Source organism: Flavobacterium sp. (genome assembly GCF_031423415.1).
Taxonomy (GTDB): Bacteria; Bacteroidota; Bacteroidia; order Flavobacteriales; family Flavobacteriaceae; genus Flavobacterium.
The window spans coordinates 1-57,671 of sequence record NZ_JANPFL010000058.1 but is presented as its reverse complement, the minus strand read 5'-3'; the positions used below and the strand labels follow the sequence as shown (position 1 = coordinate 57,671).

General features: G+C 33.2%; 52 protein-coding genes and 1 tRNA gene (1 of these 53 running past the window's edge). 20 read left to right on the top strand and 33 right to left on the bottom strand.

The features are described from left to right. The 4 genes in view from RMO83_RS06230 to RMO83_RS06215 are tightly spaced (at most 43 nt apart) and all read left to right on the top strand, a layout consistent with a single transcriptional unit that may run on beyond the window. On the top strand, window positions 1-93 hold the 3' portion of the coding sequence (locus RMO83_RS06230) for a TIGR03643 family protein (protein ID WP_310558808.1). Its footprint begins 186 nt before the window's first position; only the last 93 of its 279 coding nucleotides appear in the window; its start codon lies off the left edge, out of view; it ends in the stop codon at window positions 91-93. A gap of 12 nt (window positions 94-105) precedes the next feature. Next, window positions 106-789: an SDR family oxidoreductase gene (locus RMO83_RS06225; RefSeq protein ID WP_310558807.1), complete on the top strand. Its 684-nt coding sequence runs from the start codon at window positions 106-108 to the stop codon at window positions 787-789. A 43-nt stretch (window positions 790-832) separates the two neighbouring features. Beyond that, entirely contained in the window at window positions 833-1,447 is a 615-nt protein-coding gene (folE, locus tag RMO83_RS06220; protein ID WP_310558806.1) for a GTP cyclohydrolase I FolE, read from the top strand. 24 nt (window positions 1,448-1,471) lie between these two features. Next, a complete protein-coding gene (locus RMO83_RS06215; protein WP_310558805.1) occupies window positions 1,472-2,890 on the top strand; it encodes an SDR family oxidoreductase in 1,419 nt (472 codons plus the stop codon). 1 nt (window position 2,891) lies between these two features. Here the strand turns inward: RMO83_RS06215 and RMO83_RS06210 are convergent, their stop codons facing one another. From RMO83_RS06210 to RMO83_RS06180, 7 genes are all read right to left on the bottom strand, one after another. Then, the gene (locus tag RMO83_RS06210) at window positions 2,892-4,187 is read right to left on the bottom strand and encodes a deoxyribodipyrimidine photo-lyase (RefSeq protein ID WP_310558804.1); all 1,296 of its coding nucleotides are present in this window, start codon (window positions 4,185-4,187) and stop codon (window positions 2,892-2,894) included. After that, the gene (locus RMO83_RS06205; RefSeq protein WP_310558803.1) at window positions 4,184-4,648 is read right to left on the bottom strand and encodes an SRPBCC family protein; all 465 of its coding nucleotides are present in this window, start codon (window positions 4,646-4,648) and stop codon (window positions 4,184-4,186) included. Before RMO83_RS06205 ends, RMO83_RS06210 begins: the two co-directional genes overlap by 4 nt. A 60-nt stretch (window positions 4,649-4,708) precedes the next feature. Beyond that, window positions 4,709-5,383: a lycopene cyclase domain-containing protein gene (locus tag RMO83_RS06200; RefSeq protein WP_310558802.1), complete on the bottom strand. Its 675-nt coding sequence runs from the start codon at window positions 5,381-5,383 to the stop codon at window positions 4,709-4,711. 1 nt (window position 5,384) lies between these two features. After that, window positions 5,385-5,822 (bottom strand): sterol desaturase family protein, encoded by a 438-nt coding sequence (locus RMO83_RS06195; protein WP_310558801.1) that lies wholly within the window; start codon window positions 5,820-5,822, stop codon window positions 5,385-5,387. Window positions 5,823-5,862: 40 nt separating this feature from the next. After that, entirely contained in the window at window positions 5,863-6,702 is an 840-nt protein-coding gene (locus tag RMO83_RS06190; RefSeq protein ID WP_310558800.1) for a phytoene/squalene synthase family protein, read from the bottom strand. 99 nt (window positions 6,703-6,801) lie between these two features. Continuing rightward, window positions 6,802-8,271 (bottom strand): phytoene desaturase family protein, encoded by a 1,470-nt coding sequence (locus RMO83_RS06185; protein WP_310558799.1) that lies wholly within the window; start codon window positions 8,269-8,271, stop codon window positions 6,802-6,804. Between the two features lie 54 nt (window positions 8,272-8,325). After that, window positions 8,326-9,234: a MerR family transcriptional regulator gene (locus RMO83_RS06180; protein WP_310558798.1), complete on the bottom strand. Its 909-nt coding sequence runs from the start codon at window positions 9,232-9,234 to the stop codon at window positions 8,326-8,328. 159 nt (window positions 9,235-9,393) lie between these two features. Here RMO83_RS06180 and RMO83_RS06175 point away from each other — a divergent pair, with 159 nt between their 5' ends. Further along, window positions 9,394-9,633: a CBU_0592 family membrane protein gene (locus RMO83_RS06175; RefSeq protein WP_310558797.1), complete on the top strand. Its 240-nt coding sequence runs from the start codon at window positions 9,394-9,396 to the stop codon at window positions 9,631-9,633. Window positions 9,634-9,691: 58 nt separating this feature from the next. On the opposite strand, the gene RMO83_RS06170 is transcribed toward RMO83_RS06175, so the two are convergent. Continuing rightward, a complete protein-coding gene (locus tag RMO83_RS06170) occupies window positions 9,692-10,651 on the bottom strand; it encodes an ion channel (RefSeq protein WP_310558796.1) in 960 nt (319 codons plus the stop codon). 106 nt (window positions 10,652-10,757) lie between these two features. Between RMO83_RS06170 and RMO83_RS06165 the strand changes: the two genes are divergently transcribed. The 4 genes from RMO83_RS06165 (at window position 10,758) to RMO83_RS06150 (ending at window position 15,738) form a co-directional block, all read left to right on the top strand. Then, on the top strand, window positions 10,758-11,366 hold the full coding sequence (locus RMO83_RS06165) for a YkgJ family cysteine cluster protein (RefSeq protein ID WP_310558795.1): 609 nt from the start codon (window positions 10,758-10,760) through the stop codon (window positions 11,364-11,366). Between the two features lie 531 nt (window positions 11,367-11,897). Further along, a complete protein-coding gene (locus RMO83_RS06160; RefSeq protein ID WP_310558794.1) occupies window positions 11,898-12,326 on the top strand; it encodes a hypothetical protein in 429 nt (142 codons plus the stop codon). Between the two features lie 253 nt (window positions 12,327-12,579). Next, on the top strand, window positions 12,580-13,359 hold the full coding sequence (locus RMO83_RS06155) for a polysaccharide biosynthesis/export family protein (RefSeq protein WP_310558793.1): 780 nt from the start codon (window positions 12,580-12,582) through the stop codon (window positions 13,357-13,359). Window positions 13,360-13,368: 9 nt separating this feature from the next. After that, window positions 13,369-15,738, top strand: coding sequence for a polysaccharide biosynthesis tyrosine autokinase (locus RMO83_RS06150; protein ID WP_310558792.1), 2,370 nt, complete (start codon window positions 13,369-13,371; stop codon window positions 15,736-15,738). 139 nt (window positions 15,739-15,877) lie between these two features. Here RMO83_RS06150 and RMO83_RS06145 read toward each other — a convergent pair whose 3' ends face one another. From RMO83_RS06145 to RMO83_RS06065, 17 genes are all read right to left on the bottom strand, one after another. Next, the gene (locus RMO83_RS06145) at window positions 15,878-16,591 is read right to left on the bottom strand and encodes an acetyltransferase (RefSeq protein ID WP_310558791.1); all 714 of its coding nucleotides are present in this window, start codon (window positions 16,589-16,591) and stop codon (window positions 15,878-15,880) included. Then, window positions 16,581-17,183, bottom strand: a complete 603-nt coding sequence (locus tag RMO83_RS06140) for a sugar transferase (protein ID WP_310558790.1) — start codon at window positions 17,181-17,183, stop codon at window positions 16,581-16,583. The genes RMO83_RS06145 and RMO83_RS06140 overlap by 11 nt, the downstream gene beginning before the upstream one ends. Continuing rightward, on the bottom strand, window positions 17,176-18,366 hold the full coding sequence (locus RMO83_RS06135) for a glycosyltransferase family 4 protein (protein ID WP_310558789.1): 1,191 nt from the start codon (window positions 18,364-18,366) through the stop codon (window positions 17,176-17,178). The genes RMO83_RS06140 and RMO83_RS06135 overlap by 8 nt, the downstream gene beginning before the upstream one ends. A 216-nt stretch (window positions 18,367-18,582) precedes the next feature. Continuing rightward, window positions 18,583-19,728 carry a hypothetical protein gene (locus RMO83_RS06130; protein WP_310558788.1) on the bottom strand — a complete coding sequence of 382 codons (1,146 nt, stop codon included), beginning with the start codon at window positions 19,726-19,728 and terminating at the stop codon, window positions 18,583-18,585. A gap of 190 nt (window positions 19,729-19,918) precedes the next feature. Continuing rightward, window positions 19,919-20,974: a glycosyltransferase family 4 protein gene (locus tag RMO83_RS06125; protein ID WP_310558787.1), complete on the bottom strand. Its 1,056-nt coding sequence runs from the start codon at window positions 20,972-20,974 to the stop codon at window positions 19,919-19,921. Next, window positions 20,971-22,164 carry a glycosyltransferase gene (locus RMO83_RS06120; protein ID WP_310558786.1) on the bottom strand — a complete coding sequence of 398 codons (1,194 nt, stop codon included), beginning with the start codon at window positions 22,162-22,164 and terminating at the stop codon, window positions 20,971-20,973. Before RMO83_RS06120 ends, RMO83_RS06125 begins: the two co-directional genes overlap by 4 nt. Continuing rightward, the gene (locus RMO83_RS06115) at window positions 22,154-23,269 is read right to left on the bottom strand and encodes an acyltransferase (RefSeq protein WP_310558785.1); all 1,116 of its coding nucleotides are present in this window, start codon (window positions 23,267-23,269) and stop codon (window positions 22,154-22,156) included. The genes RMO83_RS06120 and RMO83_RS06115 overlap by 11 nt, the downstream gene beginning before the upstream one ends. Further along, the gene (locus RMO83_RS06110) at window positions 23,259-24,350 is read right to left on the bottom strand and encodes a glycosyltransferase family 4 protein (RefSeq protein ID WP_310558784.1); all 1,092 of its coding nucleotides are present in this window, start codon (window positions 24,348-24,350) and stop codon (window positions 23,259-23,261) included. Before RMO83_RS06110 ends, RMO83_RS06115 begins: the two co-directional genes overlap by 11 nt. Before the next feature lie 72 nt (window positions 24,351-24,422). Further along, entirely contained in the window at window positions 24,423-25,124 is a 702-nt protein-coding gene (locus RMO83_RS06105; RefSeq protein ID WP_310558783.1) for a class I SAM-dependent methyltransferase, read from the bottom strand. Window positions 25,125-25,159: 35 nt separating this feature from the next. Next, window positions 25,160-26,287 (bottom strand): glycosyltransferase, encoded by a 1,128-nt coding sequence (locus tag RMO83_RS06100; RefSeq protein WP_310558782.1) that lies wholly within the window; start codon window positions 26,285-26,287, stop codon window positions 25,160-25,162. Next, the gene (locus tag RMO83_RS06095; RefSeq protein ID WP_310558781.1) at window positions 26,284-27,348 is read right to left on the bottom strand and encodes a glycosyltransferase; all 1,065 of its coding nucleotides are present in this window, start codon (window positions 27,346-27,348) and stop codon (window positions 26,284-26,286) included. The genes RMO83_RS06100 and RMO83_RS06095 overlap by 4 nt, the downstream gene beginning before the upstream one ends. 49 nt (window positions 27,349-27,397) lie before the next feature. Next, the gene (locus RMO83_RS06090) at window positions 27,398-28,459 is read right to left on the bottom strand and encodes an acyltransferase family protein (RefSeq protein WP_310558780.1); all 1,062 of its coding nucleotides are present in this window, start codon (window positions 28,457-28,459) and stop codon (window positions 27,398-27,400) included. Beyond that, entirely contained in the window at window positions 28,449-29,897 is a 1,449-nt protein-coding gene (locus RMO83_RS06085) for a lipopolysaccharide biosynthesis protein (protein WP_310558779.1), read from the bottom strand. Before RMO83_RS06085 ends, RMO83_RS06090 begins: the two co-directional genes overlap by 11 nt. A gap of 304 nt (window positions 29,898-30,201) precedes the next feature. Next, window positions 30,202-31,413 (bottom strand): DegT/DnrJ/EryC1/StrS family aminotransferase, encoded by a 1,212-nt coding sequence (locus tag RMO83_RS06080; protein ID WP_310558820.1) that lies wholly within the window; start codon window positions 31,411-31,413, stop codon window positions 30,202-30,204. Between the two features lie 282 nt (window positions 31,414-31,695). Next, window positions 31,696-35,757 (bottom strand): T9SS type A sorting domain-containing protein, encoded by a 4,062-nt coding sequence (locus tag RMO83_RS06075; RefSeq protein ID WP_310558778.1) that lies wholly within the window; start codon window positions 35,755-35,757, stop codon window positions 31,696-31,698. A 379-nt stretch (window positions 35,758-36,136) separates the two neighbouring features. Beyond that, window positions 36,137-37,354, bottom strand: a complete 1,218-nt coding sequence (locus RMO83_RS06070) for a family 1 glycosylhydrolase (RefSeq protein WP_310558777.1) — start codon at window positions 37,352-37,354, stop codon at window positions 36,137-36,139. A gap of 27 nt (window positions 37,355-37,381) precedes the next feature. After that, window positions 37,382-40,291: a TonB-dependent receptor domain-containing protein gene (locus RMO83_RS06065; protein WP_310558776.1), complete on the bottom strand. Its 2,910-nt coding sequence runs from the start codon at window positions 40,289-40,291 to the stop codon at window positions 37,382-37,384. Between the two features lie 311 nt (window positions 40,292-40,602). Between RMO83_RS06065 and RMO83_RS06060 the strand changes: the two genes are divergently transcribed. Further along, a complete protein-coding gene (locus tag RMO83_RS06060; RefSeq protein ID WP_310558775.1) occupies window positions 40,603-41,331 on the top strand; it encodes a hypothetical protein in 729 nt (242 codons plus the stop codon). A gap of 310 nt (window positions 41,332-41,641) precedes the next feature. Here the strand turns inward: RMO83_RS06060 and RMO83_RS06055 are convergent, their stop codons facing one another. Next, window positions 41,642-42,655 (bottom strand): LacI family DNA-binding transcriptional regulator, encoded by a 1,014-nt coding sequence (locus tag RMO83_RS06055; RefSeq protein ID WP_310558819.1) that lies wholly within the window; start codon window positions 42,653-42,655, stop codon window positions 41,642-41,644. A gap of 228 nt (window positions 42,656-42,883) precedes the next feature. On the opposite strand from RMO83_RS06055, the gene RMO83_RS06050 reads away from it, so the two are divergent. Genes RMO83_RS06050 through RMO83_RS06015 form a run of 8 tightly spaced genes read left to right on the top strand, consistent with a single transcriptional unit; the run spans window position 42,884 to window position 49,960 of the window. Next, complete coding sequence (locus RMO83_RS06050; RefSeq protein WP_310558774.1) at window positions 42,884-43,927, top strand: sugar kinase; 1,044 nt, start codon at window positions 42,884-42,886, stop codon at window positions 43,925-43,927. A gap of 10 nt (window positions 43,928-43,937) precedes the next feature. Next, window positions 43,938-44,393: a YhcH/YjgK/YiaL family protein gene (locus RMO83_RS06045; protein WP_310558773.1), complete on the top strand. Its 456-nt coding sequence runs from the start codon at window positions 43,938-43,940 to the stop codon at window positions 44,391-44,393. Next, window positions 44,393-44,602 (top strand): hypothetical protein, encoded by a 210-nt coding sequence (locus RMO83_RS06040; RefSeq protein ID WP_310558772.1) that lies wholly within the window; start codon window positions 44,393-44,395, stop codon window positions 44,600-44,602. Before RMO83_RS06045 ends, RMO83_RS06040 begins: the two co-directional genes overlap by 1 nt. A gap of 9 nt (window positions 44,603-44,611) precedes the next feature. Next, the gene (locus RMO83_RS06035; RefSeq protein ID WP_310558818.1) at window positions 44,612-45,058 is read left to right on the top strand and encodes a hypothetical protein; all 447 of its coding nucleotides are present in this window, start codon (window positions 44,612-44,614) and stop codon (window positions 45,056-45,058) included. A 1-nt stretch (window position 45,059) separates the two neighbouring features. Further along, the gene (locus RMO83_RS06030) at window positions 45,060-45,872 is read left to right on the top strand and encodes an SDR family oxidoreductase (RefSeq protein WP_310558771.1); all 813 of its coding nucleotides are present in this window, start codon (window positions 45,060-45,062) and stop codon (window positions 45,870-45,872) included. 22 nt (window positions 45,873-45,894) lie between these two features. After that, a complete protein-coding gene (gene uxuA / locus RMO83_RS06025) occupies window positions 45,895-47,055 on the top strand; it encodes a mannonate dehydratase (RefSeq protein ID WP_310558770.1) in 1,161 nt (386 codons plus the stop codon). 5 nt (window positions 47,056-47,060) lie between these two features. Then, the gene (uxaC, locus tag RMO83_RS06020) at window positions 47,061-48,491 is read left to right on the top strand and encodes a glucuronate isomerase (RefSeq protein WP_310558769.1); all 1,431 of its coding nucleotides are present in this window, start codon (window positions 47,061-47,063) and stop codon (window positions 48,489-48,491) included. Between the two features lie 23 nt (window positions 48,492-48,514). Then, window positions 48,515-49,960, top strand: a complete 1,446-nt coding sequence (locus tag RMO83_RS06015) for an MFS transporter (RefSeq protein ID WP_310558768.1) — start codon at window positions 48,515-48,517, stop codon at window positions 49,958-49,960. 587 nt (window positions 49,961-50,547) lie between these two features. On the opposite strand, the gene RMO83_RS06010 is transcribed toward RMO83_RS06015, so the two are convergent. After that, window positions 50,548-50,622, bottom strand: a tRNA-Pro gene (locus RMO83_RS06010). A gap of 158 nt (window positions 50,623-50,780) precedes the next feature. Here RMO83_RS06010 and trxB point away from each other — a divergent pair. After that, window positions 50,781-51,728: a thioredoxin-disulfide reductase gene (gene trxB, locus RMO83_RS06005; protein WP_310558767.1), complete on the top strand. Its 948-nt coding sequence runs from the start codon at window positions 50,781-50,783 to the stop codon at window positions 51,726-51,728. Between the two features lie 62 nt (window positions 51,729-51,790). Here trxB and RMO83_RS06000 read toward each other — a convergent pair whose 3' ends face one another. The 6 genes from RMO83_RS06000 to RMO83_RS05975 all read right to left on the bottom strand — a co-directional run bounded on the left by RMO83_RS06000 (window position 51,791) and on the right by RMO83_RS05975 (window position 56,616). Continuing rightward, window positions 51,791-52,627, bottom strand: a complete 837-nt coding sequence (locus RMO83_RS06000; RefSeq protein WP_310558766.1) for a GIN domain-containing protein — start codon at window positions 52,625-52,627, stop codon at window positions 51,791-51,793. A gap of 291 nt (window positions 52,628-52,918) precedes the next feature. Continuing rightward, entirely contained in the window at window positions 52,919-53,659 is a 741-nt protein-coding gene (locus RMO83_RS05995; protein WP_310558765.1) for a head GIN domain-containing protein, read from the bottom strand. Window positions 53,660-53,661: 2 nt separating this feature from the next. Continuing rightward, window positions 53,662-55,386, bottom strand: coding sequence for a PspC domain-containing protein (locus RMO83_RS05990; RefSeq protein ID WP_310558764.1), 1,725 nt, complete (start codon window positions 55,384-55,386; stop codon window positions 53,662-53,664). 2 nt (window positions 55,387-55,388) lie between these two features. Further along, window positions 55,389-55,721, bottom strand: coding sequence for a PadR family transcriptional regulator (locus RMO83_RS05985; RefSeq protein WP_310558763.1), 333 nt, complete (start codon window positions 55,719-55,721; stop codon window positions 55,389-55,391). A 58-nt stretch (window positions 55,722-55,779) separates the two neighbouring features. Next, window positions 55,780-56,121, bottom strand: coding sequence for a hypothetical protein (locus RMO83_RS05980; RefSeq protein WP_310558762.1), 342 nt, complete (start codon window positions 56,119-56,121; stop codon window positions 55,780-55,782). Between the two features lie 39 nt (window positions 56,122-56,160). After that, window positions 56,161-56,616 (bottom strand): DUF4870 domain-containing protein, encoded by a 456-nt coding sequence (locus RMO83_RS05975; RefSeq protein ID WP_310558761.1) that lies wholly within the window; start codon window positions 56,614-56,616, stop codon window positions 56,161-56,163. 233 nt (window positions 56,617-56,849) lie between these two features. On the opposite strand from RMO83_RS05975, the gene RMO83_RS05970 reads away from it, so the two are divergent. Next, window positions 56,850-57,302: a DUF4442 domain-containing protein gene (locus RMO83_RS05970; protein ID WP_310558760.1), complete on the top strand. Its 453-nt coding sequence runs from the start codon at window positions 56,850-56,852 to the stop codon at window positions 57,300-57,302. Window positions 57,303-57,671 lie beyond the last annotated feature (369 nt).

Genomic DNA, 57,671 nt, shown 5'->3' with positions numbered 1-57,671 from the left:
ACAAAGCACGAAAAACTAAGAGATTTTGAAGAAGGCAGGTTTAAATGCAGTAGACAAAGACAAATCAATAATAATAAAATCTCTAAGAGATAATTAATTCAAAGAATGAAAAACATAATAATCATTGGTGGTAGCAAAGGAATAGGAAATGCTATTTTGCTACAACAATTAGAAAACAACATAGTTCATAATATTAGCCGAAATGCTCCTGACCTTATGCATCCCAACCTCAAACATTACGCTGTTGATGTATTAAAAGATGCCCTTCCAGATATTGAAACTATTGATGTTTTAATTTATTGCCCGGGTTCCATTAATTTGAAACCTATTGGTAGTTTGAGCATCGACGATTTTAGAAATGATTTCGAAATCAATGTTATTGGTGCCGTGAAAACTATTCAGAAATATTTACCAATTCTGAAAAAAGGTACTAATCCATCTATCGTTTTGTTCAGTACGGTAGCGGCAAAATTAGGAATGCCATTTCACGCTAGCATTGCCACTGCAAAAGCGGGAATAGAAGGTTTAGTAAAATCCCTTGGAGCCGAATTAGCATCCGTGGTTCGAATCAACGCCATTGCTCCAACTATTACGGAAACCACATTGGCAGCAGGAATTCTAAGAAACGATCGAATAAAAGAAAGTATGATGGAACGCCATCCGATGAAAAACTACCTAAAACCCGAGGAAGTGGCGAGTATGGCCAACTACCTTATCTCTGAAAATGCAAAATCAATCTCCGGACAAGTTTTTGAAATGGATTACGGTATCGTGACATTCAAAATATAAAAAATAAAAAAAACAACTTAATTTCTGAATTAATTACAAGAAAATGATAGCCAAACAAATAAAAAGTTACGAAAAAATAGAAAAATACGATCAAGAAACCACTTCAATAATTGCCGATAATTACCGCAGTATTATTGAAAATTTAGGAGAGAATATCTACAGAGAAGGTCTTGAAAAAACACCTGAAAGAGCTGCAAAAGCCATGCAATATTTAACTCACGGTTATGGATTAGATCCATTGGGAATTTTGAAATCTGCTCTATTTACGGAAGATCACAAGCAAATGATTGTGGTAAAGGACATCGAAGTGTACTCGATGTGTGAACACCATATGTTGCCTTTTTTCGGCAAAGCACATATTGCTTACATTCCCGATGGAAAAATTGTTGGTTTGAGTAAAATTCCTAGAGTTGTAGATGCTTTTTCAAGAAGAATGCAAGTGCAAGAAAGATTAACCGACGAGATAAAAAATTGTATTCAAGAAGCGCTAAATCCTTTGGGAGTTGCGGTTGTAATTGAAGCTCAGCACATGTGTATGTGTATGCGTGGTACTCAAAAACAAAATTCAGTTACTACAACCTCATCATTTAATGGTGCTTTTGAAAAAAACAAAACAAGAAAAGAATTTATAAGTTTGGTTTCGAATAAATTGAGTTAACTTTAACGAGTTAAAAATCAATACATGAAAATTCTCTTAACAGGTGCAACAGGTTATATTGGCAAGCGGCTTTTACCTATTTTGGTCGCTCAAGGTCACGAAATTATCTGTTGTGTAAGAGATAAAAATAGGTTTTACTGTCCCGAAGAATTTCAAAAAAACGTCACGATCATTGAAGTTGACTTTCTAGAAATAGAAACATTAGTTGCCATTCCAAGGGATATCGATGCAGTTTATTATTTGATTCATTCCATGTCGGGTTCAGATAATAATTATGACGAATTAGAAAAAATTTCTGCAGAAAATTTTGTGGAAAGCATTGATAAAACCAACGCGAAACAAGTTATCTATTTGAGCGGAATAGTTAATGACAAATCACTTTCCAAGCATTTGGCCTCTAGAAAAAAAGTGGAAGATGTTCTAAACAGTGGGAAATTTGCTATGACAACGCTAAGAGCTGGAATCATCGTGGGTTCTGGAAGCGCTTCTTTCGAAATAATTCGGGATTTGATAAACAAGCTACCGTTAATGATTACACCTAAATGGCTGAATACCAAATGTCAGCCTATTGCCATTTCAGATGTTTTAGAGTTTTTATCAAAATCACTGTTGAATCCTGTTACTTACGACAAAAGCTTCGATATTGGCGGTCCTGATATACTAACGTACAAAGAAATGCTTTTGGGTTTTGCCAAAGCAAAAAAATTAAAAAGGTGGATTTATACCGTACCCATAATGACACCAAAATTATCCTCCTATTGGCTATACTTCGTAACCTCAACTTCTTACAAATTGGCATCGGCATTGGTCAGCAGTATGAAAGTGGAAGTGGTTTGCAGGAACAACAAAATTAATAATTTGTTGGGCGTACAACCTATGTCTTATGAACAAGCCTTGTCAAGAGCTTTGATCAAAGTAGATGAAGATAAGGTTGCTTCAAGTTGGAAAGATTCCTTGGTAAGTGGGAGATTTAACTTCAACATATCTAAATTTTTGAAAGTTCCCAAAAAAGATTGCTACATCGACAGACGAAAAAAAGAAATAGAAAACCGAGAGTTCACAATCGATAGAATTTGGTCTATTGGTGGAGAAACGGGTTGGTATTATGGTGATTGGTTATGGAATTTACGCGGATTTATCGATCGGTTATATGGCGGTGTCGGCTCACGCAGAGGAAGAACCAACAAACATGAGATTCACGCTGGAGATGCGTTAGATTTTTGGCGGGTTTTATACGCTAATAAAGAAGAGGGGAAATTAATTTTGTTTGCCGAAATGAAATTACCAGGAGAAGCTTGGCTCGAATTTAAAATCATCAATAATACTCTATATCAATCAGCCACTTTTAGACCAAAAGGCATTTGGGGAAAACTGTATTGGTATGCAGTTTTACCCTTTCACGGATTTATATTTCAAGGAATGCTAGACAGACTAATCAAATAATTTATTTCAAAATTCCTTCCTTGTATGTTGCTATGGCTCTATCTCTCGCAAATGCGTGATCAACCATTGGCTGGCCATAACCTAGATTGAATTCAGGAATCCATTTTCGGATATAAATTCCTTTTTCGTCAAATTTTTGTAGCTGGATTTCTGGATTGAAAACTCGGAAATATGGCGCTGCATCACAACCCGTTCCAGCAGCCCATTGCCAGTTTCCAACATTGGATGACAATTCAAAATCCAACAATTTTTGGGCAAAATAAGCTTCGCCCCATTGCCAATTAATTAATAAATGTTTGCAAAGAAAACTCGCAACCACCATTCGAACTCTGTTGTGCATATAACCCGTTTCATTCAATTCACGCATCCCAGCATCGACCATTGGATATCCCGTTGTTCCTGAACACCAGCGTTTGAAATCTTCGTCATCGTTTCGCCATTGAATACCATCGTAAGCCGATTTGAAATTATGGCTAACTACTTTTGGAAAACTAAACAAAATCTGCATAAAAAACTCTCGCCAAATCAATTCACTTAAAAACACCTCGTTTTTCTTCGCCGCCCAATTCACTAATTTCCGAATACTAACGGTTCCAAAACGCAAATGCGGCGATAGATGTGTAGTGCTATCCAACGCAGGAAAATTTCGAGTTTCGTGATAATTGGCAACATTTTTAAGATTATGAGGAATTACTTTTATAGCACTTTCTTTAAATCCGATTTGGTCTAATGTTGGAAAAGTAAAATTGTTTTTATAGAAATTAGAAAAATTTTCGGAAGCATCATATTCTTGAACTGGTGCCATTGATTTGTATTTTTCAAGCCATTTATTTTTGTAGGGAGTATAAACGGTATAAGACAATCCATCGGCTTTTGTGATTTCATTTTCTTCAAAAATGACTTGATCTTTGTATGAAAACGACTTTGTATTATTCGCTTCTAATAGTTCGCTAATAACCAAATCTCTCTTGATGGCATAAGGTTCGTAATCTTTATTATAAAAAACTTCTTTGACATCGAATTCTTGAAGAAGCTGTTTCCACACTTCTAGAGTTTTTCCCTTTTTAACCAAAAGGGAACTTCCTAATTCTTTGAGTCTTGTATCGATTTTAGAAAGTGAATCGTGAATAAAACCGACTCTAGCGTCATTTTTTGGCAAATTATCCAAAATGGCCTCGTCGAAAATAAACAAAGGTATAACTTGATACTTGGATTCCAAAGCGTGAAACAAACCAACATTATCCTCTATACGCAAATCCCTACGAAACCAAAAAAAGGTTATTTCTGATTTACTCATTTTTTAGAATTAAAAATTTCGTCCACTTTTATAACTCGATAAGCAAAAATTTCTTTCAACTTATTTTTAACCACAAGAGTATTCATTATTCTGCCTAGGAAACCCAAAGGCAAAGCATAATGAACTAAATCGGTCATTTTTGTACCGTTTTCGGTAGCTTCAAAAAAGTGTTTGTGATGCCATAAAGCATAAGGACCAAAACGCTGTTCGTCGACAAAATAGCTGTTCTCTTTGACGTCAGTAATGACCGTCATCCAACTCAATTTCAAACCAAAAAGTGGCGAAACTTTGTATTGAATTATTTGTCCGGCGTACATTGGTTTATTATCAAAATCTGTGATTTGAAAACCCATATTTTCAGGAGTAATCTTTTGTAAATTCCTTGGACTCGAAAAGAAAGCCCAACATTCTTCGACACTTGCATTGACAACCTGAACCGTTTCTCTTGAATATACTTTCATTTTATTTATATTAAAATTAACCCTGACAGGGTTTGGAACCCTGTCAAGGTTGTTTATCAGTTATTTTTCTATTTTTTTTATTAACACCAAACTCATCAATAACATCGAAAAAGCATAACCAATATCTTCGATTGGAATGGTTCCAAGTCGGATTCCCAAGTTTTCAGCGTTATTATAGTACACCACAGGTTCATCAATAAAACTACCCGTAAGAACTCCATTGATTAACGAAAATGGAAGTAATATAATTAAAAAAGTGATAAAAAAGGTATTTAAAATGTCAGGAACTTTGAAAACGGTATACGTTAGAAGTACTACCAAAACAGCATAATTGACGCAAGTATATAATTTATCATAATTGAGGAAAATCGTAGGAAGTAATACTACCATTAAAACCCAATAAATAGTTTTAACAGTTTTATCTGAAAGAGAAACTTTAGGGCAAAAATAATGAAAGGCGAAGTGAATAAAAAGACTTGAATAAGGAATACAAATAAAAAATAACCATTCCTCAATGGGCAAATCAAAAAACTCAATGCCCGAATGATAGCGTTGATTAAAACTCCAAACCCCCATTTTTGTGAAGATAATATCCCAAACTATATAAAATATAGCCGTAATAATTATGCCAGAAAATAATGCTTTCCAGCGTTTTACATACTTCATTCTATGGTCGAAGCTGTATAGAAAAGGAATTAATAAAGAACCTAGGTTTAGAAAAAAATATAATGACATTTTAAATTTTAAAATATTTGAAAGGAACAAATAGCATTCCAAAACACTCACCGTCTTCTTTCCCAAGATGTTTGTGGTGTACTTTATGACCTTTGCGAAGAGCTACTAAATATTTGTTTTTAGTATTTTTAAATAACTTCAAACGCTGATGAATAATAATGTCGTGCACAATAAAATAACTTAATCCGTAAGCAGCAATTCCTGCACCTATTGCAACTCGATAATCATAACCAGCTTCAGCTCCAAAAACAATAAGCAAAATACTTGGTACGGCAAATATTACAAAAAAAGCATCATTCCGCTCAAAAATATGTGCATATTTAGGTTGATGATGATCTGAATGTAAGTACCACAAAAAACCGTGCATAACATACTTATGGGTGAACCAAGTCACCGCTTCCATTAATAAAAATGTACCTAAAAAAATTAAGAAGAACATTATTGTATAAAATTTTTATTGTTTAGCTCGTTTAAAGCAGTTATACTAATTTCAATTTGTACGTTACGAAAGAATTGGCAAATAAAATTCCCTTACTATAATTTGAAACCCGAATTCTTTCGCTTCCTATTTTATGGCAAGGTGTGTTTTCTAATTTTCTCAATAATTTTTTATAATAAACATAAGCAGTATAAACGCCGAATTTAGCTTCTAAAGGCAATTTTCTAATTCCTTGCAAGGCTACTGAGAAATCTTCTTCAATTTCTTTAATAATCAAAGCTTTAGAATTTTCGTCAAAGGATTTTAAATCAAATCCTGGGAAATAATTTCGATTTAAAACCAAATTATCGTCTTTCAAATCTCGCAAGAAATTAACTTTTTGAAAAGCAGAACCTAATCGCATAGCTTCTTCTTTCAATTCTATATATTTTTCATTATCGCCGTTTACAAAAACTTTCAAACACATTAATCCTACTACATCTGCAGACCCATAAATATATTCATCATATTCTTCTTTCGTATGATAATTAGATTTTATCAAATCCATTTTCATGCTTTTTAGGAAAGATTGAATCATATCATCAGAGATATTGTATTTATCGACTGTTTGTCTAAAAGAATTCAAAATTGGATTTAAACTAATGCCTAATTTTTGAGCTTTGTAATATTCCTCTTCAAAGTCATTTATCAAAGTTTCTTTGTCAAAACCGTGAAAAGAATCGACAATTTCATCGGCAAAACGAACAAAACCATAAACACTGTAAATTGCGTCTCTAATACTTGGCGCAAGCATATGTACCGCCAAAGAAAACGAAGTGCTATAGCTTTTAGTAACTAAGACACTGCATTTAAAAGAAACATCATCAAATAATTTTTTCATTAACAAATAGTATTAATCAATTGCTGTATAAAAGCTATATTAAAAGTAAAGGAGATCTAAAAATTCATCTTCAAAAATATAAAATCAACTTAGCATTGACTAATTTTTTTCAAAACTTTTTTTAATCAAATCTGAAACTATTTTTCCCGAAATTATAGAAGGCGGAACGCCCGGTCCTGGAACAGTCAATTGTCCCGTGAAAAATAAATTTTTTACTTTTTTGCTTATAATCTTCGGTCTTAAAAAAGCGGTTTGAGTAAGGATATTGGCCAAGCCGTACGCATTACCTTTGTATGAATTGTAATCTTCAATGAAATCGGTCACACAAAAACTTTCTTTAAAAATAATACTATCCATTACTTTTTGTTGAGTCAGCGTTTCAAATCTTTCTATAATATTTTTAAAATATTTATCTCTTATTTCGGGAGAATCTTCAATTCCTGGAGCGATTGGAATTAAAAAAATACCAGCTTCTTTTCCTTCTGGGGCGACGCTCTCATCTGTTATACTTGGAAAACTAGCATAAAATAATGGCTTTTCAGGCCATTTTGGATCATCATAAATGTCTTTGGCGTGCACATCAAACTCGGTATCAAAAAACAACGTATGATGTGAAACATTTTTTATTCTTTTGTCAAAGCCAACATAAAATAAGAGCGAAGATGGAGCAAATATTTTAGAATCCCAATAGTTTTCAGAATATCCTCTGTATTTTTTATCCAATAAGGTTTCGGTATGATGATAATCGGCTCCGCTTAAAACCACGTCAGAATATATAGTTTCTCCATTTGAAACTACACTTTTAACAACGCCTTCGTTAACATTTATTTTTTCAACATTCTGGTTTGTTTTAACTTTCACACCCAATTCAACCGCCAAAAGATGCATCGCTTTTACCACTTCGTACATTCCTCCTTTAGGATGCCAAGTGCCTAAACCGAAATCAGCATAATTCATAAAACTATAAAAAGCTGGCGTGTTAGATGGCTTTGCTCCAAGAAAAAGGACGGGAAATTCCATTATTTGTTGAAGGCGATTATTCTTTATTTTTTTTCGAACAGCAGTCCTAATTGTACTAAAAAATTGATTTGCTTTCTTGATTGTTACAGGTGTAATTAGTTCCGTTATGGATATTCCAGGTCGGTAAACTAGGTCTTTTATGGCCACATCATAATTGTGCTGGGCGTTGTCAAGAAATGATTCTAAATGTATGGAACTTCCCTCTTCTTCATTTTCAAAAACTTTAAAGATATCAGGGATATTGTCAGGGATTTTTATTGAATCTAAATCACCGAAAAAAACTTCATAAGCGGGATTCAGCTTGTCAAGATGATAATAATCGGCTGGCTTTTTACCAAAATCAGCGAAGAATTTCTCAAAAACATCGGGCATCCAATACCAAGTTGGACCTATATCAAAAGTAAATCCGTTTTTATTAAGCTGTCTGGCTCTTCCGCCAACAGTCAAGTTTTTTTCGAGAATGGTAACATCGAAACCGTCTTTAGCCAAATAACAAGAAGCGGCTAACGATGAAAAACCAGATCCAATAATTGTAATTGTTTTTTTCATTTGTTTAACAAAGGTATTTGTAAATAAAACAGAAATAAAAGTATTAACACTAATTTATAATACGTTCACTGCATCAGAAATAGAATTAAAAACTAAAATTTGGTCCGAGATTCTTTTTGTGTCGATAAATTGTACCATTCTGCCTAGTAACCAAACTTGTGAATTTGAATTAAGTATTTTGGTAGTAATTTCATCCATATAATCATTTACTGCATCTTTAGTTGGCTCAACCGTCAAATAAGAAACATAAACAATATTATCAAAATACTCATTCATTACCATCAAACTGTCAACAGGAACGCTTTCTCCTAAATAAATTGTTTTGTAACCCTTACTTAACATCTCATAATTTAAGTACATCAAACCAAGTTCGTGGATTTCATTTTCGGGAAGATAAAGAACGAAAACTTTATCAGTTCTAGTTGGGTCATTAACTTGAAGTTTTTCAATATTCAAAAACAACTTTTGTTTTATCAAAAAAGTTAGAAAATGCTCTTGAGCTGGAGAAATAGTACCAGCTTGCCACAACAAACCAATTTCTTGCATCAACGGAATTACAACTTCATAAAAAACCTCACGAAAACTTTTTTCGGATAGTAAACTGTTATACGTATTAAAAAATAAAGCCTGATCGAAATTAACCATAGCCATTTTAAACGCGTTGATGGCGTGGTTTTTTGTGCTTTTCTCAGTTATTATTTCCCTGACAAGAAGCTCAATATTTTCTGATGAATGTTCTGCAATTCTTGAAATTTTATAGCCGTAATCATTTAACAAAACTACATTTAGTAATTTTTGTAAACTTTGCAAATCATAATTTCTTATATTAGTTTCAGAACGCATTGGCTTAAGAACGTTGTATCGCTTTTCCCAAATCCGAATAGTATGCGCCTTTATTCCCGATAAGTTTTCAAGATCTTTGATACTAAAAACAGTCTTAACGTTATACGTGTTGTTTATCATTTTTTGATATTTATTAAACAAAGGTATAAAAATAATTAGTCAATGTAAAAAAAATAAAAATTTATATCCAAACAATATAGAAATGCATTACAAAATATGAGTTAGATGATCTAAATTGCAAGCATATAAATTTTGAAAAATTTTAACCCCAAAAAAAAAATGACAAATACGGATATAATTGGTTTTATTGGAGTAGCCATTTTATTAATAGCTTATTTTTTAAATTTAAATAACAAACTAGAAAAAGACAGTTTGGTTTATTTGCAAATGAATTTTTTTGGAGCGGGATTAGCTTGCCTAGCTTCGGTTTTAATGAAGTATTTGCCATTTATAATCTTGGAAGGATGTTGGACTATTGTATCTGCATTTGGACTATTGAAATGTATACGTCAAAAATAAAAGAAACAAATAATAGCCTAATTTGAGAGCATAATTATTTATTTTTACAATGATACCACTAAAAATTTATTTCTTCGAACTCATCTAACATATCCAAATTAAGAACAGTTTTCTTATTATCACTACTTCGAGTAAACATAGGTTTGAATTTAGCACCATAAACAACCTCTTTGAAAGTATAAGAAGTTCTCGTTGCCACAACTGTACTAAACATATCGTCAAAGGTTTTTACAAATACCAGTATCTCACCTGTAATGTTGTCAAATTTTTCTTTGTCAAATTGAAATAAAGGACTTTCTTCGGTTATTGGATGAACTAAAGTCCAACTTAAGGTCAAAGCATTGACTTTATCAAGCTCAAGTTCTAAAGGATAAAACTTATTGATTAATTTTCCCTTATCGTCAACATTAATTCCTAAAGTGATTTTTGCTTCAGCATCAGTAAAATTAGTGTTTTTATAAGGCGTCATTCGAATCATCAAAGCTGTTTTATCGCCATAAGGAGCGATAATAGCATTATGTGAAAATTTCAAAAACGCCACTGGCATACTAAATCTACCAAAGAATAAACCTGTAGCTATCGCAAAACTCAACAAGCCAATTAATGCTTCGGCAGCTGAAATCGCACTTGTTAAAAATCCAGAAGGACTGATATGCCCATAACCCACAGTGGTAAAAGTTTGTGCACTAAAAAAATAAGCTTGTCCAAATTGAACCCATGCTGACGAAGAAGAATTTATTCCGTTTAAATGTTCAATTCCTATTGCAAAATAAATTAGTGCAAATACAAAATTTATAGCGACATAAAAACAAAATAGTATCAGCATAAATTTTGAGGTTGACATTTCAATCATAGTATGAAACCAACTTATGCGACTAAAGAAATTCATTCCTTGCTTTTCAACATTTGCCGATCCATCTTTATTTATAAAGCGACCACCGTAACTACCAGAATTTGTTCCAAATCCAGAATTAAGAAATGATTTAGATTTTTTATTTATACTTTTTAAAAATGCCATAGTTTATTGTTTTTTGAAAAGTAATATTAACTAAAAATAGCTTTAATTGCAAGTAAATCTATTTAATACCATTAACCGTTATTAATAGACTACCTTACCGAAAAAAATGGCGATTGAACAAAAGGTTCGGCTGGTGGAAGAATTATTCAACCGCCTGGAAAAAGAAGTTACTGCTTTCAAATCCGAAACTAGTTTACATTGTCTTACTGGTTGTGGTAAATGCTGCTCTAAACCCGACATTGACGCATCACCTCTAGAATTTTTGCCTTGGGCTTTTCATTTGTTTTTGAATGGCAAAGCCGAAGAAGTTTTATTAGAATTAGACAATTCTTCGATTTCAACTTGTCATATTTATAGACCACTGGCACTATTAGAAGAATTCAACGGAAGCTGCAGCAACTATCGCTATCGTGGATTAATTTGCCGACTTTTTGGTTATGCCGCCAGTAGAGACAAATATGGCGAACTCCGATTGGCGACCTGCAAAATCATAAAAGAAGATCAGTTGGAAAACTTCAACAACACCGAAGAAGCCATTAGAAAAGGACTTTACGTACCCATTTTTACCGATTATTATATGCAATTGTCTCAAATTGATTACCGACTTGCCACAACGATGCTTCCTATAAACGAAGCTTTAAAAATAGCGATCGAAGAAGTTTTACATTATTATGCTTACAGACCGTTTCCAGACGGACTAGAGAATATTGCATAAATATAACTTTTTTACATAGTAAAGTGATTTAACCTTTTTCCATTTTCTATACTGACTTCCTCAATCAAATTAGGAATTTCTCCGTTTTATAATGGATTAAAAAATGAATTTTCAGTATGCGTAGACATCTATTCAGAAGCCAAATGCAACTACAACTAAATCATATATTTTAACTTCTTTTTGTCTCTAATTTCTGTGTTTGAAACAATTATATAACAACTTAAAGCCTTTTAAAACTCTGAAATAATTTTTTTTATTATATTTGCCAGCAATGTTGCTGTTCCATAAATTCAAGACGCTGAATATCAAAGTCTTGACCAATATTTATCGACTGTGTTTTAATTCAAATAATTACCATCAACGGGTTATGTTAACTAAAATTTAATTTGGCGTTACAAGAATTAACACTGCGTCTTGATTAAAAATAAATTAAAATTGAATATTTGCAGAAAAAATTATATACAATGCATTAAAATTATGTAGGTCTCCCCGAACCCATTTTTAAAAATTAAACCTATAAAATTTAAAATTTTGAACTATTATATCAATCTATCAGATCGCATTTTGGAAAAGGCAAAATTGGGCGAAGATACTTCATCCTTAAGGCAAGAATTGTATTTCGTAACGATTGGTGGTTTAGCAAACAAAATAAATACCGATGAATTAAAAGTGATTTTTTGGGAAGGCATTTATAATGCCTACCTCCTAATTATGTTAAAAGAGCAAATACCACCAAAAAATATTTTAAAAATAAAAAGAATCAAAATTTCTCGATTTGTTTTGTCTTTGAATGATGTTGAGTATGGAATTCTCAGGAAGCCAAAATTTAAAATAGATTTTCACCGTTTATATTCTCCCTTTTATCCCTTGTACATAAAAAAGCTGGCAGTTGAAAAAACAAATATGTCGAAGAATACTCGTTTGGATAAACACATTTTAAAGCAAATAATTGCATCTTGATTGTTTTAATTAATACAAACATTATTATTATCATTTCTATGAAAATGGCTTACTTATTTTTTTGAAGGTAAAACCTCTTTTTAAGTACAATAAAAAGGTTATGATGGCTCGCAAGCCAAATTTTTTATTCATTTGCTAAAAAAAAATGAATTCAACATCCGCGCGTGATAACTCTTTAAAAATACTACTATTTTTTATGTAAAATAATTAAAAGTTTTTCTGAATAGTAGAGATTACCTAATTTTGATTTTGAATGAAAACAATATATAAAGACAGGTTAAATACAATGATTAAATTTCAAAAAAGTATCTTATTCGTGATAGGAATTTTAATTGTAAGCTCTTGTGCTTCCAAAAAAGATATATTATATTTCAGCGATATCAAAGTAAACGAGCAAAATAACACTGTTTTTAGTCAAGGTAAAATCCAGGCAAATGATATTTTGAGCATCATAATATCTTCGGGTTCACCAGATTTAGCTTCAATGTACAATTTAAATCAGTCCAATTCTGCTGCCATGAATGGCTATTTAGTTGCGTTAGATGGTACAATTACACTACCAATTTTAGGAAAAATAAACGTTCAGGATTTGACTTTACTCGAATTAGAGCAGTATCTAGTCAAAAAAATTATTGATGGAAAGCATCTTGCAAATCCTACGGTTACTGTGCGATTGACTAATGCAAAGTTTACTGTCTTAGGAGAAGTCAAGAATCCGGGCACTTTTACTTACAACGAACAAAACATAAGTATTCTTCAGGCCTTGGGTTATGCCGGTGATTTGACGATAAACGGTAAAAGAAAAGATGTTCTCATCATTAGAGAAGAAAATAATAAAAGAACCTATAAGACTATTGATTTGACTTCAAAAGAATGGTTTGATTCTCCTTATTATTATATTAGACCCAATGATGTTATTTATGTCAATCCAAATGGACCTAAAGTGGCCTCATCAGGCTATGTACCGAGTTTGACAAATTTATTAGCAATAGCTTCCATTGCAATTACAACAATTTTATTATTAACAAAATAAATTTATCCATTGGAAAGCAAAAAAAATAACTTCAATTTCACACAAGAAATACTAAAATACTTGTACTATTGGAAATGGATTCTGTTGTCGGCCTGCATTGCAATTATTATTAGTTTTTTTTATTTGAGATATGCTAGTGATGTGTATCAAACCACCGCTAAAATTAAAATTTTAGACAACACCAATACCGCATTTAAATTACCCACCGATAATATTTCAATTTTCGGAAATAATGAAATCAGCAAAGGGAATGAAATAGTAATTATGAAGTCTTTCCGAATAATAGGTGCTGTAGTGGATAGTTTGAATCTTTCTACTGAGATCTACGGTGTTGGAAGAATTAAATCTGTAGAACTATGGAAAAATGCACCATTTAAGGTTATTTGGGCACAAGAAATGGATTCTCTGGTGAAACAGCAAGCTTCTTTTCAAATTGTTCTTCAAGCAAATGGCTATCAAATTAAAGGAAATACAAAAGAATATAATTTTGGCGAAACTAATTTCGATACTAGTATTCCTTGCAAACTTATTTTAAAAAACAAAGATTTTCTAAAGCACGCTAATGGAAATGAATATCAAATCATTCTGAAAACCAAAAAAAGTGTCGTGCAGTCAATATCTAATAGCATTGTTATTGATTATGTAGTGAAACAAAGCGACATTTTGAGTCTGACATTGAATGGATATAATCAGGAAAAAATTAGTGATATTGTCAACACATTAATAACCGTTTTCAATCAAGATGGAATTCAAGACAGGCAACTAGTTTCTAAAAAGACTATCGAATTTGTTGATGAAAGATTTAAAGTTCTTTTTGGCGAATTAGATTCTATTGAAACATCAAAAGCTAATTTTAAAAAGGAAAAAGAATTTAGTTATATCGAGTCCGACGCTTCTGTACTGATGCAAAATAGCTATGAATCTAAATCGAAAGTGTTGTCTGCCAATACACAAATTGTTTTAGCTAAGTTGATGATAGATGCTTTGAATAAAAACAAAGGATTAGAATTGTTGCCTTCTAATATTGGCATTGAAAACGGTGAAGTCAATGGATTAGTGGCTAATTACAATGAGCAAGTTTTAAAACGAAATAAACTACTACTTTCAGGTGGAGGAGAATCGAACCCGTTGGTTCAAGAAGCAACGGCACTTGCTTTACAAATAAAAAACAATCTTAGGTCTTCTATTCTTGGGTATCAAAATGTACTAGCATTTAACAAGAAAGCATTGAGCAACATAAGTGATTCAGAAAAACAAAGATACAGTACAGTTCCTTTCAATGAAAAAGGAATGCACTCTATTCAAAGGCAACAATCCATAAAAGAATCGCTCTATATATTATTGTTGCAAAAAAGAGAAGAGGCTGCGATAAATCTAGCGATAACAAATCCGTCCATCAAAGTTGTAGATTATGCTATTTTTTCGACTTTACCGATAGCTCCAGAACGTAATATAATTTTTATTGCAGCATTGTTATTGGGCGTGTTATTGCCCATCATCATTATTTATGTTTATTATTTATTTGATACTAAAATAAACAGCAAGGAAGACATAGATTTTTTACTACCCGATGTTCCTGTAATTGCAGAAATTCCTTTTATAGAAAAAGAGAATAAGACGATTCAGTTTTTGGATCGTTCGATATTATCAGAATCTTTTAGAATTCTTCGAAATAATATAAATTACATCAATCCAAAAACAGATGGAGCTTCGATTTTATTTGTGACTTCAACTATAAAAGGAGAGGGAAAAACATTTGTTTCTTTGAATTTAGCAATCACACTTTCTACACTTGGTAAAAAAGTAATTTTGATTGGTGCCGATTTAAGGAATCCGCAATTGCATCGAAAATTAGATTTAGAGCGGCCAAATCTAAAAGGAATTACCAATTTTTTATATGACACCACTGTAAAAGTTGAGGACATAAAAGCAAAACATTTAAAGGATACCAATTTAGATTTTGATATCATTTTTTCGGGTACCATTCCACCAAATCCAGCTGAATTATTATCAAATGGTCGATTTGAATTGTTATTGAATGAAATTAAAAATGACTATGATTATATCATTGTAGATACCGCCCCAACATTATTAGTAGCAGATACCACATTAATTACGCATCTAGCAGACACCGTTCTTTATGTTACTCGCGCTAATTTTACTGAGAAAAAATTATTTAAGTTTATAGCCAATTTAAAGAAATTAAACACCATTAAAAACATGGGCATTATTTTAAATAATGTAGGACAAAATAAAGGATACGGGTATAGTTATTCCTATAATTATGGTTACGGTTACGGCTATGAAAATGACTCAATGGTAAAAAAATCTTTTAAATCTAAAATAAAGAAATACTTCAATACTTCGGAAAATAGCTGACTTATTCCCATATTGAAGAACAAAGGTCTTATGTACTTTTGATTTTTTCTTAACCCTATTGACATTATCAATAATTATTCGTTCAATGAAGATAATTAACTAGCCCATTTTTCATTCTTAGTATACAATAAAAATAGTATTATTGATAAGAATTAAGCTTTAAGTACTCGCTATTGATTTGAATTACTTTTTTGGTTTTTAAAACTTTTTCATTTGTTGACAATGTTTTGAAATCACTGTTAAACTTGATGATTTTCGCTGGATTACCAATTGCTGTTGCTCCATCTGGAATATCGCTTATAACCACAGTACCAGCACCAATAGTGCACCACTTACCAATTTTTACTCCCGGAATTATAATAGCTCCTGAACCTATATGCGACCCTTGACCAACGCTAACGTTACCAGATAAAGTTACATTTGGTGAAATATGTACAAAATCTTCAATAATGCAGTCGTGTTCTATTAATGCTCCTGTATTTATAATCACGTGGTTTCCTATTTTTGCATCTGCATTAATAATGGCTTGAAGCATTACAACGGTTCCCAATCCTAAAGAGACTGAGGGAGATACAATCGCATTCTTATGTACAACGGTAAAAAAATTATATTCACTAAATTTCAAGCTTATTTTTTTTCTGATACTATTATTTCCTATCGCTACAATCAAGGCAACATCGTGCTGCGGTTTTAGAATCGATATTGTATGAATAATAGGTATTAGTCCAAAACTAGCAGTTTTAGGCGCATCATCAATCATCGCTGCAATTCTAGAACCATTATTGGCAGCTAACTCAGCAATTACTTTACCATGTCCACTTGCACCAAAAATCAATAGTTTTTTATTTTCCATTAAATCGTTCAATTGTTGCGTTGTTTGTAGAATTAATATTTTTAGCTATAACTACTTTTAATAGGGTATTACAAATTATTTGAAAATCTAAACGAAATGATTGGTGCTCTACATACCAAACATCATATTTGAACTTTGTTTCCCAGTCAATTGCATTTCTACCATTTATTTGTGACCAACCTGTTATCCCTGGTTTAACCTCATGCCTTCTTTTTTGAAAATCAGTATATAAATCTAAATATTCTGGCAAGAGCGGTCTTGGTCCTACAATACTCATTTCGCCTTTTAGCACATTTACTAATTGCGGGAGTTCATCAATTGAGGTCTTCCGAATCCACTTGCCTATTGTGGTTAATCTTTCAGCATCTGGCAATAAATTACCCACACTATCTTTTTTATTGTTCATCGTTTTGAACTTTATAATTGTAAAAATTTGACCACCAATTCCTGGACGTTGTTGCAAAAAAAAAATGCTCCCATTATTGAAAAAAAACAAAAAAAATAGCACTAAACCAAGTATTGGACTCGCCACAATAATCCCGACTAAAGCAAAAATAAAATCCAAAAAAGGTTTGACCCACTTATTATACATATTCTATTTCTGGGTTTGTCAAAGCAAACACCGCTTGATTGTATTCATCTAAAATAGCTTCCCACATTGCTTCTTGTTCATATCGTGAGGTTATCATTTGTCTTGCATTAGTTTGAAGTACAGCGAAAAAATCTTTTTGTTGCACCATTTTTAAAACTGCAGTTTCAATTGCTTTGCTATTTTTAACAGGAATAATAATTCCGTTTTTTCCTTCTACAATTATTTCGTTGCACCCATTAATATCTGTTACAATTGCTGGTAAACCCATAGCTGCAGCTTGCAGTACAACGTTAGGGAATCCCTCTCTATAACTGGCTAGAACTAAAGCTTTACTAACTGCCAAATAGGGCTTTATGTCATTTTGATACCCTGCAAAAAGAATGTTTTTATTGTTGTCTATTTCCGCTTTTGTACTCTTTTCAAGTGGATCCAAATCACTTTCTAACATTCCTACAAGGAGCAATTTCACTTGCAAATTTTGCTGAATAATATTTTTAAAAGCTTGCACCAATTCATTAATTCCCTTATCTCCTACAAGACGCCCAACAAAAACAAAAACAAAATCATCAGCTTGAATTCCTAATGTAGTCCTCAAATTTTGTTTTTGTGATTTTGTCACTTGTTCTGCAGAAAATTGTTTTGTATTAATGCCATTTGAACTTCCATTTCGAATAACTTTCAATTTTGTGTATTTAGCAAAATTATTAGCCAAAATAAAATCATACAATCCCTTTGAGTTTGGGTATACCTTGGTGGCACAAGCATAGGTGACTTTTTCAATATTTTCTAGCACCCTACGTTTTACCCCTTTGGTTTCTATCAGCGGTAATCCAGCAACAGTATGCAATCTTATGGGAACTCCCGCGCATTTTGACGCTATCATTGCTAGTAGTCCAGCTTTTGGTGTGTGCGAATGAACAATTAGTGGCTTTTCTTTTTTTAGAAACAAAAATAATTTTACCAACGCAATGAGGTCTTTTATTGGGGTGATTTTTCTAGACATTTCAATACGAAAGGTATTAACACCTTCTTTGACCCCAATTTCCTTTAGATATTCATTTTCTGAAGACACCGCTATTACTTCAAAAAAATCATTCATATACTTCAATTGACCCGATAACAATTTATCTAATGAAAGAGGCACTGTTGTGATTCGGATTAATTTATTTTCAATTATTTTCATACCAATAAATAGGCGATTTTTTCTTTACTATATTGAACAAAACCAAAAAGAAAATTATTAATTTTATCTAATAAAAAGTAGTAATAACTTTTCATAAGATAAAATTAAAGCAAAATTTGATGTATGTAAAATCAATTAAAAAACTTTACAATAATTTAAAGTAAGAAGGGTTTTTAGAGGGGTAAATAGTCTAAATTGTTAAGAAATAAATAAGAATTAGGTTTCCGATTCTTGAGATTGCCAGTAGGAGAAATGCCAAAAAATATAAATAAGTAATCCTGGCAAAAACATATTTCGCATCCGAATCATTATACCGATATTTCCTAATGTTTGGGAAAAGGCAAGTGTACCAATAATTAAAAAGTATACCATGCCCTGAATGACAAAAGGCGCATTTCGAAAAGATTGTAGCGGCTTGTTTATTAATATATGCGCAGTTAAAATTAATAAAACTAAATTTTCCAGTGAGGCCAAAACAGCTGGAATACCATTGATATCAAAAAAGAAGGGCCTATATAAAAAAGAAAAAATTTTAAAAGGAAGTGGGTAATTCGAAATATCGATGGCTGAGGCTGATGATGAAGTACTAAGCAAAGACGCCTTTGTTTCAGAAAACCTACTAAAACCGTCGACAGAAGCCTCTTCAACTTTTGCAAATTGCATTACCAGGGGCAAAATTGTAATCGCAATGCCAATCATTACTCCAAAAAATAAAACTCGTTGCGGTAACGAAATATTCTTTCCCGAAAAATAGGCCATTCCAAAACCGAGCAACATAAACAAAGTAATGTGGGGTCTAATAAAATAAGCCAGTACTAACCCTAAAATAATAAGTACAAACCTCTTAGAAGGAAGCATTAATCCGTACGTGAAAATTGCGATGCAAAAAAACAATAAAGCATCCTTGCCCACTGCACAACTCCAAAAATGCAAATTAGGCAGAAAAAACAAGAGCGGGAATAAATAATATCCTTTGAATTCTGGGTTATTTGGAATCAATTCTACTGCTATAATGTAAAAATAAGCTAAGCCGATAAAACCAATTAAACTATATAGCATAGTTCCCGTGAAATACGATAAATCTAAAATATTAGAGGGATAATAATTTAAGGCATAAATAAAATAAGTACCTTGATCTTGTGTTAAGGAGTAGATGAAATCCGTGTAAGTCATAAATTTCGCTTGTTTCCAATAACCAATCGCGTCGCCTTGGACGAAAAAACAAAAGTAAGTTCCAAATAAAATATGAAAAATAAATAATTTTTTTAGCGTGATCATATTCTCCTCCGAAAGTTTTTTGCTAAAACTTTGAATGAATAAATACCCTAAGATAAAAATTAATGCTAAAACAAAATAATCCATAGTTATTTTACTAATATTGATTTAATGGGATGCATTTCTTTTTTTTTAAAACCAAATGTGCCCCAATACAAGTCCGTTTAAAGGTATAAATGTACAATAGAAGGAAGCACTAATGGCAAAAACCATTAGCACAATTGCAATAGTTGGTGTTAATAGTTCAAAAATATCGAAGTATTGCCTTTTTGCGTTTCTATTCATTAGTCAAAATTGATACTAAAACATCTAGCTTTTGTTGAATACTAAACTCTGATGCTACTTTGATTCTGCCCTTTTCACCCATTCTTTTTCTCAAGTCAATATCAAATATCAATTGGCTCAATCTATCCACCCATTGTTGTTCTGTTTCCACCAAAAAACCATTTATTTCATCCTCCACAACTTCTTTGTTCATGCCTACTGCTGAGGCAACTACTGGGATGCCACAGCCCATATATTGAATTATTTTGTAGGCACATTTTCCTCTTTCCCAAAGATTGTTTTCTAAAGGCATAATTCCTATATCAAAATTAGAAATTAATTCTACTTCGGTTTCTTCTAACCATTTCAAGTATTTCACTTTATTTCCCAATCCTAAATCTTCGGTTGCGCCAATAATATGTAATTCGACATTGTCTATCTCCAATATTTTCGAAAAAACAGCAGCGTACTTTTGCACATATTTAAAAGTAGATGGCGACCCAATCCAACCGATTACAATTGTGGAACTACTATAATTGATTTTGGGTTTGTAAACATTGATATCAATAACTGTTGGAAGCACAACTACTTTTTTGGCACCAGAAAATCTCGCTCTTTCTGCCAAATAACTATTTCCAGCTAGTACGCAATTACTGTATTTCATCACATTATTAATCTTATTTTTAAATAAAAACAAGATTGCTTTATTGGAACTTAAATCATAATTGTGAAAAATCGCATCATCATAATCGACAATATATTTGACATTAAAAAGAAATAATAGTTTTTCAAACCAACTGAAAAAATAGGGAAGCAACTCTTTCTCGATAACAATTCGATCGTATTTATAGATTGAAAATAACCTGAAAAATCGCTGCATGTAAAACTGCAATAGCTTGGATTTGGCTATTGGTTTTCCAGCATATAAATCAATTAAGTAGTTTTCATCAAAAAAAGGGCTAACCGTAATTGAGATTCCCTTAGCTTCCAAAAAAGGGAAGTATTGGTAGCTCCGCAACCGACTACTAGCACCATTTCGGCTATATTTGGTTAGATAAAGTACTTTCATTTTAGTTTAGCTAAAGCATTACAATAACTATCCGCACCTTTCGCAATCGAAAAATAAGGCATTGCGAACTTTCGTATTTCTTCAAAATTAGTTTCTCCTAAATCATCAACAAACGCAACCGCTGCTGCAATACGTTTAGGATCTTGGTGATCATATATAAAACAATTGGGTATGCCGTTTAGGATTTGCTCAGTATCACCAATTCCTATTGAAGCAATGGCAGGAATTCCCATAAGGAGGTATTCACCAAGCTTTATTGGAGCTACACCTTTCATACTAAATTTGGGTTCTCTTATGGCAAAAGCTACATCGGCAGCGGAGAGATACTGTGGAATTTCTGCAAAAGGAACTGTTTTTACAATAATGTTTTCTTTCAAGTCAATTGGAATTCTTATATTGGCAAACGCTACATTTCCGGTTAAAATCAAAAAAAGCGCATTCGGATTTTTGTGGCGATAGTTTCTTAAAATTGTTATCATTTCGTCCCAGCCATATTGCGGTCCTAATGAACCGCAATAGACAAAAACTTTGGTTTGATCTGAAATTTTCAACTCTTTTCTTTTATTCTCTCTTTCCAATGCATTTGGTTTAAAAAAATCAGTATTTCGTCCGTTGAGCACTACCGAAAACTTTTCCGGTTTTTTATATTCTACTGTTTCTAAATGAATTTTTATTGCTTCGTGCGAACGTGTCAAAACACCATCGGCTACTTGTAGCATTTTATTTTCTTCTTTTTTTAAAGACTGATACTGTCTGCTTTCGCGCGATAATCCTGAAAAATCTACTCGCTCTTCTAGAGGCAAACCATCAGCATCAAAAACCACTTTAAATTTGCCTTTTGGAATTCGATTTATCATAAAAGCTGGCATCGTACTTCTGGGCATTACAATATCAATATTGTTTTCTGTGATGTATTTTTTTAAAAACCCAATACCTTTATAAAGCGTGAACAGGTTTCCTAAAATTGGGACTAGCGTTCTATTTATGGCTCGTGGAGTATAAAAAATATGGAGTTCTCCAGCTGCTTTTTGTATTGACCTAATTTTTTCGGGCTTCGCCCAAGTGAATTGTATCACATGAAAAACGTACTTCGATTGATTTTGTACTTCGCTAAAAATTGGCATAAACAAGCCTTCCATATAACTAGTATGTGGACTGTCCCAACTGATGAAGAGTACTTTAACTGACACTTTTGAACGATTTAGTGTTTGAAAAACTTTTTATTTTGATAAAATTTTTCTTAAATTTTAAAAAATAATTTTCATAATAACGGAACGATACATAGGAAATTAAAATTAATGTGGAAAATACCGTACTGTACACCAGCACCATTTTAAGTACAATATTGACGGCTACATTATTTAAGATTTTTTGCATAAAGAATATAACTAGCGGATTGTAAATGTACAAACCGAAAGAAATTTTACCTAAGAAATCAAAAAAAGCATTTTCCAACTTAATTATGGTTTTGGGATTATGTATTTGGTTAAAAATTAATACTACTGTAATTATTGCGACAATTTCGTGATTAACAATTCCATAAATATAAAAATTATTGGATGCAATAAAAACCATAATCGACCAACATATTATTTGCAACAAAATAGAATTAAAGTATTTTAACCTTTCTATATGGTTGCAATACAAATAAGCGCCGATTCCCCCAATTGCAAGACATCCGAATCGACTGTAATGGAAGAAGGCTTGAATTTCGAGTGGAAAATTAAACACTTTTAGCGCAATTTTAAAAAGAAGAAACACGATTGGGAAGAAAAGTAAAAATGCAAACAGATATTTATTTAAAAACTTAATTACTACTGGCCAAAAAATGTAAAATTGCTCTTCAACTCCTAACGACCAATAGTGACCTATTTTTTCAGATAAAACCTTAGAAACAGGAACAACACCGTATTCGGCAACCACTAGATTTACAAAGTTGGGCATAAAGAAAACATAATAGATCAATGTACCTCTAAAGCTTTCGATTCCAAAAATCAGCACCAAAATTAGCAAATACAAAAAATACAATGGCCATATTCTTAATGCTCTACGGATAAAAAAGAATTTATAATTAATGGTATTGGTCATTTTTTTTTCTTTTAAAAGTAAAAAAGTAATCAAAAAACCACTTAAAACAAAAAACATAGTTACGCCATAACCTGCCAGATCGAGTAATGGCATTGAGGGCAGACCAAAACCAACACTTCTATGATTTATATGAGAAGCAACAACTGCAATAGCGGCAATAGCTCTAATACCGTTTAGTCCTGGCAAATATATTTTTTTATTCTCCAATATTAACTTTTAATTGAGTGAATAAACTAAACCACAACTTCACGATGCTGCCAGATGAAAATTCTTCAGCATTTTTAAACGAATTAATCGACATATTTTCTCTGATGTCGGTATTCAATATTAATTTTTCTATAGCATTAGAAAACGCACTAATATTGTCTTTCTCAATCAAAAATCCATCACTATCGTGGTGTATAATATTTTTTGGACCATACTGACAATCATAAGATATAATGGGCAATCCTGCTTGTTTGGCTTCTAATAATACCATAGGAAAACAATCGGTCAATGACGTCATACCATAAATGGATGCTTCTCTCATAATGTGGAATAAATTTTTGGTATTTCCCATCAAATGTACTGAGTTTGACAACTGATTTTCTTGAATTAGACTTTGTAATGCACTCTTTTCATTTCCATCACCGTAGATTTCTAACTTCCATTCTGGATATTGGGTACTGATTTGTGCCCAAGCTAAAATTAAATGATCAAATTGTTTCACAGGTTCAATTCTTCCTGCTGCAATAAGTGTATGTTTTCGTTTCTTAAATTCAGGATAAGTGATGAGATTTTCTGCATGAACAAAATTGGGTATCACAAAGGTATTCTTTAAATCATAATTGTTTTTTTCGTCTTTGTTTAAAACTACAACTGCATCATATAGTTTGTAAAGCAATCGTTTGAATTTCCATCGGCCCGCTTTCATTGTGCTTGCAGTACTGTGAAATTCTAATATTTTAATTGTTTTTTTACGTATAAAAGGCAAAATTAGCGAATAGAAACTTGTAAGTGTTGTAATCACAACATCAGGTTTTTCGTCCTTTATAATTTTGCTTATCTTTTTATAAAAACTAAACTTAATAACTTGGTTTCCAAAAAAGGACGTATTACCATCAAGTTTTAAATCATACTTTTTTGTCAATTGATGACTTTCATACAAATAATCTCGATTGTTCTGAAATCGCGTAACCAAAATAATTTCGCAATTAGCATGTGTTGTAAATGCCAAAATTTTATGATTCAGCATCCGTTGAATACCTCCAAACTCAGCGAAATGATTTACCAATAAAAGTATTTTCATATTATTTTTTTATTTTTCGAAAGTACTAAAACAAGATTCAATATAAATAATAGTTTTTTGAAGATTAATAATCTATTTTGTCAGAACCAATAGTGAAACTCCACCAAACATTCTTACTGCTAGGTCTTTATTAATTTTGTACAATGATTTATGTAAAACATAAAACATTTTTGATTTAATTGTTTTTCTTACAGATAAGTCAATAAACTCCTCGGTATAAAAGAAATCTATAATTTCATATCCAGAATCGACTAAGGTTGCTAAGGCGGTTTCCTTCATGAAATAATGCAAATGACCAACCGATTTGCGCTTAGCAATTAGGCCATTCTTCCCAATTTTCATCATCGTTATATCTAGTGGAATATGAAAAATGGTATTTTTCGCTTTACTTTTACATTGTTTCAAGAAACCCAAATAATCCTCAACATGCTCAAAAACATCCATCATCAGTAATAAATCATACTTTGAATTGTTTTCCAAAAAATCAGAATGTTCGAATGTTAACCTGTCTTTTTCTCTTTGTTTGGCTAAACCTATGGCATCGCCTGAAATATCATAACCTGTAAAACTTACATCATTTGGCATTGCCTGATGCAACTGATTTACTATTTCGCCTGCGCCACAACCTATTTCTGCAATCGATTTTGGATTTATAGGATTACGGCTCAGCATTTTCAAGATTTGTTTTGCTTTCCAAGGAGAATCTTCAATATGCCACGTAGGATTATTTTTTAAATATTCTCCGTTTTCCTCTGTATAGATTGTATCTATCATCTTTTTTGTATTTATTTTATTGGACCACTTTCTTTTTAGATAACATTACTTTTCAGTAATAATCTTTCATATAGGTCAAGAAGATTATTTACATATTGTTGCTCGGTATAATTATTCATTGCTTTTATAAATCCCATATTTCCTAAATTCGTTCTTAATTCCTCATCAAAACATAAAACATTTAATTTTTCTGCTATTGCATTTATATCAAATGGCTGTACTAAAAACCCAGTAATAGTATTGTCAACAATATATTTCATGCCTCCTACTCTTGTAGCGACTATTGGTAATTTACACAACATCGCTTCGGTTAAAACCAGTCCAAAAGCCTCATATGCAGAAGCTAAAACAAAAATATTCATTATCCTATAGTATAAAGCGACATCCGATTGGTATCCTGTAAAAATAACTTTATCACTTATTGTAAGCTCTTCTGAAAGTTTCTTATACTTCACCATTTCAGGTCCTGCACCTACCAACACTAATTTTGCATTTATTTGCGTTTTGCATACTATTGCAAATGCTTTAATTAAGTCAGAAAATCTTTTGTGTTCATCTAAAATCATTCTGCCAACGGAGCCTATAACAAAATCATTTGGGGCAATTCCCAATGACACTTTAAGTTTAGCTATTTCTAATGCGCTCACATCTCTTGGTAATACTACTCCATTATTTATTAAAATAATTTTGTGTTTCGGTAACTTCAAAGTGTTTTCTAGATATTGGACAACCGCTGGAGAAACTCCTACTACTGCATCCGATAATTTCGCAAAAAACCTCATTAACAAATTTGCTCTCCAAGACCTGTTCTTAGGATCCGATGTTTCTTCTATGATAACGATAGGAACTCTTTTGATAAAACCATTTATTGCTGCCATAGTAACTCCTTCAAAAACGGCTCCGTGAATAATATGAGGTTGGAAAGTGTTGATTGTTTTTTGAACCTCGCGATGCTTTTTATAATCAAAAATTCCTTTAAACTTTCCAATTGCAATAACTTCTACCCCAAATGATTCTATTTCCTCTTTTATTCCTCCTCCAGTATGTGTACAAATAATTTTAAGAAGGTATTTCTCTTTATCCAATAATTTACTCAAGGACAAGCGAAGTCGTTCCACTCCACCTGATCCCATAGTTTCTTGAATATGTAGTATTCTAATCACGATAATTCTTGGTAAAGATTTTCTAAATTATATCTATATTTTTGGCTTGTAAACCGATTATTTACAAAGTTTTTACCTTTGTTTCCAATGACTTGCAGGTCGCCGTATGGAGTTGCGATAAGCCCATTAATTTTAGTTACTAATTCTTCCTCATGGTTTGGATTAAATAACCAACCGGTTTCTTTTTCACTAATAAACTCGGGTATTCCTCCCACATTAGAACAGAGACAAGGAACCGCTTGCAACATCGCCTCAACTACAGCAATTCCAAATCCTTCAGACAGAGAAGGAAGAACAAAAAGATGTGCTTGTGCTAAAAAGTGTTCAGGATTTGAGACAAAACCTGTAATTGTAACTCGATTTTCTAGATGTAAACTTGCAATTAGCTGTTCTAAATTCCCTCTCTCTCGGCCATCGCCGACAAGTATTAATTTTGTAGATAAATCATTTAATTGCGAAAATGCTCGGATTAGAAGTTGATGATTTTTTACTATTTCCAATCTTCCTACGGTGACAATTGTAAATTCATTTGAAAGTACTCTCTTTGTTGTTTTTGGTTCACTTGCAGGATTATAGATTACAATCCCTTTCTGGTTTTTTATCTCGCGGCTGTCTATAAGGAAATTTTTGACCGCTTCTGAAACACAAATTACTTTGTTAGTCAACTTATAAAGATATTTGAAAATAATTTTAGCTTTCTTGGAATGTTTAGGTAAGCCTATTTCCTCTGCAATAATTACCTTAACTCCAGCCAACTTAGCAGCAATAATTCCGTGAAAATTAGCTTCAGCGGCTGCGGTGTGCACAATGTCTGGGTTTATAGCTTTAAACCATTTATAAAGCAACCAAATGTTTTTGACATTACTAACTTGAGGTTTTGAATCAAAAATTTTAACCTGAAATCCTTTTTCTAAAATATATTTTTCAGCATAGCCACCGTGACCTAAAGCAGCAAAAAAATAATCGTTTTTAAGTGCTTTACTTCCATCTTCAACAAATATAATGTACTTTCTTTCTTGACCTCCAAAATCTAATAAAGTAGTTAAACGAATAATTTTCATAAATACAAATCAAAATTGACACTCAAATAAATTGTCGATTACTAATACCTCATCCTGCAAGATTCCTTGTGAAATGGATTTTATTTAACGAATAAATAATTCCCAAAGACATCATTAAGCAAACTAGCGTTGTAAATGGAACTCCAATTATCGGGTTTATTAATGCTCCGTTTATTCCAATTTTATTCAGTACCATTAAAACTAGTATGTGAACAAAATAGATACCATAACTATATTTACTAATATTCATTCGAAGTTTTTTGAAACTATCGTATTTTCCACGCTGATTTTTAAAAAAGACAAACACACCACTCGAAAGTAGTAGTACATTTGGGGTTAAATACTCATAAAATGTTTTATCGAAAGTACCAGCTTTAATTGAAGCAAATGATGTGCCTACAATCGTACTGCTAATTCCTAATCCAATCATTATGATAGCCACAGTGTTTGCATTTACTTTTCCAAAATCACTTTTTAGGGACAAATAATAACCCAAAACAAGATACCCCATAAATCCTGAAAAATAGGACAAATTGAAATCGATTTTATATTTTGAAAAAATGGGGTAGTTGAAACAAACAATACAAGACCAAAGAATCAAAAAATATAAAATTTCTTTTTCAGTTGAGTTTCTAGCCCATCGTCCTAGTATTGGGATGAATAAATAGAGTCCAATAATCATGTAAACATACCAAAAATGAAGGTAAATACCATTTTGAATTACCTCATATAGGTACTGAATAGTTTTTAAAAAAGTAAATTTAAATCCTTTTGATACCTTAACAAAAACTAAAAATGCTACGTAAATACTTCCCCAAAAAACAAAAGGTAATACAATCCTTCCAACTTTCTTTTTGAGAAAATCACTAATTTCATAATCCCTTGGTAGCAATAATGCCCCTGTAATCATTACAAATATTGGAACACAAAAGCGAACGGAGCTATTGTAAACATTGCCAATCGTCCAAGAAATAAAGGATATGGTTCCAAATTTTGCTGTTATAGATGCTGAGACGTGTAAAAAGATAACACTAATTGTTGCTAAAACTCTTAAATTATCAATCCAGTCAAGTGGACTATTTGTGTTCGTCTGTGTGATTTTAGTTTCCATTTTTCAATAAATCTAGCAAATTATTTACAATGGATCTGTTGAAAAGAAAGGTCAAGCCAACATATAAACTCAATCCCAGCGCAATAGATAGGAGGAGATTTCCAAACTGTAAAAAAATAGATTGGAAACAGAATGTAAAAAGTATATACGCAAAAAAAACGGCTATAACTACTATACTAAGTAAGCGTACAAAACTAAATAACTGTTGCAAAAAATCAATTTTTAAATGCTTAGTGGCAAAAAAAGTAACAATGAAGTAACTAACAATAGCAGAGATTGAAATGGTATAAAGCAAATATTTGATAGGTAAACCCAAAAAGATTGTAGCTATAATAAAAAGAATAATTTGTATTTTATTGATAAATTCTATTTTTAATAACAATTTTGAACCACCAATTATATTTAAAACTGTTAAATTAAAACTACACACAACAGTAAAAATTCCTGCGACTGCAAGATGAAATAAAAATGGTGCGGCTACTCTCCATTTTTCAGAATAAAGAAAAACTATAATTTGTTCAGAAAAAACAGCAAGAAAAGTTAGGATAGGGGCAACTACTACTATCAAAACGGAAATAATTTGTTGGTATGTCCTTACTACTCGATCTTCGTCATCTTGAATTTTAGAAAAAATGGGGAGAAACAATTTGCTTGCAGGACCATAAATATTTGAAATTGGTAATTGTCTCAATGTCAGTGATTGTGTGTAATAACCAACGTTTAAAACATTATAATATTTGCCTATAACTATTTGATAGGCATTAGAAATAATTGCATTTAAAACTTCAACTAAAGTTAATTTATAGCCGAAATTAAAGTGATATTTAAAAAGTGATTTATCAAACACTAATTTTGGTTTCCAATCACTGAAAATCCAATGAAAAAGTGCCCAAAAAAAAGTTTGTGTTAGATACATCCAAACCAAACTCCAAACGCCAAAGTGAAGTAATGCCAAAATTATTCCTATCGCAGAGCTTAATATGATGGATGGGATTTTCATGAGGCTTTGTTGTCTGAAATTTAAATTTTTAGTCAGAATAGCCGATTGAACAAAAACAAAGGCTTGAAGTACTATTGTTATTGAAAAAACCCGGACTATGGATACTAATTCTGGTTTTTTGTAAAATTCAGAAATATACGGGGCTAAAAAGAAAATGATAGTATAGAGCACGCAACTCATCAGAATGTTTGCAAAAAAAACGGATGTATAATCCCTATCAGTAACCTCTTTTTTCCTGATTATAGAAATCTTCATTCCGCCATCGACAAGCACATTGGCTATTGTTATGAAAACAAACAACAATCCCAAAATCCCAAAATCAGCAGGGAATAATGTCCTTGCTAAAAGTATGTTTACAAAAAAATTGATTATTTGCCCACCAGATTGCTCTGCATAAGTCCATATAAATCCTCGGAGAGCTTCCTTTTTTAAAGACATTAACTGTTATTTTGAGCTAAGGTAAAAACAACTAATTTTATATTGATTCTCATTTTTGACTTTTTATTAAAATAGCTTCGCTAACGTCAATCCCATTTCTATAACAAACTATATTTCAGGAAATTTATATGAAGGTAACAATGCGCCATTGGTAATGCTATTTATCCTACGAAATAAATTAAGTAATAATTATTATCTAATATTATGTTCTAAAGTTAAGAGAAGTAAGTAAATAGTTCAATTTTGAATTGCTTTTTTCAATGTTGCTCCTTTTGAATTTAGGACTTTTAAACTTTCGACTTACTTAATTGGTTTCTAAACTTTTGTTTTTCAAAAAAAAATTTACGAGCATACTCTCTTCAAATAATCGTTCTCTTTTGGGGAAAAGTGACTTGATTTTAATTTTCTTTTTTGTTTTAAAAAGACTTTCGACAACATTCTTAATTCTTGCTTTGTCTTCTTCGGTAGTATTTGATCCAGAAGGCAAGCACAATCCTTTTGTAAAGATACTTTCGGCAACATTACTACCATAATAAGGAGAATCTCTGTGTAGTGGTTGCAAATGCAAGGGTTTCCACAGCGGTCTTGACTCGATGTTTTCAGCCTCAAACGCCAAACGCAAATCATTGCAATCTATTCCATTGGTCTCAGCCGGATTTATTGTTATTACGGACAACCAATGATTCGAAAAATAATCTTTATTAGGGGCTTCATACACATAAACACCAGGAATATCCTCAAACAATTGCTTATAAAAAGCCTGCATTTTCCTTCTTAAATAAACGTGCTGCTCTAAAACTTCCATCTGACCTCGACCTATCGACGCACTAATATTACTTAATCTATAATTATAACCAATTTGTGAATGTTCATAATGAATGGCGTTGTCTTTAGATTGTGAAGCTAGGAAAATAGTTTTGGACTTAATTTCCTCTGAATGACAAACTAAGGCTCCTCCACCAGAAGTAGTAATGATTTTATTTCCATTAAAAGATAAAACACTCAGGTCGCCAAAAACGCCACATTTTTGACCCTTGTACGAACTTCCTAAAGCTTCTGCCGCATCTTCCAATATTGGAATATCATATTTGTCAGCAATACATCGTATGGCTTCTATTTTGTATGGATTGCCATATAAATGGACTGTGATTATCGCTTTTGGTTTTTTACCGAGTTTGATTCGATCAATAATTGCCTCTTCTAGTCTAATCGGGCAAAGGTTCCAAGTATCTAATTCACTATCTATAAAAACGGGTATGGCATTAAGATATAAAATAGGATTAGCTGATGCTACAAATGTTAATGACTGACAAATCACTTCATCACCCGCTTGCACTCCGAGTTGAATCAATCCCAAATGAATGGCCGCTGTACCAGAAGATAATGCAGTTACATGTACATTATTACCTAAGTACGATTTTAAATTACTTTCAAATAAATCTATGTTTTTCCCAATTGGAGCAACCCAATTGGTATCAAAAGCTTCTTTGATATACTTTTGCTCATTGCCTCCCATATGAGGAGCAGATAAAAATATTTTTTTGTGATTGTTCAACTTGTATTGATTAGGATTTGAAAAATATCATCGATAAAATGAATTGTAAAAATAAATAAATACTCTTTAAATAAATTGGCAAACACTAAAATTAATCATTTAGTAACATACTTCAAATTACTTACTAATTCTTGCAATTAAGCGCACCTATAATTAGCCTAATAAAAGTTTTGCCTACTTTTTGTAAATAAAAAGGCCGCCAAAATTGGCGGCCTGATTACAGCTTTTGATTGGAATCAAAAGTTAGTTTTTAATTAATTTTTTAGTTGTTACTTCATTGTTTGAAGTGTTTACTAATCTAACAATATAGATTCCTTTTTTCAATGAAGAAACATTTTCGTTGATAGTATTTGAACTTGCTTGCAATTTAACCGCTTTTGGGCTAACTACTGCATTACCATCTAATGAATAGATTCCGATTTGAAGAACACCCGTTCTTGAAGCAGTAACATCAATACTGAATTCACTAGACACTGGATTAGGATATACCTCAGTTGAACTAATTGTGATTGCAGCCATTTTAGAAGAAGTAATAATAACCGGGCAAGCTGTACTAGCTAAGGTAATTAGCTTAACAAGACTTGAAGTTCCGCAAGCATTAAGTGCAGCCACTCGTACAATATTTGTTGTTTTAGTAGAAGGAACAAGAGCGAAATCAACTACAACTTCGTTAGTCCCTTGACCAGATACTATAGTTGCACCATCAGCCACTGTCCAAGCATAGCTAGTAGCTCCAATAACCATAGGAACTGAAATTGTTTTAGTTTCACATCGATTAAATGCAGTACCACCTGTAGCAGTACCTACTGATGGCATTAGCGTGGATAATACTAATGTTTTGTTCAACAAACTATTTCCAACTCCGTTTACAGATGCAATCACTAAAGATTTAGGAGCAGTTGTTGTAGCGACAAAAGCAGCAGGATACGTCACCGTAAATGTTAAGTCGGTACTAGCGAGTACATTTGACGTATTGCTCATATTGCTTGCTGATGTTACAACAGATCCTGTTGGAGCAGTAATCAAATACGAAGTAGCAAGTAAAGAAGGAGTCATAGTATAGGCGTAAGAACTTTCAGCACATACACCAGCAATTTGTCCTGTTACAATAGTTACTGCAGCAGGAACAGTTGCAGTCAATTTCAACAATTTAGCCGTAGAAGTAGTAGCAGGAACAAGAGTACCATTAGTACTAGTATTTGAAGAACCTATTCCATTTACTGCTTTAACACCGATGTATAAAGATGTTGTTCCAGGAGCAACATCTGCAAAATTTACAGTGATTACATTTGAAGTAAGGCTAGATAATGCATTAACTCCAGCTGGCAATTCCCAAGAGTAAGAAGAAGCCAAAGCAGAAGGAGTAGCAGTCAAGGTAAATGGTGTAGTTGTGCCTACAAATTTACTGATTACTGTAACGGCAGTACTGGTACTAACCGCATCGTTCGTCATTTTTATAACTGAAGGTGCAGCAGGTAAAGTTGCTTTCAAAGTCAACAATTTAGCCGTAGAGCTTGTAACAGGATCCACAGCAGTAGCGTTAGAAGTCAAAGAAACACCAACACCATTAATAGATCTAACACCTATTCGCAATACATTTGTCGAAACTGGAACAGCCGCTGTTGTCATGTAATTATAAGTATTACCACTAGTTACACCAGCGAAGTTTACAGATATTACGTTAGATGTTGTAGTTGTAATAGGGAAAGCTGGATCAACAGTAAAACCGTTTACTTGTGTAAACGCGGCACCTACAGCATTAGCTCTGAAAACACCAACAGAACCATCTTGAACACTGGTAGCAGTAGTATTAGTAGATGATGTAGCCATATAACCTCCGACAGGAGCAACAAGCGCATTATTTGTAAGTTTGCCACCCACCACAAATCTTGAAGCCGTAGCAATTCTAACTCCAGAAGTATATAATGTAGATACAACTTGGAAATATTGATTTCCTACTGCAGTCGGTCTACTACCTGGCACTGTAAAAGGAAAAACACTATAAAAAAGAGTTGTAGGATTAGGATTAGTTGTAGTTGAAGGAACAACTGTACCCAAATTCAACAAGTTTACGCCCGTAGGCAATTCCCATACATACGCTCTTGCAGCAGCAACAGGAGTTGCAGTAAGCACTAACGGAGTTGTTTGACCCATATACTTAGCAAAACTAGTTACAGCAGGAGCTATACCGGTTGTAGTAGGTATTGGCAATAAAGCATCGGTCATTTTGATAGCTGCAGGAGCAGCAGGTAAAACAGCAGTGATAGCTAATACTTTCATAACGCCAGGACAACCACCACCATTTACTGCTTGTACGCCAATATTACCAATTTTCAATAAACCAGAGGCAACGTTGTTATAGTTTACAACAACAGTGTTTGTTCCTTGACCAGAAATAATATTAGCTCCTAATGGAACTGACCATAAGTAAGAAACAACACCTACTTCAGAAGAAGCTGGTACTGTGTAAGTCAATTGAGTTGTAGTTCCTACATAAGGACCAACAGCCGCAGTAGCGACAGCACCACCATCAGTCAATGTACTGGTGATTGTTCCTAAAGCAACAAGCGGAGATGGTGTAATTTCAACTGTTATTGTAGCAGCAGCACTTAACACTCCGTTAACATCAACTTCACGAACATAATATTTTTTTGAACCTACAACTGAAGTAGCAGGAACAGGAGCAACCGTATAAGGCGCAACATTCGTATCAACAGTAGTTGTTGGAGGATCAGTTTTATCTGCTGTCAACGGAATAGTAGCAGTTGTAAACCATCTTAATGACACTCCATTTGAAGTTAAATTTGCGTTCAATGCTGGTGCAACCACCCCTTTACAATACGTTTTATTACTTACACCAGGAGCTGCTCCTACAACAAGTAATCCAAATAACGATGGATCAGTAAAAGCAGCACCCGTTTTAGCATCTGCACTTGATGGTCTGTAATCAATATTTACTGTATCTGAATTGTCAGTAATGGTTTTGTAATTTTGAGCATCGGTCGCGTCATAAGCACGTTCTAAAATACCCGTGTTTGAAACGATTGTTTTGTTGTCTTTTGCAACCTCATCAAACCAAGTAACCATTTCTGCGTTCGTTGGACTGGTAGAAGTAGTAGCATTAGGTGCTAAAAAACGAGTAGCAGCAGGCGAAACTATGATGTTGTTTCTGAATTTCAACAAATCACCACCAGTAGTATTAGCTGCATATCCGTTAGACAAAGTAGATTCTATCACTAATCCAGTTTTGAAATCAACGAAGATAGAGTTGAACACTTTCAATTGAGAAGCTCTTCTTAAACGTAATGCTTTATCATGAAGTGAATTTAATGTTCCACCGTTTGGTAATGTATAACGACTGTTTGCCCCAATACAAGTGTAATTAGTAAACACAGCAGAAGTAAAATCGCCATAAGCAACAGCAGTTGCAGTACCAGCTGCATTGTTATCAGATTCGAAACATTCTGAGGTAGAGATATCAGCATTGTTAGGATCTTTGATTGACAAACCATACTGACAAATTCCTTTATATCCGTTATCAGTATCAAAATCATCATCTAAACCATTGAAAGCCACAAGGTGCTTACAATCTACAGAACCTCCGAACCATTCGAAAGAATCATCATTAGAGTAGGACACTTGAACATAGTCTATCGTAGTACCTTTTCCTACAGCACCCATAGTCAAACCATTTAGTTCATTGTTTGGAGCAAAAACATAACCAGCGTACTCAATTCGTACATATTTCAATGTTCCAGAATTGTCATTATCGTCAGGAGTAAGACCACCACCAAATTCAGTATTTACGTTTTGAGAGATCCCTTCGATATAGTTTACACCATTGTTTAAATTGTATCTTCCTTTACCCAAAAGTACAATTCCTCCCCAATCTCCTCTTTGTCTTGAACCAGCAGCAGCTTTAGAAGTAAAAACGATTGGTTCTGCAAGAGTTCCAATAGCATTTAATTTAGAACCTCTAGTGATTACCAAAGCAGCAGCAAGAGTTTTTGTTCTGATTACAGTACCCGCTTGGATAGTCAAGGTAGCATTGTTTCTTACAGTGATAAGTTTCGTCAACTCATACACTTTGTCTTTGGTCCAAGTTACATTGGATGTAATATCCGCAGTAACTGCTGTTGTCACATTGCCGTAAACAGCATTGTTAGGATCGAAATTTGTCCAACCGTTTGTCCACATTGCTGTTGGAGCTGGAGCGAAAGCACCTCTGTAAGGTGTTTGCTGAACTTGTGCCATTGCAAAGCTGCAAACTAATGCGAACATTGCAATTAAATAATTTTTTTTCATTGTTTAGATTGTTTTTTGTTAAACAGGACAAATTTATATCTAAGAATGAAATCGAATGCAAAGTTAAAATTAAATAAATAAAACGTTTAAGTAAAGAGATTGTTACCAAGATTAACAAATAGTTTACAACGTAATTTATTACACCTTTTTTTTCTTTTTAGTACCATGTATTCAGTTATTAAAAAGGTTGTTTGAGGTTTTTTTATGATTACAATAGCTAGTTGCCAGAACATAAAAAAAGAACTAAATTTTTTTTTAAATTTTTCTAGTACTAATCAAGAATTGCAATTAATTCCGTCGATAAGTTGTGTAGTTGTTTCAATCAAAAATGAAAAATACAAAAAGAAAGGCAAAACTTACTATTTAAAAAATATTTTATTTAGGTAGATACAAAATAACCATTGACCTTTCCGCCAGTTTGATTCGCAAGCGCAATTTGTTGTAAGAAGGATAAAATATTACATTCGCTTTTAATATCTATGTTAGAATTCAAACTATTCTGATCTTCAGTAGAACTAAGAATTTCGTTTAGAAAAATTTTTTTTACTCCTTCGTACTTGCTATACTTTTTAACTATAAGATAGGTTAATTCACGATAAATCTGAGGACTAAAATGATTTTTTTTAATTCTAAGTTTATCATATTGAACAATTTTAGCATTTAAATACGGAACGAATAAATTATGAGATACTACTTCTCTGGTGCAATTTTGTAAACCAATAAAATCAAAATCAACTTGAATTAAATCATCATCTCCAGGCAGCGTATATTTAGAAATACTTTTTAAAAAAGGTAATGTTTTTATAGGATATCCCAATCCAAGTGCTGGTTCGATGAATACGCGATTTAACAATGCGTCTATTCGCTCTACCGCTTTTAAATCTTTATCATTGTAAGAAATGGGAATAACATAGTTACACGAAAAAAAAGTTCCAACTTGAACTTCTTTTTCTATTTCTTTTATTTTTCTAACACTAATCGATTGGCAAAGTAGGGTATGATGTAAAGACGATAAAAAGGTATGTATACTATTTTTTCCCGAAGGATACATCTCTAAAAAGTTACTCGCACCAGTAAATACCGACGGCTCGTTAAATACAATCCAATGGTTTACTTTTCCTTTAAATGCATTTACGCAAACGTGTACATAGTTTTCAAACCAAGTTAACATTTCACGATTTGACCAACCTCCTTTACTTTCTAATGCCTTTGGTAAGTGTGAATCATAAAGAGTTACAAAAGGAATAATTTCATTTTCTACACAAATGTCAAGAATGTCATTGTAAAATGCTATGGCCTGGCTGTTGAGTTTTCCAATTCCTTGCGGCAGAATTCTGGACCAAGACAAAGAGAATCTAAAATTACAAACCTCAGATTGTTTAATTAATTCAATATCTTGTTTGTAACGAATTAATTCGGCTTTATAAACAGAAACATAATCCTCTGAAGGCGGATTGATAGTATTACAAAATAATGTGGAATCTATTGTTTTATTTATATTATATTGAATAGAAGACGACATTCCCAAAAAAAAGTCCGTTCCAAAATTGTGTGAACTTATAAGCGATAAATTCCTTTCTAAATCTTCTAGCCCCATTTAAAACAATTAAAACAATTAAAACAATTAAAAATTATAAGTAGCCGAGAAAGAAAAAGATCTTCCAAATTTAGTTAACCAAATAGCATCATCATCGGCGGGATTGTAGCCGTCTTCATAATGTGGATCGCCCGTAAAAATGGCGTTAGCTAGGGTTTCTAAAGTACCGTACTCCACAGTATTTCTATAATTATTTTGATAAAAAATTAAATCTTGAGCCAAAAGGTTTTGAATATTCAACTTAAATTCTACTGTGTTTTTGAATATAGATTTAGCAATTTGCATGTCTATAAAAGTTCTTCCTTTTTCCCAAATGGCCGGTTTAAGTTCGCTTGAAGCATAGGCAATTCTATTTCCTGCTCGGTTGATATTTCCTGAAATAGTCAAACCAATGTCTTTATTCATGTATTGTAAACCACCATTAAATACATAAGGCGATTGCCCTTGCATGGTTCTAGTTGTTTCAGGATTTGCTCCATTAACCCCTTTTACATCTGCTTTAGATTTTATCACCGCTATGTTTGAAAATAAGGTTAAATCATCAAATAAAGTCGCGTTATCAGACGCAAATATCGAACTTAGTAACACTCTAAACTCCAATTCTACACCGGTATTTATAGCACTGTTGGCATTGTTATATGTAATGGTTCTGTTCAGTGGTTGTTGGATTAGTTCTATTGGTTTTTCAAATTTTTTGTAAAAATAGGATACGGTAAACAATTGCCCTTTGGCCGGGAAAATTTCGTAACGGAAATCATAATTTTGGATTGAAGCCCTTTCTAATTTTACATTTCCTTGCGTAAAAAACTGGGTGGTAAAGTCATAAAAAGCAAACGGCGCCAATTCTCTATATTCAGGTCGGTTTAAAGTTTTTGAATAGCTCAAACGTAGGTTTTGTTTGCTGTTTACAGAATAAATAAAATTGGCTGAAGGCAAAACATCGGTTTTCTTACTGTTCAAATCAATATATCCCTCTGTTTGCGTTTCAGCTTGAAGGGTTTGGACAAAATTTTCGATACGTACTCCCCAAATGAATCTAAATTTTTTGTATCGATTATCCAACATGATATAGCCTGCATTCAACTGCGATCCGGCATCATAAGCATCCTCAGGTTTGGTAAGGTCATATAGTGTAAACCCATTCTTACCAGATGGAAGGAAGCCCATATTTTCTTTGGTAAAAATATTAGCATCGGTTAAAGATAGTAATGACTGATCAAAAGTTCCGCCAGTTTGATTCTGATTGTATTGCAACTGCCGTGCAAAGAAATCCCGCGCTCTCTTTTGTGTAAATCCGCCAATCTTTAGTTCATTGATGAGTTCCTTTCCGATGTTAAATTTTTTAGACAGATCTATTTTGCCTCCAGAAATGGATTCGCTGTTTTCAGCGAAGAACATTCCACCACCGTAATCCGGTCCTCCGTTATTTGCGGCAATTGTAGCTCTTGGTGTATTGAGTAAAGGGTCGCTACTATCAGGGTCTGCAGTGACATAAACATTTCTTCTCAAATTGGGAATGGATCGTTGTATATTACTATAAAAACCCAACCAATTCAATTTAATTTTAGGTTGCGTAAAATAATGCTCCCCATTCAATTGACCCGAATAAATGATGTTGCTAGTAAACCATCTTACATTCGATGTGGTTAGCCTAGGATCATTTACATCTGTTTTCCCACTTCGTTCCACTACTAAGTCATTAGAATTGATGCTCAAAATATTTTTGAAGGAAACGGAATGATTCTCATTGAATTTCATACTAAAATTAGCCAATGAACCAGTTAAGATTTGCTGACTATAATTTTTATCATCAAATTTTTGATTCAAGACCGAGGGCAAAGTAGGATCGCCATTGTCCCATTCGTTTCGGGTTACCTCATTGTAGTTGTTGGTTAGATTGTGCGAAACAGAAAATAGAACGCCAAAAACTTTTTCTCCAAAATCAAAATGATGCCCAATAGAATATTGAAAAGCAGTATTGGGGTTGAATTTACCTTTATTGATGCTCCAATCGTATTCAAAAGTTTTTGCAAGGTTTGCGGCCGTTGGGGTTCCGTTTATTGTCGCAAATTCTTTACTACTAGGAATGTTTGAAGGCAAATCTCTAGCACCATTATCAAACCCTAACCAGTCGGCGCTGCTGCCTTCGTAACTTTTTTGATCTTTAAAAGTTGTTATCGTATTATAACCTTGACCAATTGTAATCGACTGAAAATTTTTGTCAGGAACCGATTTCGTATTGATTTGAATGACGCCTCCAACAAACTCACCTGGCAGATCGGGAGATGCAGTTTTGGTAATCACCAAATTATCGAGCATATTGGCTGGGAAAATATCAAACGAAAATGCTTTTCGATCGGGCTCCGAACTAGGTAATGGAGCTCCATTAAGCGATGCAAAATTGTATCTGTCATTTAAACCTCTAATAACAACAAACTTATTGTCCTGAACACTCACCCCACTTATTCTTTTTAAAACATCCGAGGTTGTTTTGTCTGGAGTACGCTTCATACTTTCTGCCGATATACCATCAGAAACCGTAATACTGTTTTTCTGAGCGACCAATAATGATTTTATGGATTCTGCTTTAGCTTTGGTTCTGGTGATAACGACCTCCTTAAGTTCATTTTTGACCTCTGCGAGGGTAGTATTTAAATACGTGATTTCATTGTTTTTAGTTACTACTTCTGATATAATCTTAGGTAAATAACCAATATAAGAAAACTCCACTTCATAACTGCCAGAAGGAACATTCCTGAAAACGAATTTTCCATCAGAATCACTAGTAGTACTAAATTTTAATGTCTTAATAAGTATGTTTACTCCAGGCAAATTACTTCCGTTAGCATCATCTACAACTTTACCACTAATGGAACCGTTTTGACCAAAAAAGCTACAAGAAATAAACAATATAATAAAGGTATAAAAAGTCTTCATTTTTATTTTTTTTAAATACAAACGCAAATTAAATGTAAAAAATAAAACAGTAGGTTAACTAAACTTTAACAATTTATGATAATTGCATTTACACGCTTAAAACCCTAACAAATAAGCATTAATTAATTGATAATATGTGATTTACATAAAAATAAATTTTGATTTTTTTTATCAGTTGGTGTAAAAATTAATGTAAAAAATGACCAAAAAACAATGGAATGTTTAGAAATAGTTATATCTGCAAAGGCAGTGAATTATTAAGAAATAAATTAAATATATTTGCGAAATAGTTCCAACTGATACTATTTTTTATGAAAAGTAACAACCTTATTATTCTATTTGTATTTGTATTCAATATTGCTTTTTCACAGGAAAAAAAAGAAAGTTCAATAGTCGCTGATTCGAACAATATCGTAAACGATTCTACACAGACCAAATTGAATTACGAAAAATGGATTATTGATATCGGAACTGGAGTAAGTAACGGCACGAGACCCTATACGGATGGGTATTTTACTAGTGTAAACAATCAATTATTTAATGGTTTTGTCTTAAATTGCTATACAGTTGGAGCGAGACATAATTTTTCTAAAATTATCGGTATCAAAATGGATCTTGCTTTTGATAGGTTTATTAATAGTGAAGAAAATAAAAGCAAACCATTTGAAGTAGCTCAATATCGGACTTCATTTCAAGGACTTTTCAACCTTAATAGTCTAGTCAAAACTAAAAATGATATTTCACGATTCAATATTCTAGTTCATGCAGGTGTTCATCTGGCTATGCTCAAACCAATAGCAGCAGACTATAATAAAAAAGTGAGCAACGGTGATAATTATGGGGGAATTGTTTTTGGCATTACACCCACATTAAAAATTTCAAAAAAAACAGCTTTTTTTGTAGATTTTAATTCGTTTAATAATTACGGACAAAATTTAACTTGGAATGGTAAACATACACAAGATAGCAACAATACCGATGGACATATGTATTCAATAACTTTTGGATTGTCTTTTGTTTTAGACAAAAAGCAAATGTAAAATAAAAAAAGTAAGCCTGCTAGTTAGCTTTTATGAATCGATAAAATTAACAAGAGGTTCAGTAAAATTCTTTTTAAATCTGCTAATTATTAAATCTACTACCGTTTAATAATAAATAAAAAGTCTGTAAATCATAAGATTTACAGACTTTTTATATAGATTGACAATGAAGTTGTCGGGCTGGCAGGATTACATCCTACCCATATCATATACTGTAAACATTAGATTTATAACATGTACATAATTAAAGTCCACTGCTTAATTCTCATTTTAATTGAAACCCTTTAAATCTTCTTTTTAAAAAAATCCATTACTTTTTAATTATTTGATTTTCTTTTACAATAATTTCTAATTGCATATAGTTTAAGTCAGTAACTCTTTCCTTTAAAACTACTTTTTTGTATAAATGATTAATGCCCATATAGCCTTGTTCTTCAGGTTTTTGGTGAATTAAAAAATCAATAATATCTTCATTTAAGTATTCCAAGTTTTGTTTCAGCAATTCATAACCAACGATTCTTATACCTTTTAAGTTACTTTCTTTAATGAATTTTGCCGCAATATAAACTCTAGAATTAGGGATAAACACGCAATCTATTCCCTTAAACATATCTACCGTTAGTTGATTTTCAATATCATATTTTATATTTATTTCAGTGAAATTAAAATTCGGAAGGCCTTTCTTTTCTTTAAAAAAAGCATAAAATCCCGCAGTTCTTTGTAAAAAAACATTCGTTCTTGAGGTGCTTTCCACATTTTGAATAATCATTAATATCAAAACGTTGCTGTCGTTTTTGATGCCATAGCTAATAAGTTTTCCGCCTAGAAATCCGCTTTGATAAGAATCTTGTCCAATATAAGCAACATCCGTAAATTCTGGGAGATTAGAATCAATCATAACAATTGGCGTGCCTTTTTTCTTGTAATCAGTTAAAAATGCGACGGATTCCTTATAGAAAATAGGTGCGAATAGCAATCCATCGTGGTCAATTTTCAAAACTTTGGACGCTGTTTTTTTAAATGACGTGATGTTATAATCAAAAAAGAAGTAATCAATAGTCACTCCAAAATTAGCCAATTCTTCAGCTGCTTTTTTTATTCCAATTATTGGGGCTTGCCAATATTCAACATTGTCGTTTTTAGGCAGAAATACTACAAATTTAAACTTCTTGTTAAAAGCTAAATTACTGGCAAATATATTTTTTTTGTAACCATATTCTTTAATTATCGCATTTACTTTTTCTATGTTCTCTTCCGTTACTTGACCACGATTGTGAATAATTCTATCAACTGTACCGACTGATACATTGGCAATTTGCGCTATTTTTTTAATTGTTATGATAACTGTGTGTTTTTTAATAGGGTGTAAATTTATAATTTTTTACTATTAAAGACTATTTTTTTTAAGTCCTTGTATTATTGACGTTTTTTTATATATTTGCATTGTCCGTGTGCGTACACGTAAATATGGAAATTTATAAAAAAAATTGTGTGACCAAAAATAAACATATAGAATACCAATTATAAACTAACAATTATAAAAAATAAAACAATGGGAAAAAGAGTAGTCACCTTTGGTGAGATAATGTTAAGACTAGCTCCACAGGGATTTTTAAGATTTTCACAAGCAGATAATTTTGATGTTGTATATGGTGGTGGAGAATCAAATGTAGCAGTTTCATTAGCAAATTATGGGATTCCAGTTGATTTTGTAACCCGTTTACCAAAAAATGATATTGGAGAATGTGCTATGATGGAAATGCGCAAAAGAGGCGTTGGGGTTGATAATATTATTTGGGGTGGAGAACGTCTAGGAATATATTTTCTTGAAACTGGCGCGGTAAGCAGAGGAAGTAAAGTGGTTTATGATAGATCACATTCTTCTATGTCGGATATTCAACCCGGGATGATTAATTGGGAAAAAGTTTTTGAAGGAGTTGAATGGTTTCACTGGACGGGTATTACTCCAGCAATTTCTCAAAGTTCTGCCGATGCTTGTTTAGAAGCTGTTAAAGTGGCCAGTAAATTAGGTGTTACTATTTCAACCGACTTAAATTACCGTGCTAAACTATGGAAATATGGTGGAGACCGCGAAGCGATTATGACCGAGTTGACCTCTTACTGCGATGTGATTTTAGGAAATGAAGAAGATGCTGAAATGCACTTTGGTATCAAACCAGCAGGAGCAGCCGTTCAGACTCACGGACACGATGTAAAAGCAGAAGCTTTCTTATCAGTTTGTCAACAAATGATGGAAAAATTCCCAAGAGCCAAAAAAGTAATTACCACTTTAAGAGGTTCTATTTCTGCTTCTCACAACACATGGGCCGGCGTTTTATATGATGGAAAACAAATGTTACAAACCCGTCAATATCAAATTACGGATATCGTGGATAGAGTTGGTGGTGGAGATTCCTTTATGGGAGGTTTAATCTATGGATTATTGACTTATCCAGATGATGACCAAAACGCATTGGATTTTGCTGTTGCGGCTTCTTGCTTGAAACACACGATTAAAGGGGATGCAAACTTAGTTACTGTAGAAGAAGTGTCTAAACTGATGGGAGGCGACGCTTCTGGTAGAGTGGCACGATAATTAAGGTATTATGATTATAGATACAGTAACCAACGCTAATAAATACAAGGGTTTACATCCTTTATTTGCTAAAGCATTTGAGTATATCCATCAAAATGATATCACCAATCTGCCTGACGGAGTTTCAGAAATTGCTGAAGGTTTAAAAGTAATCGTCAATACTGCTAATGGAAAAACAGCTGACACAAGTTTAGCCAAATTTGAATGCCACGATAAAAACATCGACATCCAAATATGCGTAAAAGGGCTAGAAACCATTGCTTGGAAACCAAGAGAAAAATGTACAACACAAAACGGAGAATACAACCCCGAAAAGGACGTTCGTTTCTTTAATGATGCACCCGATATGTACTTTCAATTGACTGATGGTCAATTTGCGATATTTTATCCAGAAGATGTTCACGCTCCAATGATTGGTGATGGTCAAATCAAAAAAATAGTAATTAAAGTTAAAATTTATAAATAATGAGTAATATTCAAAAAGTAACAGATGCAATTGTACAACAGGGAATGCTTCCTTTATACTTTAACGCAGATGAGACCATAACCATAGAAGTATTAAGAGCAATTTACAGAGCAGGAATAAAAGCAGTTGAATACACAAGCCGCGGAGAAACTGCTTTAAGCAACTTCAGCAAAATGACAGAAGTTAGAAATGCCGAAATGCCCGAGTGATTATTAGGAATTGGAACCATCAAGAACCTGCAACAAGCAGAAGAATATTTAAAAGTGGGTGCTGATTTTTTCATCAGTCCAGGTTTTGTTCCAGAAGTAGCCGCTTTTTTGATTCCAAAAGATATTTTATACAGTCCGGGCTGTATGACGCCAACGGAAATTATTGCTGCCGAAAATGCAGGAGTAAAATTCATCAAACTCTTCCCTGGTAATATGCTAGGACCAGATTTCTTGAGTGGAATCAAAGATATTTTCCCAAATCTAAGATTTATGCCAACGGGCGGCGTGGACACAACAAGTGAAAACATCAGTGGTTGGTTCAAAGCGGGCGTTTCTGCAGTAGGAATGGGAAGCAAATTAATTAGCAAACAATTGATGGCGCACAAAGATTATGACACCATTGAATCTGAAACTAAAGCCGTTTTGAGTTTAATTCAATCGATAAAAAATAAATAAGATGAATTCAATTTTTAACCTAAAAGGTAAAGTTGCCCTTATCACTGGTGGCGCTGGAGTACTTGGTAGCAATATGGCTAAAGTACTAGCTGAACAAGGAGTAATAGTTGGAATTGGCGGATTAAGCATTGAAGAAGCTGAAACTGCCGTGAATATCATTAAAAGTAATGGTGGAGAATCGTTTGCTGTGAAAGCAAATGTTTTAAACAAAGAAGAACTTGAAGCAGCCAAAGATTGTATTGTAGAAAAATACGGTAAATTAGATATATTGATTAATGCGGCTGGTGGCAATATGCCGGGTGCAACTATTGGTCCTGATCAAGCGATTTATGATATGCAATTGTCTCATTTGCAAAAGGTTTTGGATTTGAACATCATTGGAACCATGTTACCATCCCAGGTTTTTTCTGAAGTTTTTGCTAAACAAAAATCGGGAATTATTATCAATATTTCATCTGCATCGGCTCAAAGACCTCTATCTCGTGTGGTAGGATATTCTGCTTCAAAAGCGGCAATCGACAATTTTACTAAATGGATGGCAGTTGAATTAGCTAGTAAATATGGCGAAGGATTGCGTGTCAATGCGATTGCACCTGGGTTTTTCATAGGCGAACAAAATCGCGCATTATTATTGAATCCAGAAGGTGGTTTAACTCCAAGAGGAGAAAAAATTATTGAGCATACGCCAATGGGTAGATTTGGAGTTCCACAAGATTTAGATGGCGTATTATTATTTTTATGTAGTGATATGTCCAAGTTTGTTACTGGCGTCGTTGTACATGTTGATGGCGGTTTCGGTGCCACAAGTATTTAATAAAATTATAATTTAAGAAATTATGGAACAAACATGGAGATGGTACGGACCAAATGACCCTGTAAAATTATCTGACGCCAAACAAGCTGGAGCAACCGGAATTGTTACTGCATTGCATCATATTAAAAATGGGCAGGTGTGGGAAGTTGACGAAATAATGAAACGAAAAAACGAAGTTGAAGCGGCAGGATTGACCTTTTCGGTAGTAGAAAGCATTCCAGTGCACGAAGATATCAAAAAGCAAACCGGTGATTATTTGAAATATATCGAAAACTATAAGCAAAGTATCAAAAACCTATCCGCTTGTGGAATCAATATCGTTTGTTACAATTTTATGCCCGTTTTAGACTGGTCTAGAACCGATTTGTCTTATGAAATGCCCGATGGTTCTAAAGCTTTGCGTTTTGATGTTAATGAATTTGCCGCTTTTGAATTATTCGTTTTAAAAAGACCCGGAGCAGAAAACACCTATACAGAACCACAAAAAGCTAAAGCAAAAGCAACTTTTGAAAAGCTAACAGATGCCGATAAAGTAAAATTGCAACAAAACATTATTGCAGGTTTACCGGGTGCAGAAGAATCCTATACTGTTGAGGATTTCTTAAAAGTACTTCAAGGCTACAATGGTATTGATGCTAGTAAATTAAAAGAAAATTTATATTATTTCTTGCGTGAAATCATTCCAGTTGCCGAAAGTGTAGGAGTGAAAATGGCGATTCACCCAGATGATCCGCCTTATCCCATATTAGGATTACCAAGAGTTGTGAGCACCGAAACTGATTTGATACAATTGTTAAATGCAATTGATTCTCCATCCAATGGATTTTGTATGTGTACAGGTTCTTACGGCGTTATTGCCGATAATGATTTGCCCGGAATTATAGATCGTCAGGGCGAAAAAATGAATTTTATTCACTTGAGAAGTACGCAACGAGATGCTGAAGGAAATTTCTATGAAGCCAATCATTTAGAAGGAGATGTAGACATGTATGCAGTGGTAAAATCGATTCTAAAAATGCAAAAACAAACGAAAAGAATTATCCCAATGCGTCCCGATCATGGTCACCAAATGTTAGATGATTTGAACAAAAAAACCAATCCTGGATATTCAGGCATTGGTCGTTTACGAGGTCTTGCTGAATTGAGAGGATTGGAAATGGGAATTGAAAAAAGTTTATTTTAAAAAATATGTCTGAAAATATATTTATTAAGGATGATTTTTTGCTTTACAGTGAGGCAGCTAAAACGCTCTATCACGATTTTGCAAAAAAACAACCCATTTTTGATTACCATTGTCATTTATCTCCAAAAGATATTGCAGAAGATCGCCAATTTGAGAATTTATACCAAATTTGGATTGATGGTGATCACTATAAATATAGAGCGATGCGTGCCAATGGTGTGAATGAAAAATTCATAACAGGCGATGCACGCGATTACGAAAAATTTTCTAAGTGGGCAGAAACCGTACCTTATACATTGAGAAATCCTCTGTATCATTGGACTCATTTAGAACTCAAGAATTATTTTGGGATAACCACTTTATTAAATTCTAATTCGGCTGAATCGATTTATGACCAATGTTCTGAGTTACTAAAAAAACCCGAATACAGCGTCAAGAATTTGCTCCGCAAAATGAATGTAAAAGTGGTGGGAACCACTGATGACCCAACAGATGATTTGCGCTACCACAAACAATTGCAAGACGATAACTTTGAAATTAGAGTTTTGCCTTCTTTTCGTCCTGACAAAGCAACAGAAATGGAAAAAGGACGAGCGTTTGTAGATTGGATTCAAAAATTAGCAGAAATAGTTGGTTATTCTATTGCTGATTTTTCAAATTTAATAAAAGCGCTTCAAGAACGTCATGATTTCTTCCACGAATTGGGTTGCCGAATTTCAGATCATGGACATTCCAATTTTTATGGCGAGGATTATGCGGATTCTGAAGTCGCTGCCATCTTTGAAAAAGCGTTGAAAGGAGAAAAAGTATCTGTTTTGGAAATTAATAAGTACAAATCGGCGGTATTGTTCGAGTTGGCTTTGATGAATAAAGCAAAATCTTGGACACAGCAATTTCACGTTGGTGCCATTAGAAATAACAATGCCAAAATGCTAAACGATCTTGGACCCGATCAAGGATTTGATTCTATTGGCGATTTGAATATGGCTGATAACATGAGCAAATTCTTTGGAAGATTAAGCCAATGTGAAGGATTGACCAATACCATAGTTTATAATTTGAATCCTCGAGACAGCGAGATGTTTGCTTCGATGGCCAATAATTTTAATGATGGGCTTGTGGCTGGAAAAATGCAATATGGTGCTGCTTGGTGGTTTTTAGATCAAAAAGATGGTATGGAAAAGCAATTGAACGTACTTTCCAACTTCGGCTTGTTAAGCCGATTTGTGGGAATGGTAACCGATTCCAGAAGTTTCCTTTCTTTTCCAAGGCACGAATATTTTAGACGGATCTTGTGCAATGTTCTGGGTGACGAAATTCAAAAAGGAGAATTGCCCAATGATATGGCACTTATTGGAAATATGGTAGAAGCAATTTGCTACAAAAATGCCGAGGCTTATTTTAAAATAATTAATTCTAATAAAAAACATTTTTAACCAACTAAAACAACCAAATCAATATGAATAAAGAAACAACAAAAATTGGGAAATACCGCTGGTCAATCTGTGGTTTACTCTTTTTTGCCACTACGATCAATTATTTGGATAGACAAGTACTTTCTTTAACTTGGAGCGATTTTATTGCCCCTGAATTCCATTGGACCAATAATGATTATGGAAATATAACGGCATTATTCTCGATATTTTATGCCGTATCTTTATTATTTGCAGGTAAGTTTGTAGATTTTATGGACACCAAAAAAGGATTTCTTTGGGCTATCGGAGTCTGGTCTATAGGAGCTTGTTTACATGCTTTCGCAGGTATTGCAACAGCAGGCTGGATAACAGGAAATTGGTTTGTTGGCTTTGAAGGAGCAAAAGAGGCTATCAGTACTGTAAATGATACAGGTTTAGTAATTAATGTGAGTGTTACCTTATTCATTTTTGCACGTTTTGTATTGGCAGTAGGTGAAGCTGGAAATTTTCCCGCCGCAATTAAAACAACAGCAGAATATTTTCCTAAAAAAGACAGAGCTTTCTCGACCAGTATTTTCAATGCAGGAGCCACCGTTGGAGCATTGGCTGCTCCAATATCTATTCCGTTTATTGCCAAAGCTTTTGGCTGGGAGATGTCATTCATAATTATTGGTGCCTTGGGTTTTATTTGGATGGGATTTTGGGTTTTTATGTATGATAAGCCTGAAAATCATAAAAGAGTCAGTGCTGCTGAACTAGAATATATTCAGCAGGACGACGTTGCCGACAGTAAATTAGTAGGTTATATAGCAGAAACTACTACTAAAGTGACTTTTAGAGATTGTTTTAAGTATAAACAAACTTGGGCTTTTGCTTTTGGCAAGTTTATGACCGATGGCGTTTGGTGGTTTTTCTTGTTCTGGACTCCTGCTTATTTAAGCTCGGTTTATGGGATGGATTCTGCTGAAGCTGCTTTTCCTTTATTTGTACTTTACGCGATTACCTTACTTTCTATCATTGGCGGTTGGTTGCCTACCTATTTTGTTGAAAAGAGAGGAATGAATCCTTATGAGGGGAGAATGAGATCGATGTTGATTTTTGCTTTTTTTCCATTATTGGCATTAGTGGCGCAACCATTAGGGCATATTAGCTATTGGTTACCGGTAATTATTATTGGTATCGTCGGGGCAGCTCATCAAGCTTGGTCAGCTAATATTTTTACAACAGTTGGAGATATGTTCCCTAAAAAAGCAATTGCTACAGTCACTGGAATTGGAGGTTTAGCAGGAGGTTTAGGCGCTACGATGATTAACAAAGGCTCTGGATTGTTATTTGATTACACTAAGGAAACGAACATGGGTTTTATGGGTTTTAAAGGGATTGAAGCAGGATATTTTATTATTTTCTCCATTTGCTCCGTTTGTTACTTAACGGGTTGGGTTGTAATGAAATCATTGGTGCCTAAATATGTTCCAATAAAGGGTTTGTAAATACGTACTGTGGTTTTTAGATTTTTTATTTTTTGCAGTTCTGAAGTTCTGGTTTAGAGTTGTTGTTACTTTTAAAATTGTCTAGATAGTACTATTAAAAACTTAAATATTAAATTAGTTTAAATTACAAAAAGTAAAAAAGGCTGTAAATCATACGATTTACAGCCTTTTTAATAGATTAACAACAAAGTTGTCGGGCTGGCAGGATTCGAACCTGCGGCCTTCCCGATCTAAATCGGGACGCAATAACTAATCGGTACTGAGTTTTTAAGCCAATTATAAAGACTTAAAATAAAAAAAGCCGAACATTTCTGTTCGACTTTTGTCGGGGTGGCAGGATTCGAACCTGCGCCTTCCCGATCTAAATCGGGACACGATAACTAATCGGTACTGAGTTTTTAAGCCAATTGTAAAGACTTAAAATAAAAAAAGCCGAACATTTCTGTTCGACTTTTGTCGGGGCGGTAGAATTCGAACCTGCGCCTTCCCGATCTAAATCGGGACGCAATAACTAATCGGTACTGAGTTTTTAAGCCAATTATAAAGACTTAAAATAAAAAAAGCCGAACATTTCTGTTCGACTTTTGTCGGGGTGGCAGGATTCGAACCTGCGGCCTCCTGCTCCCAAAGCAGGCGCGATAACCGAGCTACGCTACACCCCGAAAGCGGTGGCAAAGATAAGGTTAATTTTGAATCTTACAAGTGATATAGTCAAATTGATTCTTATTATTTTTAAATAGTTAAAAGTGATGTTTTTTTGGTTTCTATTTTTCAATAATAACATACATTTGTACTGTCTAAAATATTAATGAAATTTATTATGTCAACTACAATCGAAAAAATAAAATGTCTTATCATAGGTTCTGGACCTGCGGGTTACACTGCTGCCATATATGCTGCTAGAGCTAGTATGAACCCCGTTTTATATCAAGGAATGCAACCTGGTGGGCAATTAACTACAACTAATGAAGTAGAAAATTGGCCTGGAAATCCAGAAGGAATAACTGGCCCACAAATGATGGTAGGCATAGAAGAACAGGCCAAACGTTTTGGAACAGATATTCGTGACGGTTGGGCAACAAAAGTTGATTTTAGTGGTGGCATTCACAAAGTCTGGATCAACGATACAATCGAATTGCATTGCGAAACGGTCATCATTTCAACAGGTGCATCCGCAAAATATTTAGGATTAGAATCTGAACAACATTATTTAAAGATGGGTGGCGGTGTTTCAGCTTGTGCTGTTTGTGACGGTTTTTTCTATAGAAACCAAGAGGTAGTTATTGTTGGAGCGGGAGATTCTGCTTGTGAAGAAGCTCATTACTTATCTAAACTATGTTCCAAAGTAACCATGTTAGTTCGTAGTGAAAAATTCCGTGCTTCTAAAATTATGGAAGCACGCGTTCGCAAAACCGAAAATATTGCTATTTTAATGAACCACGATACTGTCGAAATTTTGGGCGACGGTCAAGTAGTGACCGGCGTAAAAGCCAAAAATAAAACCACAGGTGACATTTTTGACATTCCTGCTACAGGTTTCTTTGCAGCAATTGGTCATAAACCCAACACCGATATTTTTAAGGAGTATCTAACTCTTGATGAAACAGGTTATATTGTTAATGTTCCTGGCACTGCAAAAACCAATGTGGCTGGAGTTTTTGTGTCCGGAGACGCAGCAGATCACGTTTATCGTCAAGCAATAACAGCAGCTGGAACTGGCTGTATGGCTGCTTTGGATGCCGAAAGATATTTGGCGTCTTTAGAGTAATCAAATCCAATTTTTTGAATGTAAGTATAAAAAAAGTCTCTAAATTGAGACTTTTTTTGTGATTATTTCGTTGGTTTCTTTCTTAAAATCGCATTGCCAGCAAATCGTTTCATTTCTATTTTTTGGTCGCCATAAAGTTTAATTTCAGCGTTTTCAGCCATATCAATACTAATAGCTGTATTCACATTAATGCTGCAATTTGAATAACTTTCGGCAAGTAATTGAGCATTTGTAACGGTTAAATTATTCCCGATAAATTTAGCATTATTGTCTAATCTAATGCTCGCGTTGGTGACATCACCCTCTAAGTTAGCGATTGCTTTTTGATATAAATCACATTTCAAATCGGTTGCCGATACTAAAGCTTTCAAGTTCGCATTTTTACTCAATTGTATAGTCGCTACTCCCGATTTCAAGTTGAGCTCCACTTTTGAATTATGGTCAGACTCTAAAGCAAAATTCTTTGTGTTTACATTCAAAAATAATTTAGAATCATCGAAAGTTTTTATCGCAATATCATCCAATTGAATTTCCTGAATGGCATTTATTATCGCTTCATCTTTAGCACTGACCATTTTCAACTCATTAGTATAAGTGATTTGGATAATGAACTTTTTGTAATTGGTAGCAGTTTTCGAAGTGTTTATTCGAAGTGTTTTTGCTGTTAAATCAATATTGACTATATCGTGAAGATTATCGTCAGCTTCAATTTTCAATTCGCATTTTTCGCCTCTAGCCAAATATACTTCGAGATTGTCGCTTATTTCAATTGTATCAAAATTGCCTATTTCCTTTTGTTCAATTGTTACTATTTTGGAACCTTTTAATTTTTCTTTTTTTTGCGCCAATACGAATGTGGAAACTAAAAGAACTAGAAGTAAGACAGTACTTTTTTTCATTTTAATTTAGGGTTTACAATTATTGTTTTTTGAAAATTTGTCTTTAACCACATAGTTCTAAAAGTTTTGAAACGTCGATTTAGCTTTTTAAAAAGAAGCTTCGCTTTTTCATAGTTATCATAGCTATGAAAAGTGAAACGCCTATAATTTAATTAAAAAGTCTCTTTTTTCTATGTGGTTTAAAAAAGTTATGACTTTTGATTTGTAAAGCAAAAACACGATATTACAAATATAAAAAAATCATCCACTTTTGATGAATGATTTTAGTAATTTTTGGCAAAAAAGGGAAGTTTAATTTTCGCTAACGCTTCCGCCAGACGATTCTTCCTTTGCGAGTGTTTTTGGAACTTTATGATAATCAATAGAACTTCCGCTAGAGGCATTGGCGTCAAGCTTCAAAATAGGATATACTGAAGTACTGCTGCCACTTGTCGTTTGTGCAATCACTTCGTTCGCCATTAAATCTTTAGCATCAATAGAACTTCCACTAGACGACGTAGTTTCTAATTTTAGTGCTTTTCCACTGGCTTCAATGTTGCTTCCACTGGTGCTTTCCAGCGTAATTGCATCGGCTTCTACTTCAATATTAATTCGACTTCCGCTGCTGGATTTTGCATTTATATTGGTAGATACTAATGTAGTAGAACTGTTAATTTCAGAACCGCTACTGGCGCTCAATCCATTTACAACAGGGATTTTTACATTCACAACTGGTGTTTCGGTTGAATTATAGCTTTTATCCGATTCTATTTTCAAAACTCCATTCTCTATTTTTGTAATAATGTGCTCTTGCAAATTGTCGTCTGCTTCGACAGTTATAGATTTGGTGTCCGCTTGCTCTACATTTACTTTGATTCCCTGACTTACTTCGATGCTCTTGAAATCTTGGATTGCTGGTCTGGTTTCGGTGGTAATGTTGCCACTTCCTTTTATTCCATCTCCAATATTGAAACCGGAATTGCAAGAAGAAAATAACAGTGCCATTAAGGTCGCAACAATAAACTTTGTTATTATCGTGATAATTTTAATCATAACTACTTGTTTTTAATTATTACTCCGTCTTTATCTACAGACAACCCTTTTTTACTGCCCGTTTTATTAACTGTTACAACTTCGCCATTTACGGTTACGGTTGTTGTAACAATGCTATCGGTTTCTTGTTTAGTATCTATAGTGATATTTTCCTTATCTCCATCTACACAATTCTGACAGTTTATTTTATCACTATCCACTTTATAAACGTCATTTTTATTTTCAGGATACCACAAAAAATAGTCATCATCAGTTTGGTCATACTGTCGCATCGACTCATCCATTTTCAATAAAGTGCCTAAAGGTAAGAATAAAGTTATTTCAATTTCCTGATCACGGAATTTTTCTTTTAAATCGGATAACAAGTAATTGTCGAATATCAATTGATTACCAATGACTTTATAGCTGTATATTATTTTCTCGGCTCTTTGTTTGGCTTCAAATAGCGTTTTCCCTTTGGCTTCTTTTTCAATTTGAATGTACGCTGATTTGATATCGGTTTGCGCAATTCTAAAACTTACATTGTTCGAATAAATGACATCTTTTCCTGTAGAATCGATTGTGATTTTAAAATTGTCATTATCAGACAGATTTTTAGCAAAATAATCATTGTGCTTGAATTTTAGCAAAAGAGTGTCTGTTGGATTTAAGTTTAAAATTTCTTTTTTAACAACTCTTCCATCAACAGCAAAGGCTGATGCTTGTTTTATTCCAATGGCGATTGCCAAAGAAACAGATATTAACCAGATGGCCAATAATGTATATTTTGCTATATTTCCTATTGATTTTAAATTAGGAGACAACAATTTGAAGCCCAATAATGATAAGAAAAAGAACGGGATTCCAACAGCAAAAAACATGATTAAACCAAATGTCCAAACCGGATAATCGGTAAAATTGCCTGCTTCAATAAAACCTTGCCACGGCACATCAATTACTGATGATGAACCTAAAGTAAATACTGCAATAAATAAGGCAGCCAATATAAATAGACCTGATATGATCAAAATCACTCCTAGAAATTTTGAAAAAACTCTAAAAACTGCTATTATAAAATCTCCAAGTGAGCTTCCCACTTTTTCAGCACCAGTTTTTATGCGGTTACCCATTTCGTCATAGTTGGCGTTTTTGAATTTGTCAGAAACATTTTCAAATTCTTCACGGACTTTTTTTTCAATGTTCGAAATGGTTACTGGTTCTCCAGTCATTTCAAGCTTTTCGGCTGTTGTTTTCGCTTCTGGCATTACAATCCAAAGAATGATATACGCTAAAACTCCTGTTCCCCAAGCAAAAAATAGTATTAAAAAGAAGATTCGAAGCCACACTTTGTCTATTCCAAAATAATGTCCCAAACCAGCAAGTACGCCACCTACCATTCCGTTATCTTTGTCGCGATATAGTTTTCGACTACCCGTTGTTGTACTTGACGAAAAATTAGTTGAAGTATTTCCGATTCCTTCTTCATCAATTCTGTAATCTTCTGGTTGACCCATTACCGCAATAACTTCGTCAACATCTTTAAGTCCAACAACGTGTTTCTCTGTTTTTTGTTTTTCGGTTAATAACTCCGAAACACGCATTTCAATGTCTTTTATGATTTCGTCTTGACCTGATGAATTTGACAACGAACGTTTTATGGCATCAAAATATCGGGTTAGTTTTTGGTATGCATCTTCATCAATATGGAAGAACATTCCGCCTAAATTTATGTTTACAGTTTTGTTCATGACTATTGTTTTTGGTTTGTGATTAGGTTTACTGCATCAGACAATTCAGTCCAGGTGCCATTTAATTCGTTTAAAAAAGTTTGTCCAATTTCGGTCAAACCATAATATTTTCTTGGTGGACCAGATAAAGATTCTTCCCAACGATAGTTGAGTAATCCGTCGTTTTTCAATCGGGTGAGCAACGGATAAACCGTTCCCTCCACAACCAGTAATTTTGCGTCTTTCAAAGTGTCTAATATTTCTGAAGTGTATGCTTCTTTGTCTTTTAGGACTGACAAGATGCAAAACTCAAGAACACCTTTGCGCATTTGGGCTTTTGTGTTTTCAATGTTCATAACTCTCTTTTTTGTTTTTGGATTGGATTGAACTGTTCATTTTTTGATTGATGATTTTTTAATTTTCGGCTGTTGATGTAGCAACCAATTTTATCGAATTTGGACCTATAAAATTTAAGGTGTATTGTTCTCCTTCTTCGATAGTAAATGCAATTTTGTTTTCTCCTTTTTTAAAATTTTTTCTAGAAGATACCTTGTTCATTTGTTTATCAAAGATAAGAACATTATAGTCATCCTTTGAATCAAGATTAAATCTCAAATTGATATTCATTTCTTCTTTTGCGGCAATTTTAAATTGATTATTTTCAATTTTTTTGATGTCAATAATCCTTTTTTCTTGAGCTGACAATTTGGTGGTGAATGCAACCAATAAGACGGTAATAAAAAGTAGTTTTCTCATTTTGTTGTTGATTAAGTGATTGATGATTGATTTAAAGATTTATTTAATAAATGGTATCGTTAGCGGATACTCGAATTTTTCTCCAGTAGAAGCTTTCACAGAAGCAAAAATGATGAGGAAAAATTCGGCAACTTTCAAGCTTACAAATAAAACAATGGCTACGATAGCTAAGATTGCAATTCCGGTTATATTTTCTACACTAATATGATGTCTTATAAAATCTCCATCATTTATTATGGTATCTAAAGGGATATTGTTAAAAACTGTAATTAGAATTATGGGAATGGCAATTACAGCAAGAACTAAAGAATACAAAAACATACTCAGTTGAAAATTAATAACTTGTTTGCCATTAAAGTCAATAAATTCAGATTTATCTTTATTAGAACTCCAAATCACAATCGGAAAGATATAATTTCCGAAAGGAATACAATATTGACTCAATGCACTCAAATGAGTGAAGGTTGCTAGGTTTTTATTATTTGTTGTTTCCATAGTGTAAAAGTATATAGTAATTTCTTATGCAAATATATATCTAAAAGACAGTATCTTGTATCACATAGTACCAAATATTAACAAAAAATTAACATATTAAAATTATAAAATTCAAATCACAAATTTTTTAAACACTTACATTACAGACAGTTAATTAATTTTTTTTTATTAAAACAAGGTTTGCGGATTTATGTCCAAATTTTGTTATTTTTACAAGAATAAAAATAATAACAATGAAATTTTCAGCATCAAATCTCAATAAATTCCTGTTTTTCAAATTGCCCTCCGCCTATTTTTGCGGTGTTCGTGCACAACAAATTGACGATACTCAATGCGTAGTCACGGTAAAACACCGCTGGATCAATCAGAATCCATTCCATTCTATGTATTTTGCTGTACAAGCTATGGCGGCAGAATTATCTACAGGCGCATTAGTTATGACTCATATTCAAAACAGCGGAAAAAAAATTTCGATGTTGGTTGCCAACAACAAATCTAATTTCTCTAAAAAAGCCACAGGGAAAATCACATTTGTATGCATTGACGGAAATTTAGCAGCAAAAACTATTCAAGAAGCTATTGATAGTGGTGAAGGGAAAACTTTTTGGATGAAATCTATTGCAACAAATGAAAAAGGAGAACAAGTTTCGGAAATGGATTTCGAATGGAGCGTTAAGATGAAATGATCAGATTTGGTTTATATTAAAGCAAAAAAAGCTTCGTTTGTTGAAACGAAGCTTTTTTAACATATAATACAAGTGAATTAATAATGATTTACAGCTCAAGAGCCAACCTACATTTGTTTTTACGAACTGTACAAATTTATGCAAACTAAATCGTGATAGTCTTAAAATTATATTAAAGTTTTTCCCAAATTCGCAAAATTTATTTTTTAGGTTCTAACGACATTTGTTTGAAAACAAACTTAAGATAAATTTAAACCACATAGAATCACTGTTAAAATTGTTAAAAAGATTGTCATAGAAAATACATTTTGCGCATAGTAGCTATGTCAACTATGTAAAAGTGAAGCTTTCTAAAATTATACCTATGTT

Coding starts and splice junctions, on each gene's coding strand:
- RMO83_RS06225 (WP_310558807.1), top strand. CDS start 106: ATGAAAAACATAATAATCATTGGTGGTAGCAAAGGAATAGGAAATGCT.
- folE (WP_310558806.1), top strand. CDS start 833: ATGATAGCCAAACAAATAAAAAGTTACGAAAAAATAGAAAAATACGAT.
- RMO83_RS06215 (WP_310558805.1), top strand. CDS start 1,472: ATGAAAATTCTCTTAACAGGTGCAACAGGTTATATTGGCAAGCGGCTT.
- RMO83_RS06210 (WP_310558804.1), bottom strand. CDS start 4,187: ATGAGTAAATCAGAAATAACCTTTTTTTGGTTTCGTAGGGATTTGCGT.
- RMO83_RS06205 (WP_310558803.1), bottom strand. CDS start 4,648: ATGAAAGTATATTCAAGAGAAACGGTTCAGGTTGTCAATGCAAGTGTC.
- RMO83_RS06200 (WP_310558802.1), bottom strand. CDS start 5,383: ATGTCATTATATTTTTTTCTAAACCTAGGTTCTTTATTAATTCCTTTT.
- RMO83_RS06195 (WP_310558801.1), bottom strand. CDS start 5,822: ATGTTCTTCTTAATTTTTTTAGGTACATTTTTATTAATGGAAGCGGTG.
- RMO83_RS06190 (WP_310558800.1), bottom strand. CDS start 6,702: ATGAAAAAATTATTTGATGATGTTTCTTTTAAATGCAGTGTCTTAGTT.
- RMO83_RS06185 (WP_310558799.1), bottom strand. CDS start 8,271: ATGAAAAAAACAATTACAATTATTGGATCTGGTTTTTCATCGTTAGCC.
- RMO83_RS06180 (WP_310558798.1), bottom strand. CDS start 9,234: ATGATAAACAACACGTATAACGTTAAGACTGTTTTTAGTATCAAAGAT.
- RMO83_RS06175 (WP_310558797.1), top strand. CDS start 9,394: ATGACAAATACGGATATAATTGGTTTTATTGGAGTAGCCATTTTATTA.
- RMO83_RS06170 (WP_310558796.1), bottom strand. CDS start 10,651: ATGGCATTTTTAAAAAGTATAAATAAAAAATCTAAATCATTTCTTAAT.
- RMO83_RS06165 (WP_310558795.1), top strand. CDS start 10,758: ATGGCGATTGAACAAAAGGTTCGGCTGGTGGAAGAATTATTCAACCGC.
- RMO83_RS06155 (WP_310558793.1), top strand. CDS start 12,580: ATGAAAACAATATATAAAGACAGGTTAAATACAATGATTAAATTTCAA.
- RMO83_RS06145 (WP_310558791.1), bottom strand. CDS start 16,591: ATGGAAAATAAAAAACTATTGATTTTTGGTGCAAGTGGACATGGTAAA.
- RMO83_RS06140 (WP_310558790.1), bottom strand. CDS start 17,183: ATGTATAATAAGTGGGTCAAACCTTTTTTGGATTTTATTTTTGCTTTA.
- RMO83_RS06135 (WP_310558789.1), bottom strand. CDS start 18,366: ATGAAAATAATTGAAAATAAATTAATCCGAATCACAACAGTGCCTCTT.
- RMO83_RS06130 (WP_310558788.1), bottom strand. CDS start 19,728: ATGGATTATTTTGTTTTAGCATTAATTTTTATCTTAGGGTATTTATTC.
- RMO83_RS06125 (WP_310558787.1), bottom strand. CDS start 20,974: ATGAAAGTACTTTATCTAACCAAATATAGCCGAAATGGTGCTAGTAGT.
- RMO83_RS06110 (WP_310558784.1), bottom strand. CDS start 24,350: ATGAAAATACTTTTATTGGTAAATCATTTCGCTGAGTTTGGAGGTATT.
- RMO83_RS06105 (WP_310558783.1), bottom strand. CDS start 25,124: ATGATAGATACAATCTATACAGAGGAAAACGGAGAATATTTAAAAAAT.
- RMO83_RS06095 (WP_310558781.1), bottom strand. CDS start 27,348: ATGAAAATTATTCGTTTAACTACTTTATTAGATTTTGGAGGTCAAGAA.
- RMO83_RS06090 (WP_310558780.1), bottom strand. CDS start 28,459: ATGGAAACTAAAATCACACAGACGAACACAAATAGTCCACTTGACTGG.
- RMO83_RS06085 (WP_310558779.1), bottom strand. CDS start 29,897: ATGTCTTTAAAAAAGGAAGCTCTCCGAGGATTTATATGGACTTATGCA.
- RMO83_RS06080 (WP_310558820.1), bottom strand. CDS start 31,413: ATGGGAGGCAATGAGCAAAAGTATATCAAAGAAGCTTTTGATACCAAT.
- RMO83_RS06075 (WP_310558778.1), bottom strand. CDS start 35,757: ATGAAAAAAAATTATTTAATTGCAATGTTCGCATTAGTTTGCAGCTTT.
- RMO83_RS06070 (WP_310558777.1), bottom strand. CDS start 37,354: ATGGGGCTAGAAGATTTAGAAAGGAATTTATCGCTTATAAGTTCACAC.
- RMO83_RS06065 (WP_310558776.1), bottom strand. CDS start 40,291: ATGAAGACTTTTTATACCTTTATTATATTGTTTATTTCTTGTAGCTTT.
- RMO83_RS06060 (WP_310558775.1), top strand. CDS start 40,603: ATGAAAAGTAACAACCTTATTATTCTATTTGTATTTGTATTCAATATT.
- RMO83_RS06050 (WP_310558774.1), top strand. CDS start 42,884: ATGGGAAAAAGAGTAGTCACCTTTGGTGAGATAATGTTAAGACTAGCT.
- RMO83_RS06045 (WP_310558773.1), top strand. CDS start 43,938: ATGATTATAGATACAGTAACCAACGCTAATAAATACAAGGGTTTACAT.
- RMO83_RS06040 (WP_310558772.1), top strand. CDS start 44,393: ATGAGTAATATTCAAAAAGTAACAGATGCAATTGTACAACAGGGAATG.
- RMO83_RS06030 (WP_310558771.1), top strand. CDS start 45,060: ATGAATTCAATTTTTAACCTAAAAGGTAAAGTTGCCCTTATCACTGGT.
- uxuA (WP_310558770.1), top strand. CDS start 45,895: ATGGAACAAACATGGAGATGGTACGGACCAAATGACCCTGTAAAATTA.
- uxaC (WP_310558769.1), top strand. CDS start 47,061: ATGTCTGAAAATATATTTATTAAGGATGATTTTTTGCTTTACAGTGAG.
- RMO83_RS06015 (WP_310558768.1), top strand. CDS start 48,515: ATGAATAAAGAAACAACAAAAATTGGGAAATACCGCTGGTCAATCTGT.
- trxB (WP_310558767.1), top strand. CDS start 50,781: ATGTCAACTACAATCGAAAAAATAAAATGTCTTATCATAGGTTCTGGA.
- RMO83_RS06000 (WP_310558766.1), bottom strand. CDS start 52,627: ATGAAAAAAAGTACTGTCTTACTTCTAGTTCTTTTAGTTTCCACATTC.
- RMO83_RS05995 (WP_310558765.1), bottom strand. CDS start 53,659: ATGATTAAAATTATCACGATAATAACAAAGTTTATTGTTGCGACCTTA.
- RMO83_RS05990 (WP_310558764.1), bottom strand. CDS start 55,386: ATGAACAAAACTGTAAACATAAATTTAGGCGGAATGTTCTTCCATATT.
- RMO83_RS05985 (WP_310558763.1), bottom strand. CDS start 55,721: ATGAACATTGAAAACACAAAAGCCCAAATGCGCAAAGGTGTTCTTGAG.
- RMO83_RS05980 (WP_310558762.1), bottom strand. CDS start 56,121: ATGAGAAAACTACTTTTTATTACCGTCTTATTGGTTGCATTCACCACC.
- RMO83_RS05975 (WP_310558761.1), bottom strand. CDS start 56,616: ATGGAAACAACAAATAATAAAAACCTAGCAACCTTCACTCATTTGAGT.
- RMO83_RS05970 (WP_310558760.1), top strand. CDS start 56,850: ATGAAATTTTCAGCATCAAATCTCAATAAATTCCTGTTTTTCAAATTG.